Origin of the sequence: Dorea sp. AGR2135 (assembly GCF_000420885.1) — a bacterium.
In the GTDB taxonomy this organism is placed as follows: domain Bacteria; phylum Bacillota; class Clostridia; order Lachnospirales; family Lachnospiraceae; genus Dorea; species Dorea formicigenerans.
Window position 1 is genome coordinate 1 of the sequence record NZ_ATVU01000014.1, and the last position, 57,671, is coordinate 57,671.

Here is a 57,671-nt window from a genome sequence, read left to right on the forward strand (position 1 = left end):
AGCCTCCCACCACTTCCGAATAGCACGAACGCCCACTTCGATTCCGTTTCACTTCATCTCAGTGTTCGTTTGACTCACATAGATTAAAATAAGAGCGCCCTGGACAATAAATTGTCCCTTGCGCTCTTATATTTAATCTGCGTTCGTGCTATTCGTCCATGTTTGCGAGTTTTTTGGCTTGATCGGCAGCGATGCAGGCATCGATGATTTCCTGGATATCGCCGTTCATGATCTTGTCTAGTTTGTATAATGTCAGACCTATACGGTGATCTGTGACACGTCCCTGTGGAAAGTTATAAGTACGGATTTTCTCAGAGCGGTCTCCTGTTCCGATCTGGCTCTTTCTTGCTTCTGCCTCTGCATCATGCTGCTTCTGACATTCCAAATCGTAGAGTTTTGCACGCAGAAGTGCAAATGCTTTTTCTTTATTCTGCAGCTGTGATTTCTCTGTCTGGCTGTAGATTACAATTCCAGTTGGATAGTGAGTCAGACGTACAGCGGAGTCTGTTGTATTGACACACTGTCCACCGTTTCCTGATGCTCTCATAACATCGATACGAATATCTTTCTCATCGATATGAACATCCACATCTTCTGCCTCCGGCATAACTGCTACTGTGATTGTTGATGTGTGGATACGTCCGCCACTTTCTGTCTCCGGCACACGCTGCACGCGGTGTACTCCGGATTCGTATTTCATCATAGAATATGCGCCCTGTCCATCAATCATAAATGTAACATTCTTCATACCACCGATTCCAATTTCTTCGCACTCTACCAGTTCCACTTTCCAGCGTTTACTCTCTGCATAATGCAGATACATACGATAAATTTCTGCAGCAAAAAGTGCTGCTTCATCTCCACCGGCACCAGCACGGATCTCAACTACTACGTTCTTGTCATCATTAGGGTCTTTTGGAAGCAACAGGATCTTAAGCTCATGCTCAAGCTCTTCTACTCTTGCTTTCGACTCATTCAACTCCTCTTTTGCAAGTTCTCGCATATCTTCGTCAGACTCTTCATTCAGAAGTTCCAGACTTTCTTCAATGTTCTGCTTGCATGCTTTATATTCTTTGTATGCTTCTACGATTGGCGTAAGCTCACTTTGTTCTTTCATGAGCTTACGGAAACGGTTTGGGTCACTTGCCACATCCGGTTCCTGAAGTTCGCTCAAGATTTCTTCTAATCGAATTAGCAGATCTTCTAATTTATCAAACATCTCTATCTCCTCCTGTTTACCTGCAATATTACTATAACTGCCATATACCGGCGCAAACATTAAACATAATCCTCACTTCGGTATTCTCTATCCTGACCAATGTCTCACATTTTTGTTCGACTTGAATTTTATGCAACTCTTTTATTGTACATGCCACACACTACACGGTCAAGTCCTGCCAGATCCTTTTTCACATATATATTGCAAAATCCTGCATTTTTCATAAGCTTTGATACATCTTCTGCCTGGTCATGACCGATCTCGAACATGAGCCATGCACCATCATTCAGATGTGAAATGCTTTCGCTTACAATTCTTCTGTAAAAGTAAAGTCCGTCTTCATATCCGTCAAGCGCGATCCACGGATCATGAAGCTTTACTTCGTCCTCCAGTCCCTGGATCACTTCCGTTCTAATATATGGTGGGTTTGACACAATAAGGTCAAAACTTTCAGATACATTTTCAAAAATGTCACTCTGTACCCATATAACAGGAACCTTAAGTCTCTGAGCGTTCTTTTTTGCTACTTCAAGCGCATCTGCTGATATATCTGCGCCAACCGCTTTCCCCCCTGTAATGTGCTTTCTTTCTGCCGCATACTTTAAAAGACTGATCAATATACAGCCAGAACCAGTACACATATCCAGCACATACATATCCGGTCTTATCACTTTCAATGCTTCTTCCACCAGATTCTCTGTATCCTGTCTTGGTATAAGCACATGCTCATTAACAAGAAATTCATATCCCATAAACTCCTGACTTCCCGTAATATGCTGAAGTGGAATTCTTCGTGCACGCTTTTCCAGATATTCCCAATACCGTTTTGCTTCCTCTTCCGAAATATTTTTTTCCGGATTTCCATAGTAGGAAGCACGACTGATTCCAGTCACATATTCCAGTAAATACCATGCATCGATTTGAGCATCTGGTATCTGTCTGCTTTCCAGATACGCAGATCCTTCTTTATAAATCCTCTGCAGTTTTAAAGTTCTCTGCTTCATATGCTCTCCAATCAAATACTGCTTCTACTGCCTGTATTGCCACTTCAATCATTGAGTCGTCCGGTTCTTTCGTTGTCAGCTTCTGGATTGCAAGTCCTGGTCTGCTTAAAAGATTGATAATCGGATTCTCACTTCTTCCTGCAAGTTTCAGTACTTCATAAGAAATTCCTGCAATGACCGGAATCAGGGCAATTCTCACGATCACACGCATCAGCGGTGATTCCACCTGGATCAACATCAACAAAATAATACTGATTGCCAGTACGAAGAATAAGAAGCTTGTTCCACAGCGCTTATGCTGTCTGGAACTGATTCTGACATTATCAACGGTAAGCGGAAGTCCATGCTCAATGCAATTGATGCATTTGTGCTCCGCGCCATGGTACATAAATGTTCTCTGGATATCATCCATTCTTGAAATCAATGCAATATAGAGAATAAATATACCAATCCTCACAAATCCTTCCACTAATGTTCTCAAATGATACGATGGCATCAGCGGTTTTAATAATGAAGACAGAAAATACGGCAGAACCATAAATACTGCTACTGCAATTACTACAGATATTGCAACTGTCGCATTCATCATCCGTTTTTCCTGTTTTTCCTTCTTTGCGATTTCTTCCTCTGTCAGTTCTTTTTCGCCTTTTACTTCCTCTTCGTCCTCATAAAATTCAGCTGAAAACATCAACGTCTTAATTCCCAGAACCATAGAATCTATAAAATTGAACACCCCTCTGATAAACGGAATCTTCGTTAAAGCTTTCCATTTAATCACACTGTGATATTCTTCCTTCTGTACAAAAATCTCTCCATCCGGTTTTCTCACTGCAACCGCATAGTCGTCTCCATGTCTCATCATAATTCCTTCAAGGACTGCCTGTCCCCCAATATTGGATGACTTCATATAATTGCTCTCCTCATATCTGATATAAATAGAAGAAAGGGTTGAGATTCAAAAACCTCAACCCCGATAACCTTCGAACTTATTTCATTCCGTACTTCTTGTTGAACTTATCAACACGACCACGAGCCTGTGTTGCTTTCTGCTGTCCTGTGTAGAACGGATGACACTTAGAACAGATTTCTACGTGGATATCTTCTTTTGTAGATCCTGTTACGAATGTGTTACCACAGTTGCAAGTTACAGTTGCCTGATAGTATGCTGGATGTATTCCTTCTTTCATGATTTTCACCTCTTCTTTATTATTGTTGCGTTTATTTTAGTTGCGTCAAACGCGAATATTTTCTAAACAGCTTTCTTATTGTACCACACGATTGCCAGCTTGTCTATAATATTTTTTTCTTTTTTACCATTTCAATCAACTCATTGTTGTTCTTTGTATTGGAGAACATATTCAGGATACTCTCCACCGCCTCTTCCGCACGCATTCCATTGAGTGCACGGCGCATGATCTCCACAGCTTCCTGCTCATCTTTGTTAAGAAGCAGATCTTCTCTACGAGTGCTTGACTTCGGTATATCAATAGCAGGAAACATTCTTTTTTCAGAAAGCTTACGGTCAAGTACCAGTTCCATGTTACCTGTTCCTTTAAACTCCTCATATACAACATCGTCCATCTTGCTTCCTGTATCTACCAGTGCTGTAGCGAGAATTGTAAGGCTTCCACCCTCACGCATATTTCTTGCAGCACCAAAGAAACGCTTTGGCATATGAAGCGCTGCAGGATCAAGACCACCGGAAAGTGTTCTTCCGGATGGTGAAACAGTCAGGTTATACGCTCTTGCAAGACGTGTGATGCTGTCAAGCAAGATCATAACATCTTTCTTATGTTCTACAAGACGCTTTGCACGTTCAATGACCATTTCAGATACTCTCTTATGATGCTCTGGAAGCTCATCAAATGTAGAGTAAATAATCTCTACATTGTCTCCTTGAATGGTCTCTTTAATATCCGTAACTTCCTCCGGACGTTCATCAATCAGAAGAATCAGAAGATGCACTTCCGGATTATTCTTAAGAACAGACAATGCAACTTCTTTTAAAAGTGTTGTCTTACCGGCTTTCGGAGGTGATACGATCATTCCTCTCTGACCTTTACCAATTGGAGAAAGCAAGTCCATAATTCTCATAGACGTGCTTGTCTTGCCACACTCCAGACGCATTCTCTCATTTGGAAAAATCGGTGTCATCTTCTCGAAACTGCTACGTGTGAGAAGTTCCATTGGATCTGTATCATTCACTTTAGTCAGATATAACAGTGCGCTGAACTTCTCCTGCTGTGTCTTAATACGAGTATGTCCCTCCAAAATATCTCCAGTCTTCAGATTGAACCTACGGATCTGAGACGGCGAAATATAGATATCATTATCTCCTGGAAGATAATTATCACTTCGGATAAATCCGAACCCATCTGGCATAACCTCCAGAATTCCGCGTGCAACAATTCCACTGTCCAGGCGGTCAATATCATGGATTTCTTTATCTCCGGTATTCGCAGACATCTCTTTTACTGTCTCACGCTTTTCCTGTTTTTCTTTTTCCTGTTCTTTTTCATCTTCCTGTAACATCAATTCGATTACCTGGGCCTTTTTCATTGTAGAAATACCTTTCAGGCCTCTTGCTTTTGCAAGTTCTTTTAACGTCGTCAACGGTAATGTTTCATATTTTTCTTTCATCATCGCTTTATATTCCTTTCAATTATAGGCTTATGTGTCATCACGGGATTCTTTGTCAGAATAGACTTCATCTGAAACTAAAGTTTATTATACTACAAATGTTTCGCTTTTAAAAGCCTTTTTTCAAAGACATTTCTTGATTTGGTAATCTTAAAATGATATGATGGTATACAAGGGGTGACCTTGTTCAAATCCCCATATACAAAATATAGTAGAAAAAGGTGGTATTTAACGTGACAAATCAAGAAAAAGCTCTGAAAATGCACGAAGAATGGAACGGCAAACTTGAAACCATCGCAAAGTCTCATGTAAAGACTCGCGAGGATCTGGCAATTGCTTACACACCGGGTGTTGCTGAGCCATGCAAAGTTATCGCTGAAGATAAAGAAGCCGCATATAAATATACAATCAAATCCAACACAATTGCTGTTGTATCTGACGGAAGTGCCGTGCTTGGACTTGGCAATATAGGACCATTGGCTGCCATGCCTGTTATGGAAGGAAAAGCTGTCCTTTTCAAAGAATTCGGTGGTGTCAATGCTGTGCCGATCTGCCTGGACACTCAGGATACTGAAGAGATCATCAAAACTGTTGTAAATATTGCTCCTGCTTTCGGAGGCATTAACTTAGAAGACATCAGTGCTCCAAGATGCTTTGAAATTGAGGAACGTCTGAAAGAGCTTCTTAACATTCCTGTTTTCCACGACGATCAGCACGGAACTGCCATTGTAGTTCTTGCCGGAATCATTAATGCATTAAAAGTAACAGGAAAAGACAAAGAGACCTGTAAAGTCGTTGTAAATGGTGCCGGAAGTGCCGGTGTTGCAATCACAAAACTGCTTCTCACATACGGATTTTCTCATATTACAATGTGCGATATCAGTGGAATCCTCGGAAAAGATTCTCAGAATCTGAATTGGATGCAGAAAAAGATGGTCGAAGTAACAAATCTGGAAGGCAAAAAAGGAACCCTTGCTGACGCATTGAATGGTGCAGACATCTTTGTCGGTGTATCTGCTCCAAATATTGTCACAAAAGAAATGGTCGCTTCCATGAACAAAGATGCTATCCTCTTTGCGATGGCCAACCCTGTACCAGAGATCATGCCAGACCTTGCAAAAGAAGCCGGAGCAAAAGTTGTTGGAACCGGACGTTCAGACTTCCCGAACCAGGTCAACAATGTCGTTGCTTTCCCTGGAATCTTCAAAGGCGCTCTGGAAGGACGCGCAACTAAGATTACAGAAGAGATGAAACTTGCAACTGCAAAAGCAATCGCAAGCCTTGTTCCGGATGAAGAACTGAACGAAAACAATATTCTTCCGGAAGCTTTCGACCCTCGCGTTGCAGACGTTGTAAGCGAAGCTGTGAAGGAATTGATTTAATGGCTGTTTACTGGGGCGAAAAGAGATACCATTCTCTGGACTATTATCTCAAAAACACCTATGGCAGCAAATTATATAAACTATCACTGAACGGAGGCATGACTTGTCCGAACCGGGATGGAACATGCGGAACCCGTGGCTGCATTTTCTGCAGCCAGGGTGGTTCTGGTGATTTTGCCGAATCACCTTCCGAGACGATTCGTGAACAGATTGAACATGGAAAATCTAAAGTCGCCGCCAAATATGGAGGCGGTTCTTATATTGCATACTTTCAAGCATATACGAACACTTATGCACCTGTAGACTACCTTCGTAAAATATTTACTGAGGCAATCATGCACCCGGATATCAGAATTCTTTCTGTTGCAACAAGACCGGACTGTCTCGGTGAAGATATTTTAAATCTTCTTCATGAATTAAATCAGATCAAACCTGTCTGGATTGAGCTTGGACTTCAGACAATTCATGAAGATACGGTATCTTATATCCGGCGCGGCTATGATCTTCCGGTATTTGAACATGCATTAAAGAGACTTCGTCAACTGGGTATTCCGGTAATCGTACACACGATTCTCGGACTTCCAGGAGAAGATAGCAAGCGGAATCTTGAGACTATGCATTATCTGAATGAACACCACATTCAGGGAATCAAGCTACAGCTTTTACATGTTCTGAAATACACAGATCTCGCGGACGATTACCTGACAGGCAGATTTTCTGTTTATTCCATGGAAGAATATTTTGAAGTCTTAAGTTCCTGTATCTGCAATCTGAGTCCGGATATCGTCATTCACCGGCTCACCGGGGACGGTCCAAAAGATCTTCTGATTGCTCCTACCTGGAGCACAAACAAACGACATGTCTTAAACCAGATGCAGTCCTGGTTCAAGATTCACGACATCTGGCAGGGAAAGGAGTTGTAAATTATGGCAGAAGCATTTAAACTTTATAAACTGATCATTCTGTATATGCTGGATAAGGTGGATTTCCCACTGACTAATTCCCAGATTTCAGAATTCATTTTAAACGAAGGCTACACGACATATTTTAAATTGCAACAGGCTCTTTCAGAGCTTTTGGATTCTGGATTTATTCGTGAAGAGTCCACGCACACAAGAACATTTTATCACCTGACAGAAGAAGGCGAGGAAACAATTCATTACTTTAAAAATGATATTTCACCTGCAATCCAGGAAGATATTAACAGTTTTCTCAGTAATAAACAATATGAACTGAAAAATGAAGTTGCCATAAAAGCTGACTATTATCGAAATCCCAACATGGAATATTGTGTCCGCTGTCAGATACTGGAACGTGATGCTCCTTTAATCGACCTGACGCTCACTGTTCCAACGGAATCTGAAGCAATGGCAATTGCAGCAAACTGGACACAAAAGAATGAAAAGATATACGCCAATCTAATGGCCGAATTATTATAGGCATATCCCCAAAAAAAAGAATGAACTGTATTTTAATTTTCATTGTAAATACAGTTCATTCTCTTTTTATTTAGCCCGGATTTGTATTATCATTATCTTCCAAGGAATGTTCCTACAAAGATTCCATAGTAGTTACCAATGACATATCCAAGAGTACCGACCAGAAGTGCCGGAACTACCATTGCCTGCCATCCTTTCGCAATTGCAAGCGCTGCGGCTGTTGTAGGTCCACCTACATTTGCATTCGATGCAATACAGATCTCTTCCAGGTTGAATTTGAAAATCTTACCAAATACAAAGGAGAAGATCATGTTCATACCAACGATGATTGCACAGAATACAAGGAGTAATGGTGCCTGTGTCATGATCAGGTAGATAGATGCCGGAACACCGATTACTGCAAAGAAGATATGAATCAGGAATGTACCAATTTCCTGTGCGCCACCAATATTTCCCATAAATTCTGGTTTAATTGTTGCCAATAACATGGTCAATGTAGGCATGATCAAATATTTGTTTCCAAGAAGACCGTTTAATAATGCCAGTCCAAAATTACTTGTTGGAATCAATCCTGCAAAGAAATCTGCAATTGCTGTCGAAATTGCTACGATTGCAAATGCAATCGCAAGTGCCTCTGCGATATCGATCAGTGCGACCGGTTTTGCTTTCCAGTAACTTGCTGCCTGGTTTTCACCTTCACCACTTGCTTTTCTTGCTTCTACTTCATCAATATATGGATGTTTAAATTTCTTCAAGAAGAATTCAATTGTTGGAATTGCAATCAGTACGAAGAAATAAAGTGCCATCAAGAGGTTATCTGCTACCACTGAAGAAGATACCATATCTCCGCTTGCTCCAAATGCATCAGACATTGCTACTAGGTTTACACTTCCTCCTGTGTATGTACCAACCATCATAGCTGCTATCTTATTCAGATCTGCAATCTGGTTATGTAACAGATAAAATGCTACAATACCACCGACCAGTGTACCAATACCGCTGATCAGATAAATTACAAGCACACGTCCACTTTCTTTCCATATTTTCTTCACATTTGCATTAAACAAAAGAAGTGGTACTGCAAGTGGTACAACATATGACCATACAAAATCATATGCCGGTGCATCTGTCGGGATTACCCGGATGTTAGAAAGAATCATAGCTCCAATCAAAGCAATAACACAACCTGTTACTTTTCCTGCCCATTTGTACTTCTGCTCCATCCAGATAGCTAATGCTGCGATGACTACTAATATTGCAAACAACGCCCACGTATTATCCGCACTAATTAATGTTCTCATATGAATCCCTGCCTTTCTCAATCCTATAAACAAGTTACTTTTTCGTATTCTTTATTTCCATACTTCTTTGAATACTCGATAAAAATTCTTATAGCCAATCTTGTCAAGCTCTTCCTGACTGTATCCCCTCTTCTTTAATACTGCCAGGATATTCTTTGCTTCTGCCTCATTAGAAATACCGTCGCCACTCGGTGAATCGACATGATCACTGAATGTCTTAAGCGCCTCTCCTCCAAGGTAGTCATCAAAGTCAAATCCAAGACCAATATGATCGATTCCGATCAGATCAGCAATATACTCGACATGGTCTGCCAAATGCTCGACATTTTGTTCATCGTGCTTTTCAGAAATAAACTCTCTCATACTGTTCATTCCCACCAGACCGCCAGTCTTAGCAATCGCCTTCAACATGTCATCTGTCAGGTTGCGCATTGCCGGACATACACTACGTGCATTGGAATGTGATGCAATAATCGGTCCCTGCGCCAGATCAATGACACCCCAGAAACATTTGTCATTTAGATGTGATACATCCATCACCATTCCAAGATCCTGAATCCGCTTTACGGCTTTCTTTCCGGCTTCTGTAAGTCCCCTTGTTACATCCACCGGCCATCCGGTTGCCAATGCGTTTAATTCATTCCAGGTAAGCATTGCATGTCTGACACCTACTTCATCATAAAAATAGTTGATCATATCAATGTCTTCCCCAATCTGGCTTAACCCTTCCATTCCGGTTACGATATTTAATTTTCCTTCTTTTGTACCTTTTTCAAAATCATCGTACTTCTTCACAAAATTCAGAATATCTGCAGAATCTTCCATTTCCTGCTTAATACTCTTTACAATCTGTTTGGATCGTTTCACTGGATCACTATCATATGGTGGATCGATCCAGATTACGAAAATTCCTCCTGTAACACCACCTTCCTGGAACTTATGCAGATGATGCTTACGAAAAATATCTCTTTCTCCGTGATCTACTGCACGGCAAGTTACATCTGTCCACACATCTCCATGGCCATCAAAAATCATTCTATCTTCTCCCTTCTGACATTTTCAAGACATCTCACATACCGATTATTTTTTCACCACCCTCCTGTTTCATCGGATTAAGAGTCTTTTTTCATTTTTATATATGCACGCCATGTTGTTGCAAATTTTTTCCACTCGATAAGACCATCTTCCTGAATTCTGGATCCGAGTGCCGCATGATGCGGTGCTTCTTTTACAACTTGTGGCGTAGTATATGCTTCTTCTGCAATCTGACGATATGCATCTACAAACTCATCAATGTCATCCTTTGAGTAAGATTCTACAGGCTCTGGTGTAAAAGGTTCTGGAATGATTCTTGGATGATGACTTGTAAAATAATCTTGAAAACCATAATCCACGATTCGTCTGCAGATATCATCTGTCGTTACACCTGTCTCGTCCGTCAATTCTTTCCAGCTCAGTCTTGCCTGTTCTAATCTGTATTTTCCTTTCGCATATGGCAAGGAAATTCCTTTTATCTCCAAAAGTTTTTTCAACATATAATTATTATTTAAAATCGACATTTCTGCAATCTGTTTCATTCCATCCGGACCGAGAGTTCGAATATATGCATAGGTTCTCACAAGAACTGCAGGCGCTCCATAAAATTTTCTTAACTTGCCAATGCTATCCGGGCGATTGTAATCCAGATAATATTTTTCTCCGTCAAATTCTACTGTCGGTGCTGCAACAAACTTTGCAAGCTTCTCACATACGCATTGTGCTCCGGCTGCCGGTCCCTGACATCCGTGCGGTGAAGAAAAGGATTTGTGCAGATTATAATGACACATATCAAATCCTGCATCTCGCGCTCTTGTAATTCCGAACAGTCCATTTAAGTTTGCCTGGTCATATACGCATAAGCCTCCAGCTGCATGAACAATATCTACAAATTCTTTAATTTTCTCATTGTAGATTCCGGTATCTTCCGGATTGGTAATCATAAGTGCGGCTGTATGTTCAGAAACGGCTGCTTTTAGAGCATCTATATCTGGCACACCGTTTTCATCTGGATATAAAGTGATTACCTTATATCCAAGCGTTGCAGCGGCACCTGGATTGCCCGGATGCGATAAAATGGTCGTAATAATCTCATTTCGCTGTTCACCCTCACCTCTGGATTCATGATAAGCACGAATTGTCTCTACATTTGCAAAGATTGCCTGAGTACCGCCTCCTGGCTGTAAGCTTACTTTATCCATACCCGAAATTGCCTTGATGTACTGCTCATCTCGATACATAATTTCCAGGATTCCCTGAATAGTTGACTCGTCCTGATATGGATGAACTTCGCTTAATTTTTCAGATCTCACCAATTGTTCATGTATCTTCGGACTATACTTCATAGTACAGGTTCCAAGCCCGATATCAATATTAAAATCTGTTCCAATCGTCTCCTGAGATAATCTCATATAATGTCTGAGTACCTGCATCTGAGACATTTCCGGAAGCTTCGGTGCTTTTTTTCGAATCAGATTTTTCGGAAGCAGCGTTTCTACGGTTCCTGTTGCTTTTGTAACTTTTTCATCTGCTTTGGGAACTAATATTCCTCGTTCACCTGGATTGCCAAGTTTCATAATTATAGGTTCGTCCCATCTTGCTTCGTGGAAATCCCGATTGAACAAAATCGCTGCGCGATGGCCTGCCAAGGCTGTGGCGCAGTTTTATTTTTATTAAAAAAGCAGTGGAATTACTTTCCATAATCCGTTATTGTTAAGTTACCACACGAAACAACTGAACTAAGAAAGCTCCACTGCCTATGATAAGAATAACATTTTCCAGTCTCTTCCGCAATCGGAATTATGACGCTAATGCACCTCCGAATAGGTAGATGTAATTATTAACACTACTTATTCTGGAGGTTTTATTATGTATAAAGATATTTTTGAATCCATCCGCAATGAAGCGGAAAAACGTAACCTGCGTGAAAGAACGATTCAACTGTATTGCTCGGATGTCAGTTACTTCCTTCGTTGGATCGGAAAAAATGTTTCTAATCTTACACTTGAAGATGCGGAAAGTTTTCTTACTGCAAAACGTCTGGAAGGCAGGTCTCCTGAAACTCACAATCACTATCGGTCTGCAATCAAGTTCTTATATAAAAAGGTGCTGAAGATTCTCTGGGATGATGACACTGTTCCAGCTATGAAAAGAGAGCGAAATCTTCCTGCCGTTCTATCCCGCGATGAAATAAATGCAATCATTGACGCCACTCCGAATCTGAAGCATAAAGCGATTATTGCAACTATGTATTCTTCCGGATTACGTGTATCGGAGGTCGTTCATCTCCATTATGATGACATTTCCCGTACCAACATGACAATTCATGTTCGTGAAACCAAAGGCAGAATTGACAGGTATACGATTCTGTCTCAAAAAAATTTAGACCTTCTCACTGAGTATTGGTACAAATGTGGTCGCCCCAAAGATATCCTTTTCCCAAGTTCCTGGACCGGTGGATATCTTGATATAACCGGTGTTAACCAGTTCTTTAAGAAAAGTGCTAAACTCGCCGGCATTACCCGTCATGTTTCCTCTCATGCATGTCGTCATAGTTTTGCCAGCCACTTATTCGAAAGTGGCACAGATATAAAATATATCCAGTCACTTCTGGGACATGTTGATCCTCGCTCTACAGATGTTTACCTTCATGTGAGCAACAAGACACTTCTTGGGATCCGCAGCCCGTTCGACAACCCGGAAGGTGGTGAATCATGAGTAAGGATTGTACGATTCAGGATGTTTTTCATCGTTTTTATCCATCTTTTGAATCCACACATAGTATTTCTCCCGCTCAGCGAAAGGCCGCTTATCACATCATGAATTGCAAAACCGGTGCCTTTGGTGTGAATGTAAGCGTATGCGAGGACTGCGGCTGCATGTCAGTCCACTATAACTCCTGCCGTGACAGATGCTGTCCTATGTGTCAGGAGTTTCCAAAGGAAAAGTGGGTAGATGCACGGCGTGAGGATATCTTAGATGCTCCTTATTTCCATGTGGTTTTTACAGTTCCAGAAGAACTCAATCCCATTATCTACAGCAACCAGAAATTCTTATATACTGCTCTTTATCATGCGGCTTCAGATACTCTCAGTGAACTTGCTGCTGATAGTAAATATCTTGGGACTGATATCGGCTATATTTGTATCCTCCATACATGGGGAAGTACCATGAATTTTCATCCTCATATCCATGCGATTGTTCTTGGTGGAGGGCTGGATGTGAAAAATCATTGGAAAGACAATGGGAAAGATTTTTTCCTTCCGATTAAGGTAATCTCAAAAACGTTTCGTGGAAAATACATGGCTGAACTTAAGCAGCTCTGGGAAAATGACAGGCTTGAATTTCATGGATCGGCTGCACCTTACAAAAACTACTATACTTTCAAGGAATTGTTAAATACCTGCTATACAAAGGAATGGATTCCTTATTGCAAGAAACCATTTGACGGTGCCGAATCTGTCATCAGATACCTTGGAAAATACACCCACCGGATTGCTATCAGCAACTACCGTATCAAAGACATGACAGAATCTACAGTTACTTTTTCTGCTAAAGATTACAAAAACCAAGGGCTTTGGAAAGAGATCACCATATCCGGCGAGGAATTTATCCGTCGATTTTTAATGCATGTTCCTCCAAAACGTTTTGTACGTATCAGGCACTATGGTCTTCTTTCATCCAGAAATAAGAAGAAAAAGATTACCCTATGCAGAAACATCCTTGGTTGCAAAAAATATATTTCCAAGCTGAAAGATATGGATGCACCTGCCATTATCCGTCTTCTTTATCACAAAGATATATGCAAGTGTTCTTCCTGTGGTGGTAAGATTATTCCTCTGCCTACAGAACAACATTTTATAAAACCAAAACCACATATGCTCTGTTAACGTATCATAACTGTATATTTTTTTAGCTTCCTTAGGGAGGCTTATTTCTGGTGTCATAATACAGGACTGAATGATAAATTCTATGTGTTTCTATGTGTACACGCTATCCTATTATAAATAGAGTGTCAGAATTAAAAGTCCATATAGAGTTGACGCGCTTTGTTCAACCAGAAAAAATCGAAATTGATGCAAACGAAAGGGCAGTTAATGAAAAGTCTCAATACTGCTTTTTCGTTTGCACCACCTTCGATTCTTTCCTTAACGCTTTGTCTTTATCATTATACTACCACACCCAAGAACTTTTGTACATTTTTTCATGTAAAAAACCCCTCACACCATTATTGATGTAAGGGGTTTTCTATATAAGCTAATTAACGTTCTATGTTAGTCACCTACAGTGTACTATTTCTGGTTAATTGCTGCCTGTGCTGCTGCGAGGCGAGCGATTGGTACACGGAATGGTGAGCAAGATACATAGTCAAGACCGATCTTGTTGCAGAATTCAACTGAAGATGGATCTCCACCGTGCTCTCCACAGATACCAACGTGAAGGCTTGGGTTAACCGGCTTACCTAATTCGATAGCCATTTCCATTAATTTACCAACACCTGTCTGGTCAAGCTTAGCAAATGGATCATTCTCGAAGATCTTAGCATCATAGTAAGCTTCTAAGAACTTACCAGCATCGTCACGAGAGAATCCGTATGTCATCTGTGTTAAGTCGTTTGTACCGAAGCAGAAGAAGTCAGCTTCTGAAGCGATCTGATCAGCAGTAAGAGCTGCTCTTGGAATCTCGATCATTGTTCCAACTTCGTACTCAAGGTCGCTGCCTGCTGCTGCGATCTCAGCGTCTGCTGTCTCTACTACAAATTTCTTAACATATTTAAGTTCTTTGATGTCTCCAACAAGTGGAATCATAATCTCTGGTTTTACGTTCCAGTCTGGGTGAGCTTTCTTTACATTGATTGCTGCACGGATAACAGCGCTTGTCTGCATCTTAGCAATCTCTGGATATGTTACTGCAAGACGGCATCCACGGTGTCCCATCATTGGGTTGAACTCATGAAGGCTGTCGATGATTGTCTTGATCTGCTCAACAGTTTTGCCCTGAGCGTCAGCAAGTTTCTTAATGTCTTCCTCTTCTGTAGGAACGAACTCATGAAGCGGTGGATCAAGGAAACGGATTGTAACCGGGTTACCTTCCAGTGCTTCATACAGTTTTTCGAAATCTCCCTGCTGTTCCGGAAGGATCTTAGCAAGTGCTGCTTCTCTTTCTTCTTCTGTCTCAGAGCAGATCATTTCACGGAATGCATCAATTCTGTTTCCTTCGAAGAACATATGCTCTGTACGGCAAAGTCCGATACCTTCTGCACCGAGCTCACGAGCTTTAACAGCGTCAGATGGTGTATCAGCATTTGTACGAACTTTCATAGTTCTGTATTTGTCAGCCCATCCCATAATTCTTCCGAATTCACCAGCGATTGTTGCATCAACTGTCGGGATGATACCATCATAGATATTACCTGTAGAACCATCAAGTGAGATGCAGTCTCCTTCATGATATTCTTTTCCGGCAAGTGTAAATTTCTTATTAGCTTCGTCCATTGCGATGTCACCGCAACCAGATACACAGCATGTACCCATACCACGAGCAACTACGGCTGCGTGAGATGTCATACCACCACGAACTGTCAGGATACCCTGTGCAGACTTCATACCTGTGATATCTTCCGGTGATGTCTCAAGACGTACAAGAACAACTTTTTCTCCTCTTGCAGCCCATTCAACAGCGTCATCAGCTGTGAATACGATCTTACCGCAAGCAGCTCCTGGAGATGCTCCAAGTGCTTTAGCAAGTGGTGTAGCAGCTTTCAGTGCTGCAGCATCGAACTGTGGGTGAAGCAGAGAGTCAAGGTTACGAGGGTCGATCATTGCAACAGCCTCTTCCTCTGTTCTCATTCCTTCATCAACAAGATCACAAGCGATCTTCAGAGCAGCTTTTGCTGTTCTCTTACCATTACGTGTCTGTAACATGTACAGTTTACCATGCTCTACAGTAAACTCCATGTCCTGCATATCTCTATAGTGTTTTTCAAGAGTTTCACAAACCTGTTTGAACTGTACGAATGCTTCTGGGAATTTCTCTTCCATTTCTGAAATGTGCATTGGTGTACGAACGCCGGCAACTACGTCTTCTCCCTGTGCATTTGTAAGGAATTCTCCGAACAGACCGTTCTCTCCTGTAGCTGGATCACGAGTAAACGCAACACCTGTACCACAGTCATCTCCCATATTTCCAAATGCCATCATCTGAACATTAACTGCGGTTCCCCAGGAATAAGGAATATCATTGTCGCGGCGATACACATTTGCGCGAGGATTATCCCAAGAGCGGAATACTGCCTTTATAGCTTCTGTTAACTGCTCTTTTGGATCTGTCGGGAAATCGGTACCAATCTTTTCTTTATATTCTGCCTTAAACTGCCCTGCCAGTTCTTTCAGATCATCCGCGGTAAGCTCTACATCAAGCTTCACACCACGTTTTGCCTTCATCTGATCAATCAGTTCTTCAAAATATTTCTTACCTACTTCCATAACTACATCGGAAAACATCTGAATGAATCTGCGATAGCAGTCCCATGCCCAGCGTGGATTACCGGACGCACAAGCCAAAGTCTCGACAACTTCTTCATTGAGTCCGAGATTCAGGATTGTGTCCATCATACCTGGCATCGATGCTCGTGCTCCAGAACGAACAGAAACGAGCAGCGGATTTGTCTTATCACCAAATTTCTTGCCTGTGATAACTTCCATCTGATCAATGGCTTCAAGAATCTGTTTCATAATCTCGTCATTGATCTGTCTGCCATCTTCATAGTACTGTGTGCAGGCTTCCGTTGTCACGGTAAAGCCTTGTGGTACCGGCAGTTCCAAATTCGTCATCTCCGCAAGATTTGCGCCTTTGCCACCAAGGAGATTTCTCATGGTAGCGTTACCTTCTGTAAACATATAAACCCATTTCGCCATAGCTATGACCTCCTAATACATTTCATGTTAAGGGTCAAAGCCAAAAACACCATTGTTTTTGTAGAAAATGGTCATGAGGCAAAACCCCAACATTATATTTTTTGTAAGCTGCAACTATATTATAGCACTTTGTTATATTTTTGTCAATAAAACAGAGGGATTATTCTCCCTCTGCTCTACAATAATTCGCATGCTTTTCGACATATTTCGTTCCTTAAAAATGTTCTTGGCATCTTTACTGAGAAATGCGCGTCGTGCAACGTATACACGTAAATACTACATATTTTTCAAAAATGCAACATAGCCTTTATATGCCTCGTATACATCGGCTTTGCTTGTCACTTCCCAAGGTGCATGCATGGATAACACTGCCACACCGCTGTCTATGACTTCCATGCCGTAATTTGCCATGATGTAAGCAATTGTTCCACCACCGCCTGCGTCAACTTTTCCAAGTTCGGCGAACTGATAAGATACATCTGCATCATCCATGACACCACGAATCTTTGCAAGGTACTCTGCATTGGCATCATTAGAACCACTCTTACCACGGCTCCCGGTGAATTTATTAAATACAAGTCCTTTCCCGAAAAATGCAGAACTTCTCTTTTCGAACACATCTGCGTACATCGGATCATATGCTGCACTTACATCGGAAGATAACATTCTGGAATTCTGCAAAGCTCTTCTGACTTGCAGCTCGGACTCCCCGTCAGTCATAGCAACCAGTTCAGCCACTACATTTTCAAAGAATCTGGAATGCATACCGGTTGCTCCTACGCTTCCGATCTCTTCCTTATCTACAAGGATGCAGCATCCGGTACGTGTGACCTGAGGCGTATCCAGAATTGCAAATAAAGATGTAAATGCACAAACACGGTCATCCTGACCGTATGCCAGCACCATGCTTCTGTCAAGACCACAGTCTCTTGCTTTTCCTGCCGGAACAATCTCAAGTTCTGCAGAGAGGAAATCTTCTTCCTCCATATCATAATATTTCTTCAGAAGTTCCATCACATTTGCCTTAACTGCTTCTTTTTCTTCCTGATCAAGAGAAGGATCCTGCTCAAGCGGCCGGCTTCCAATTAAAAGATCCAGCTTCTCGCCTTCTACGACTACACTTCCCTTTTTCTCAAGCTGCTTTGATGCAAGATGTACAAGAAGATCTGTAATCACAAATACCGGATCTTCCTCCTCATCTCCAATGCTGACTGGAACAATTGTTCCGTCTTTTTTTGCGATCACACCGTGAACAGCAAGCGGAAGTGTTACCCATTGATATTTCTTGATTCCTCCATAATAATGAGTATCCAGATAAGCCAGCTCTTCATTTTCATATAAAGGGTTCTGCTTCACATCAATACGCGGAGAGTCAATGTGTGCACCTAAGATATTCATTCCATTTTCCAACGGCTCCTGACCGATGATGAACAGGACAATACTCTTATCCATGCACACTGCATACACTTTATCCCCGGCTTTTAATTTTACATGTTCCTTCTGAAGCTCTTTTAAATTCTTATATCCGGCAGCTTCTGCCTTTTTCACCGCAAGTGTAATACACTCACGTTCTGTCTTTCCATCGTCCAGACAATTCTTATATGTCTCATTGATCTTGTCTAATTTTTCCAGTTCTGTCTGGTCATATACTTTCCATGCATTTCTACGTTCCATGCTCAAGACTCCTTTTTTCTTATATTTCGCAGCTAAATTTCTGCCACAATTTGATAATAAGTATATCATATTATAAATACATTATTTACATTTTTCCTAAAGTTCATTATAATTTTAATTGCATTTTAATTGTTATACTATCAAAAGGGGAAATGAACATGAAAATTTTGATTCAAAAATGGAACAACATCAGTCTGATCAAACGCATTATCTGCGGTCTGATCATCGGAATTGCTTTGGGACTTATTTTCCCACAGGCGACCGCAATCTCCATTCTCGGAGATCTGTTCGTCGGAGCACTTCGCGGAATCGCACCGCTTCTTGTATTCTTCCTGATTATGAGTTCCCTTTGCCGCATGGCAAAAGGCCAGAAAACGAACATGTCTTTTATCGTGATACTGTACCTGCTCGGCAATCTGTTCTCTGCATTATCAGCAGTTATTGCCAGCTACTTGTTCCCGGTAACTCTGACATTTTCACAGAGCACGAATACTCAGGATATCACACCACCGACCGGTGTCACAGAAGTGCTGAAAAATCTGCTGATGAATGTCGTTGCGAATCCAGTCGACTCACTGGTAAACGCCAATTATATCGGAATCCTTGCATGGGCCATCATACTTGGCATTGCTCTTAAGAGCGCAAGTGATGGCACAAAGAATGCTTTGGAGAATATTTCAGATGCTATCGCGACTGCAGTAAAATGGATCATTAACTGTGCACCATTTGGTATCATGGGACTGATCTTCACTACAATCTCCGAGCAGGGACTCGACGTTCTTCTCGGATACGGACGTCTGATCTGCGTACTGGTCGGAACCATGCTCTTCGTGGCACTTATTATGAATCCACTGATTACATTTATCTGCCTTCGTAAGAACCCATACCCACTTGTGCTTCGCTGCCTGAAAGACAGCGGACTGACAGCATTCTTCACCCGAAGCTCTGCTGCCAACATTCCGGTCAACATGAAACTCTGCCAGGATCTTGGTTTGGACGAGGATACTTACTCCATCTCCATTCCACTTGGCGCAACTATCAATATGGCAGGAGCTGCTATTACAATCTCCACTATGGCACTTGCCGCAGCACATACACTGAATATCCACGTAGACTTCCCGACTGCACTGATTCTGTGCGTCCTCTCTGCAGCCAGCGCTGCCGGAGCTTCCGGTGTAGCCGGTGGATCACTCCTTCTGATTCCACTTGCCTGCAGCCTCTTCGGTATTCCGAACGATGTCGCTATGCAAGTCGTTGGTGTCGGATTCATCGTTGGAGTTATCCAGGATTCCTGCGAAACCGCACTGAACTCATCTACCGATGTCCTCTTTACGGCAATCGGAGAGATGCGTACACGAAAATAATGAATTAGGGACGTAGTAAAACTTTAAAATACTACGTCCCTAATTATTATTTTACCATGTAAATTTCTTTTCAAAGTAAGCGTCAAGATCTTCTATTTTGATTCTCTCCTGCTCCATTGTGTCACGGTCACGTACTGTAACTGCTCCGTCTTCTTCGGAATCGAAGTCGTATGTTACACAGAATGGTGTTCCGATCTCGTCCTGACGACGATAACGTTTTCCGATATTTCCACGGTCATCGAACTCGCAGTTGTATTTCTTAGCAAGCTGTGCATATACTTTCTCTGCTCCTTCGTTGAGCTTCTTGGAAAGTGGAAGTATACCAATCTTCACTGGTGCAAGTGCCGGATGGAAGTGAAGAACAGTTCTTGTATCCGGCTTATCTTCTGTTCCAATATTCTCTTCATCATAAGCTGCACACAGGAATGCAAGAACTACACGGTCTGCTCCAAGTGACGGCTCAATAACATATGGTGTATATTTTTCTTTCTTCTCGTCATCAAAATAAGTAAGATCCTGTTTTGACACATTCATATGCTGTGTCAGATCATAATCTGTACGATCTGCGATTCCCCACAGTTCTCCCCAGCCAAATGGGAACAGGAACTCGATATCCGTAGTTGCTTTACTGTAGAATGAAAGCTCCTCTTTATCATGGTCACGATAACGTACTTCTTCGTCTTTCAGTCCCAGTGTGTGTAACCAGTCAAGACAGAACTTCTTCCAGTAAGCGAACCACTCAAGATCTGTATCAGGCTCACAGAAGAACTCTAACTCCATCTGTTCGAACTCTCTTGTACGGAATGTAAAGTTACCTGGTGTAATCTCATTTCTGAATGATTTACCAATCTGTCCGATTCCAAATGGAATCTTCTTTCTTGATGTACGCTGTACGTTCTTAAAGTTTACAAAGATTCCCTGTGCTGTCTCTGGTCTTAAATATACTGTATTCTTTGCATCTTCTGTAACTCCCTGGAATGTCTTGAACATTAGGTTGAACTCACGGATCTCTGTGAAATCATGTTTACCGCAAGTCGGACATGGAACATTATTCTCTTTAATAAAATTCTCCATCTGCTCATGGCTCCAGCCGTCGATGCTGTCTCCAATCTCAATACCATGCTCGTGAGCGTAATCTTCAATAAGTTTATCAGCTCTGAAACGCTCATGGCATTCTTTACAATCCATAAGAGGGTCGCTGAATCCGCCAAGATGACCACTTGCAATCCATGTTTGTGGATTCATAAGGATCGCACAATCTACGCCGACATTATATGGTGATTCCTGAATGAACTTCTGCCACCATGCTTTTTTAACATTATTCTTAAGCTCAACTCCGAGATTTCCATAATCCCATGTATTTGCAAGTCCTCCGTAAATCTCAGACCCCGGATACACGAATCCTCTGGATTTTGCTAAAGCTACAATTTTGTCCATTGTTTTTTCTACCATATTCCCTTCTCCTTCTCCTCTGATATTGTTAATAATTATACAGTTAATACTATCTATTTTCAAGTCTATTTCCCATATATTTACTTTGTATTTCTATAAATCAAACTATTGTCTCTAATATTTCCAGTGATTTAAAGTTTCTTCCCACGTATACATTCAGGTAATTGCGGATCAGATTCTCCAGTTCCAAAAGCACTTCTTCTTTTACTGCAAATGTATATAACTTCTCTACTTTTGAGCTGATAATATACTGAAGCGTATATAAAGTAGATGTCCCTACCATCACCGCGTCCGGCGCATGAATCTCACATTTTCTACAGACCAGACCGCCTTTTCTGACGCTGAACTTCATATTTTCTTCCCAGCTTCCACAACTGACACATTCAAACACCTGTGGGCCTTCTCCATTGATACAAACCGCCTTTAACTCATAAATGCACCGAATCAGCCGATTTGGTATATGTACATTTGTAAGGGCGCGCAATGTCTGATACAAAAGTTTTAAGAGTTCTGTCTCATCGTTGGCTTCCCTTGCATAGTACCCTGCAAAATCCAGAAAATAAAAACCATAGTAAGCACCTTCCACGTCTGTCCGAAGTTCAGAAAAATAATTGGAAATAGAGGCCGACATCAATGTATATGATGTCCGCCCCTCATAGACTACAAATTCTCCAAATGAAAATGGGCTTGTCACCCCAAGGAGGGAACTATTGGTTCTTCTGGCTCCTCTTGCAAATGCTGCAATTTTCCCACGTTCTTTTGTAAGCAGTACAACACGTCTGTCATAATCGCCCACCGGATTTGCCGAAAGCACCATGCCCGTCACGGTAATCTGATTCATAGGTCTTCTTCTGTGAACGCTCCATGACTCTGTAGCAGATCTTCATGCCACGGTAATAGAGATAGTCCACAATCCTTCCTGTCTTCATAAATTGCTTCCAGTACTTTTCTTCCATAAGGTCACCTCATCATAAGCTTGTTTTCATGTAAATGTTTTTCCTTATGATTAGATTCCCCCAAATACCACTCATTTTATTCTTCTTCCCGATATCCAAAATTTTTCATCAGAAATTCGCTGTCTCTCCAGTCCTTCTTTACCTTCACCCAAAGCTTCAGATTGACCTTACAATCCAACATTCTCTCAATCTCATAACGGGCAGTACTTCCAATTTTTTTCAGCATACTCCCCTGTTTTCCGATGATGATTCCCTTGTGTGAATCACGCTCACAGATGATCGTTGCATCAATATGCATAACTTTGTTCTGCATTTTCATACGGTCAATCGCAACCGCGATTCCATGCGGAATTTCATCTTGCAAGCTGTGCAATGCTTTCTCACGGATCAATTCTGCCACAATCTGACGTTCCGGCTGATCTGTCACTGTGTCCTCATCATAAAACTGTGGTCCATATGGAAGATATTTCATAATGACGCGTAGAAGTTCATCCGTATTGTCACCACTTCTTGCAGATACCGGAACAATATCTGCAAAGTCATAAATATCTTTGTATGCAGCAATTGCCGGCAGAATCTCTTCTCTCTTCACAGAATCCACCTTATTGATGACGAGAATGACCGGTGTCTTGACTCTCTGAAGCTGCTTTGCAATATGCTGTTCGCCCGCTCCGATAAATGTAGTTGGCTCCACAAGCCAAAGCACGACATCCACTTCATTCAATGTCTTCTCAGCCACATTTACCATGTACTCGCCGAGCTTGTTTTTCGCCTTGTGGATTCCTGGTGTATCAACAAATACAATCTGACCTTCATCCGTTGTCAGAACCGTCTGGATACGGTTACGTGTTGTCTGCGGTTTGTTAGATGTAATGGCAATCTTCTGCCCGATCAGGTAATTCATTAATGTAGATTTTCCCACATTCGGACGTCCAATCAATGTCACAAAACCAGACTTAAAATCATTCTTCATATGTTCTCCTCTCAATTAGGGACACCCCTAATCACTGATGGGGACGTAATATTTTAATGATGCCAGGGTCAAAAGGTCTAAATCCACGTGAGCTTGCTCATAAGTGGATGAAAGACCTTGGAATCCGCCCCAACATCATTTTAACGAAATGCTACGTCCCTAATTAAAAGCTTGTCACATCGCCAAATAATTCTTTATCTTCTTCTATTTTCTCTTCTCCACCAATGACACACAACTGGTCTGCTGCCAGTACTGCTTTCGCCACCTTGGCGAGTGCCCGGATATCTTCCTGTGCCGCATCCAGGATCTGTGCGCGTTCTTTCTTAATCATCTCGGCACTTACTTTGTTCATGTAGAGATTCATAGAACGTTCGCCCTTAGTCGCCGGTGTCATTGGCTGATCCATGTTACTGATTGTTCCAATGATGTATTTTGTCATATCACGGTCACTGACAGTAAAGTTCTCCAGGTAATCTACCACACCCTCATATACATCAATGGTACGTTTTAAATTCGGGTCACGGTAAGACACAAAGTAACCTTCTCCGATGCGGTTGAAACTGCTCATGCAGCCGTAAGCTCCGCCTTTGACACGGATATTCTGCCACAGATAATCATAGCTTAAGATCACTTTGAGAATCTGCAGTGCTCCTGTATATTCTACGCCACGATCTATGAAGTTACCAGTGCGTGCTACATACTGAACTTTTGATGCAGTCTTAAATCCTTCATTCTTTTTCTCGCAATGAATGATGCACGGTGTCTCTGTTACGTTCTCATGATTGAGCCTTCCGGCTAGTTCCGCGATTCTCGGCTCCATGCCCTCAAGACCTTCTCTTGCCGCTGTATAGCTGATCATCATATTGTCCGGACGGAAGATTTTCTTTGTCAGTGCGTACAATCTCTGCGATAACGCCCCTTTTTCCTCGTCAAAATGTTCCTCTATATAGGCAACTCGTTTGTAGAAGTCAATTCCGCTTGTCATATCTTTGAATTTAGCAGACGGTGATGCATAAGACAGTGCACGAAGTGCTGCGGTCGTATGCCCAGAAGACTGGAACTTCATAATCAGCCTTGATTTCAGCATAGCAAGGATCTCCCGGATTCGTTTCGTATCATCCAGTTTTGATGCCGTAAGAATCTCTGCCATCATGGCAAATGTTTTCTCAAGTTGTGAGTATAATGCTTTTCCTTTGATCTCAAATGTCGCTTTGAATTCTTTTTCTTTCACACGGGTCACATTATTATACAGCTCCAGTGATGTACCGATTCCTCCGGTATTTACATTTATCTCATTGAATAACTCACTGTATTCATAGTTCTCTGTATCAATAATTCCAAGTACTGACTGCAGGATTCCAACATCCGCCAGTTCTTCTGCACTGACACCGGACAGATCGAACATAACGTTCACATATCCGATTCCATTTGTCTCAATCTCATGGTAAACAACCGGCACATCTGCCAGCTTCATTTCTTCATTAAAGAATGGAGCTATCTCTCTGGAAATGTCTTCTCTGCGCAGTACCGGGATTTTTTCCAGATTTTCTATCACTTCCGGCTCAGACTGGTACTCTTCCAGCGCCTTCGTGTCTGCCACCAGTTTTTCAACCTCTGCATTGCTCAATGACTCTTTATATTTCTGAAGCTTGTCCTGGAGCTGTGCATCCAGACGTGCTGTACGTCCCTGCTCCGGGCGGACCACTACGATTGCTCCGTGTGTATTGTCAAGCAGATACTTCTGGATCAGTTCTTCATAATATCCGGTTCCAACTTTGTTCTTTAAAAATGCAAATGTCTCTAACGCCTCAATATGGATAAACGGCTGGTTTTCATCATAAAGCCAGCTATCCATAACTTGGAGTCCATACATAAGTCCTTTTGGATAATTTCCAAAATCAGCTTCTCTGTATCGGAATTCGTTGTAGTTGATTCCTGCCAGCAGCGCTTTCTGGTTGATGCCATTCTTCACCTGGTCTCTAAGAACGTCTTCAATCACCTTCACAAACTCATCTTTCTGACTTTCCTCTGCATTTTTCGCAACGACAGAGAAAATAGGCTGATACACACCATTGTCATAAGAACCCATAATGTCTTTTCCGATTCCGGCATCGGTAAGGGCCTTCTTAAGCGGTGCTCCCGGTGCAGATAACAGTGCGTAATCCAGGATTTCAAATGCCTGATAGAGTTCTCGGTCCAATGTTGTTCCAATGACCTTATTATAAGAAAGAAATGTATTCTCTTCTGTAGATTCATCGCTTGCTATAGAATATTCAAAAGTCTTCTCCTGTACCTCATCAAATGGCTTCTGCAAATGAATCTCTGAGTTTACGTCCTTTTTGTCATAGTGACACAGGTATTCCTCGTCAAGCCAGCGAAGTTTTTCCTCCATATCCATATCTCCGTACAGATAAATATAACTGTTGGACGGATGGTAATATGTTCTATGGAAATCAAGAAACTGCTCGTAAGTAAGCTGTGGAATCACCTCCGGATCTCCACCGGACTCATTTGCATAGCAGTTATCCGGGAACAAGGTATTCAGAACAACCCGATCCAGAACTCCCTCCGGTGAGGAAAATGCTCCCTTCATCTCATTGTATACAACTCCATTGTAGGAAAGTTCGCCATCTTTTTCATCCAGCTTGTAGCTCCAGCCCTCCTGACGGAATGTCTTATCATGATTGTAAATATTCGGATGCAAAACCGCATCCATATATACATGCATCAGATTCTGAAAATCCTTGTCATTACAGCTTGCCACCGGATAAACAGTCTTATCCGGATACGTCATTGCATTTAAAAATGTATTCAAAGATCCCTTCACCAGCTCTACAAATGGATCCTTTGCCGGGAAATTCTTTGACCCGCAGAGTACGGAATGCTCCATAATATGCGGAACTCCTGTACTGTCTGACGGTGGTGTCCGAAATGCAATGCTGAACACTTTGTTATTGTCATCATTCTCAACAAGCAGAACTCTCGCGCCACTTTTCTTATGCTTTAAAAGCTTTCCTTTCGCTTTAATACCCTTTAAATCTTCGTCTTTTAATACTTCATACGTCGTTAAGTCTTTTACACTCATAAACTCTTTCCGATGTTCTCCTTTCTCATACACTGAGGCTATTATATCACATTTTTCCACAAAATAAACTGTAAGCCCTTTGGAATACATGAGGATTTTTTATATAATAGGAAATGCAATTCCCTATTATATAAAAAAACATCTGCTCTTTAGAAATATCCCAAAAACCGGATCCATTTCTTAAGGCAAATGTTCTTTTCGTTCATCTATTCTTCTTTTCCTGTAATTGCACGGATCACCAAAAGTGTTCCTGTCATCAGCACAATACCGATTGGCAGACAGATCCATGCGTTCTGTACAAATCCTGCAATGATATAAGTCACAAATGATACTGCTGCCACAGTCATAGCATATGGAAGCTGTGTCGATACGTGATTTACATGATTACACTGCGCTCCGGCTGACGCCATGATCGTCGTATCAGAAATTGGCGAACAGTGGTCGCCGCATACCGCACCTGCCATGCAGGCTGAGATAGAGATGATCATCATCGTTTCATTTGTTCCCTGGAATACAGCAACTACGATTGGAATCAAAATTCCGAATGTTCCCCAGGAAGTTCCGGTCGCAAATGCAAGGAAACAACCCACCAGGAAAATAATTGCCGGGAGGAAATTCACAAGTCCTGTCGCAGCCGTCTCCATAACTCCTGCCACATACTCTGCTGCACCAAGACTGTCTGTCATAGCTTTCAGTGTCCATGCAAATGTCAGAATCAGGATTGCCGGCACCATAGCCTTGAATCCGTCTGGAATACATGCCATAGAATCTGTAAACTTCAGAACTCTTCTAAGTGCATAGAAAATAACCGTGATCACAAATGCGAAGAAGCTTCCAAGCATCAGTCCGACTGACGCATCACTGGCTGAAAATGCTTCTACAAAACTAACGCCACTGAAAAATCCTCCGCTGTAAAGCATTCCGATAATACAGCAGCCAATCAGTACAAGAATTGGAAATACAAGATCGATCACACCGCCTTTTTCTTCAACTACATCATCCTGTGCATCTGCGTACGGTCTGTCCGGTGTAGTATAGATATCTCCTCTTAATGCATTATCTTCATGGACACGCATTGAGCCATAGTCAACCTTTAACACAACAAGAAGAACCATGGTCAGGATTGTCAGAAGTGCGTAATAGTTAAATGGAATGGCACGGAGAAAAATGGAAAATCCGTCCTCTCCCTCTACGAATCCGGTAACTGCCGCCGCCCATGAGGAAATCGGTGCAATGATACATACCGGGGCTGCCGTAGCATCAATCAGGTAAGCTAACTTCGCTCTTGATACCTGATGCTTATCTGTGACTGGTCTCATAACACTTCCAACGGTCAGGCAGTTAAAGTAATCATCAATAAAAATCAAAACTCCAAGCACGATTGTCGCAAGCTGGGCTCCGATTCTTGTCTTAATGTGTACGCTCGCCCAACGGCCAAATGCAGCGGAACCTCCTGCTTTATTCATCATGCACACCATGATTCCGAGAATCACAAGGAATACTAAAATTCCCATATTATAACTGTCTGTCAGAACCCCTACAATACCATCCTGAAATACATGAAGTACTGTATTCTCAAATGAAAATCCTGACCAGAAAAGTCCTCCGATCACAATTCCTACAAATAAAGAACTGTAAACTTCTTTTGTGATCAGCGCCAGCACGATCGCTACAACCGGTGGCACCAGCGCCCAAAAAGATGCATACATTTTTGGCACATACTCTGTTGTCTCTTCTGCTGCAAAAACTGTGACAGAACTCATAGCCAGCATCAGAAGACAAACTACAGCCCCCCAGGCTGCCAGTTTTCTCTTTTTCAACATAATCTCTACTCCTTATGTAATTTAATATTTTCGGAATAAAGCTCTGCCTGGTTACATCTTTTCTACCACAGATCTTATACCTGTTTTTCATACCTGTCATGAAACATTTTCCCATTTTCATGTCAACTATAAATCTAAATAGAAAAACCGTGAATGCATCTGCGTCGTGCACTCACGGTATAATTCATCAGTCCAAATATCCCGTTCTTTCTCCTTACGGTCTATTCTTTATTATACTCTGATAGCGCTCCACCGATGTGACAGTTCGCAGCATATTCTGCCACGCCCCAGAAAATGTACTTGGGATATTACATTTTCTTCGGCGGTCTCCCCTTTCATGTCCGGCAGCTTCCCAAGCTGTCGCCGATCATTACTGATGAATCCCGCACCTCTATCAAGCAAATTCTTTATTCACATAGTATCTTTTTATCACCTATGTTAAAAAAAGTCAATCCTTTTTCTTATACTTTTATCGTTACTTTTTTATCATTTTTTATTATTACTGTTTACTATACTTTTTCTACCCGGCATGGTACAGATTTAATAAGTACAAATCCTGTCATCGGATCTGCATAGTCCAGACTACACAAATCATTGACATTTCCATTTTTCCAAGGTTCTGCCATATAGGCGCTTCCACCCCCATGTGGAATATGTATTGCATGTCTTGCAATGCCACGGATTTTCGCTTTAAATGTTCCGTCTGCGAATGGCGTTATTACTTTTACCATGTCGCCATCTTCGATACCAATTTCTTTTGCATCTTCCGCATTGATATCTACAAACGGATACGGTTCAATCTCAGCAATTTTATCCAGATTTGCCCCAAACACACCCATACGGTTATTGCTTCTTGCTCCACTTGTCATAGTAAATGGATATTCTTTACCAGCAAGTTCCGGAATTGAACGAACATCCTTATACTCTGGATATGGGACAAATCCATTTTCCTCCAGAATTGTAGAATAAATTTCCAGCTTTCCGGACGGTGTCGGGAATCCCGGTTTTCCATCTGCTCTTAACTCACCTGTCTCATATTTCTTATAATGCTTTTCTTTTTTCTGGTCTGCACTTGCCCCAAAATCTCCTGCATATGGCGCAGTTCCACTAAGAAGCCAGCTTCTAAGTTCTTCTTCTGTCTGTGGAAGTTTATCACCAAATCCAAGTTTTTTGGCAATTGCTCCCATAATTAACACATCGTTTTTAGATTCTCCGACTGGCTCAATCAGGGGTTCCACAATATGTGGTCCTTCTGGTCCTGGTACAGCTTTTGGCACTTCGAATAACGAACAGGCCGGAAAAACTACATCTGCATATCGGGCATCTTCTGTAAAGTAACGATCCAGAACGATCAGGCAATCTAATTTTTTATATGCTTCACGCCAGCTTTTACTATCCGGGAATGACAATACCGGCGATCCTCCTAAAATCATAAGTCCACGGACCGGGTATGGCTCGTCTTCTAATACTGCTTTCGGAAAACGCGAAAACTGTCCCAGACCACTGAATTTATAAAATAACGGAAATTCATCTACTCCGATTGGTTTGTCATCTTCTGGTATTTCAAAAAGCTTCGGAGTCTCCAGTCCTTTTGCATTCAGATAAATTGCACCCGGCGCGTCCAACTTCCCGGTAATTGCCCACAATACAAAGATTGCACGGTTATTTTGAATTGCACTGAGCTGATATTCCAGACCCGTATAGGCAACAAGCGGAATCTTTGCAGTAGAGCAGAAAATATCTGTCAGCTTTTCAATATCTGTCACGGAAATGCCACACCATTTTGAAAGCTGCTCCATTGTCTGTGTATCCAGATAAGCTTTAAACTCTTCAAATCCTCTTGTATATTTCTCAATAAATTCATGGTCATAACGTCCACTGTCTATAATCAGTTTCAGCATCGCAAGGGCAAGTGCTCCATCGGAACCCGGCGTAATCGAAATCCACCAGTCTGCAATCTTGCCAAGTCCTTCCTGCCTTGGATCTATCACGATCAATTTTGCTCCTCGCTTCTGAGCTTCCTTAATACGATGCAACATCACCTGCGGGCCATCGTCACTGGCAGAGTTTTTACCCCATGAGATAATATAATCACTTTCTTCAATCTCCTGCACCATCATTCTCGTATTCAGACCCATAAGTGTTCCAGGCGTCACTGTACTGGAAGCCAGATTACAGATGGATGCACAATTCATATCATTGACGGAACCCAGATTTATAAGAAATTTTCCTTTGCCGCTTCCATCACCTTTGCCACAAAGTCTTGTTACAGGAAGCCCTAAAATACCTCGTCCATAGTAAGATGCCAGAGATCTGCCGCCATATGTATCTGCGGTTTTTTTCAGTAATTCCGCAGCTTTGTCAACAGCTTCTTCCCAACTGCACTCGCGGAATTTTCCTTCTCCACGCTCGCCAACTCTGATCAATGGACGTTTGATACGCTCCTCCCCATAAAGAATATCTGGTACCAATGCTCCTCTCGGACATAATCTTCCTTTCGGAGATTCTTTATCTGGTTCTGCTTTCACAATTTTCCCATTTTCAATAGCATAAACTACTGCACAGCCGCCCTGACATAAACCACAGATTCCTTTTTTTACCATGATGCTCCGCTCCTTTTTTAATTACTATTTATTTTATCAGCTACATTAGTTTTATTGTACTACTGTATCAAAATGCTCGCATAATTGCCAGTTTAATAAATTCCCCCTGCATCTTAAAGCTCCTGCTCTTTTGTCAATTCTCCTTTTTTCATCCAATAACATTTGTCCGCATAATTCATAAAATCTCGATCATGAGTGCTTACTAATATGGCAACGCCATCTGCAACCATTTTTTTAAAATATTTCATAATAATCTCTGAATTTTCTGCATCCAAGCTGCTTGTCGGCTCATCTGCAATCACCAGTTTCGGCTGTTGATAAAATGCTCTTGCAATTGCCACACGCCGCTGTTCTCCACCTGACAGATTGTACGGATATTCACTCATCATATCCTGGATACCCAAAAGTTCTACCAGATTTTCCATATCTTCTTTTGGCTGTCTCTTCTTTTTCCCTACAGAGACTGGAAGCATAATATTTTCTGTAACAGTCAAATTAGGTAACAGATTCTGTCCCTGCATGATGTACCCCAGATCTCCTCTTCGCAATTCTGAAAGTTCTACTTCTGTCATGCTTTCCACTTTCTGACCCATCAATTCAATACTGCCCTCTGTAGGTTTCAAAATTCCCGTCAACATATGAAATAAAGTAGATTTTCCGCTTCCTGACTGTCCCATGATAACCGAAAGTTCATTTTCATTAATTTTTACATTCACCTGATTTACAGCATAGAATCTTCTGTCACCCCGGACAAATTCTCTACTTAAATTTTCTGTCTTTAAGATCATGATTCTACCTCCTGGATCAGTTTATATGTCTCCATTCTGCTGACGCGTATTGCAGCATACAATGTAGCAAGTAAACTGACAACAACCGCAAGCAAAATACTCTGCAATGCTAATACTGCATATCCTTTGATGGCAATATTAAAATAAGTAAGATGAAGCTTTTCTATAATAATATCGCTGAAAAGTAATATCCCTCCACCCGAAATCATGACACCGAGTACTCCACCGCTTCCTCCAATGATACCGGCTTCCAGTAATAACATTTTAAAAATCTGACTCTTATGTACTCCGACCGAAATCATGGCTCCAAATTCTTTCAGTCTCTCATTTACTGTAATATTAAAAATGCAGACCAATGCAAGAATCGCCATCACAAACAAGAGCATGATTAATACAGAACTATAGGACTGCATCTGATTTAAAGTGTCTGTAACATTTCCGGACATTGCTTTTGCTGTATAAGCTTTTAGTCCGGATGCACGCATCTTTGTATTGATTGTATCTGCAACTTTCTTAGAGGTCGTTCCATCTTTCACTTTTATCATAACCAATGATACATAATTCTGCGGATCCGTAAGATCTGTCACATATTTCATCTGGAAACTATTAAATAATGTATCGGCTGTATTCACATCCATAAAAGTACAATTGTCATAACTGGTTCCAGTCTCCTCCAACTTTGCCGCAATCGTAAATGGTTCATTAAAAAAGGAAATGGTTCCCCCGATTTCGGAATTAATCTTACTTCCCACTACCACTTCTCCTTTTTTCAGTTTCTGTATGTGATTTTCTGCAAGCCATGACTTCACAATAAAATCACTGTCTGAGTCAAATGCAACAATCTGTACCGGAACAGAGCAGCAAGCTGCGTCCAGAGATGTAATATATAATTGTGGAGACATTTTCTCGATACCATCAATCGTTTTGATATCATCCATCAGGGAACGGTCAAAATAAAAACTGCACTGCCCTCCTGAAAACAAAGAGTCGCTCAGATCAGCCTCATACTCAGCCGGAGCTACAATGACATCTGCTCCAATCCGGTCAACAGTCTTATCAATGCACTGTCTCATACTCTCTGTCAGGATCCGGCTGACAAAAAGTGTAGCAGACAGGATCATTACAAGCAGGATCAAAAATATTGTTCTCGTTTTTCGATGCTGCAGATTTCTTCCCGCCAGTCCATATACAGTCAATGGTTTCTGTTTCATTTTCTTTTCTCCTTCATAACTGAAAAGGGAGAAGCCTTCGCCCTTATACAAAGTCCAAAGCTCCTCCACTTTCTATCGTATATATCTAATTATTTAGCACTTTCTTTTGATGCAAGTGGCTGCCATGCTGTCTCTACTACTTTGTCTACTGTCCAGTCAGAACTAATAATTCCAGCTTTAATATAGTCTTCTGCAACATTCTCAATTGTCTTCTTAGTATCATCATAGGATACAGACCAATTCTGCTGATCAAGCATGTATTTTGTAAGCTCAAGATCACCAGATACCATTCCTTCATCTAACATAATCTGTGCCGCTTCGTCTTTGTTGTCATAAATGTACATATACGCATCCATTACGCATTTTGTAAGTACCTGAGCCATGACTGGATTCTCTTTTACGAATTTACCCTGCATAGCAAGTACACAACATGTCTCATCTTTAAAATCATCGTCCCATGTGATTGAACGTAAAACTTTTAATGTACCGTCATCTACGAATTTCTTAGCGAAACGGTCACTTAACAGGCAGGCTTTAATTTCACCAGACTGCAAGGACTGAATCGCCGCACTTGACTCAACCTGTACACATGTAGCTGCATCAGATTTTAATCCGTCTGCAAGGAAGAAACGAATAATCATATTATGAGATGATCCACCGATTGGGCTATCCATACCTACTGTAGTTCCCTCTAAGTCTTTTGTTGATTCAATTCCGGAATTCGCAAGTACATATAAAGATTTACATCCTGTCTGAGCACTTCCTGTAAATACAATATCCATTCCATTTGTAATTGGCACGAGCATATGCGCAATATGATGTACTCCCATCTGCGCCTTACCAGATCCAAGAGCCTCTGTAATCTCAGTTCCTGCTGCGATATCTACATTAATTCCCCATTTATCATAGTACCCCAGTGCCTTTGCCATGTGAGTTCCACAAGTACAATCTCCTCCATCATACTCCGCTGTGATGGTTGTTCCCCATGCTGGTTCTTTTTCCATAGCGGCTTTAATCTCATCATCTGTCATCTTACTGATATCTGCCACCTCTTTATCAGTAGATTCCTCCTGTTTTGTAGATTCTTTTGCATCTGATTTGTCTGATGATAAATCAGATGTATTTCCGCATGCTGCCAATGAAACTGTCATCACACATGCAAGTAATGCTGCAAAAACTTTTCTCTTCATACTTTTTTCTCCTTTTTCTTTTTTGCATTTACATTGCTGCTATTTATATTTATTCGAAAATAAATATCTCCTTTAATGATCCTCGTGATGTTTTAAATCAAGCATCTGTAAGATCCTGTTCCTATAAGCCTGGAACTCTTCGCTGTTTCTTTGCTTCGGCTCTGATAATTCAATCGGAATATCTGCTTTTACTCTTCCAGGTCTTGGCTCCATGACAAGTACCCTGGTTCCCATATAGATAGCTTCCTCTACATCATGAGTTACCATAACAACTGTCTGTTTCTGCTCTCTCCAAATATTCAGAATCTCATCCTGCATATTCATACGGGTAAATGCATCCAATGCTCCAAGAGGCTCGTCCAGAAGTAAGATATCCGGATTATTAATCAGCGAACGTACAAGTGCTACTCTCTGTGCCATTCCTCCTGACAGCTGATGTGGATAATCCTTACGGAACTCCTCCAATCCTACCATCTTAAGCATCTTTTCCACTTTTTCTTTATTATACTTTTTCTGCATGCGCAGACTAAAAGAAACATTCTTCTCAATTGTAAGCCACGGGAATAATGTAGCTTTCTGGAAAACCATTCCTCTGTCCGGTCCGGCTCCGGTAATTGGCTTGCCGCCCAGTAATATCTCCCCACTTGTCGGTGGAATCAGTCCTGCAATCAGACGGAGAATCGTAGATTTTCCACATCCACTGGTTCCTACTATACTTACGAACTCACCCGGTTCAATCGTCAGGTCAATCTCTGCCAGCGCATGTGTAATACCATCGCTGTCAATCTTGGCGAAACTTTTAGTTACACCTTTAAATTCCAGGACACGTCCATGTCCCTGCTTCTCCTCCAATGATGCCATCTATTTCACAACTCCTTCCTGCCAGCGAAGCAATATCTTTTTCAAAACATTTAATGCGAAGGCTACAGCTGTGAAGATTACACAAATCAGTACAACCGCCGCATACATCTTGGAATAAATTGCCCATGATTTCTGCCACTGTATGTACCAGCCAAGTCCTGCTTTTGCTCCCAGCATCTCTGCAACCAGAAGTGCTGTACATGCAGAACTCATTCCTTGAGTCATTCCCTGAAGGATGTTCGGCATCGCATGTGGAATTGCCACACGGAATACAAGCTGATATCCTTTTGCTCCAAGTGTCCTTGCTGCTTCCAGATATGCCTTGTCCACATTTTGGATACCATTCTGAGATGCAATCGTCATTGCGAACCATACACCCAGTCCGATGATAAATGCGCTTCCTTTGAAAAGTGAAGATACAAGTACCATAATAATTGGAATCCATGTCGTAGACGGGATAGGTCCGAGTAATTTTATGATCGGTGATACCCAGTAATTAATCTTTTTATTGTATCCACAGGCAACTCCTGTAATCAGTCCAAGGATTCCTCCGATAAAATATCCTGTAAACAACAGTTTCAATGAACCTAGTGTGCTTACCAGTAACAATTTTCTGTCTTCTATAATCGCTACAAGAATAGTATTCACACATGGGAAAAATGGTTGTTTTAAAATGCCTGTTTTTAAGGTCAAAACATCATACAACATAACCACTAATACAATTACCGTATAAAGCGGAGCTTTGTATCTCACTTTTCCAAAGTAACTTTTATTAATGAATCCTCGAATCAGTGTAATCAGATAAAGTGCCAAAAAAAAGCAGACGCAAATAGTAAATATGTGTGGTTTCGGATTTGTTACAATATTGGGCATATTATAGTAAACTAAAAACATAATGATCGCCGCAATAAATGGACAAAAGCAAACCAGTACATCTAATCTACGCTGCATCTTCGTCTTCGGAGCACTTTCCATTTCAAGTAGCTGTTCCCTCGTCAGTTGTCTCTCTTTCTCCATTCCTTTCGCTGTCTCCTTTTTCATAACTAACAAATTTCATATTTATTTTTTACAATCATATATCCATTTTGTACAAAAGTAAAATCTTTTTTTCTCATAAATACATGTAATTATTAATATTATCTATATTAATATAGATCAGTCAGTATATATAACATCATACTTTTCATTCTTTTTAGCGCAAAAATATAGCATTCTTACCAACTTTGCAAAAAATAGGTAAGAATGCTATATTTTTTATCGCTGATATATTAAAGAAAGTATTGTTTTTCTCTATTTCTTATCTTTTATACTAAAAACAATCAAAATTATTCCAGTAATAATTGCTACACCTGCCGCAAATCTTGACCAAGAAGTCATCACATGGCAAGCCATATTAGCATGTGCACATATACCAATTCCAAGTCCTGTATCTGTTGTCACGAGTGCAGCCAGAACACTTATTACAATCGCAACAATGCCTCCCTGTAACTTATTCTTTGCTAAAAACATGACCAATGCATTCACAAGCAGAATAATCCCCAGAATAACAAGTACCTGTCCAGAATAAAAGCAGCGCATATGTGTCTCATTCCCGTTTTCAAGAATCATCATTCCTCCACATGGTTTTGCCCATATCTTCGGTGCTGCTGTCATAATAAATCCTGCCAGCAGATTCACCGCTGCTACTACATTGTCTTTCATTGATGTCTTCATTTTCTTTCTCCTCTCTTCTGTAAAATACATACTGTTTTTAGTTTAACACTCTCTGGCAAAGTCCTCAAATTGTTAATCTCTATATATAAACTTCAGTTATAGATTAAAAGAGCGCTCACCTTACAATCATATAATAAGGTGATGCGCTCTGCTTTCCTGTGAAACTTTCTGTCTGTTATTTTCTTTTTGCATATAACAACTAATGAACAATTACTTTTTTTCTATTTTCTTTTTATATTCGTAAGTCCCGATCATAATTCCTCCACAGATTAACATCAGACCTGCCAGAGTTTTTATATCTGCGCTGTCCCCGGTCTTGACCGTCATACTTTTTTGTTTGGCCTCCGGTTCCTGATATCTGTTCACAAAAACAGGGTCAACTTTCTCTCCTTTTGCATTGTATGCGACAATAAGTGACTGTAGCGTATCTGTCTGTTCATTTCTCATAATATAGACTTCCAGAGAATACTCGGACTGGTCATATGTCCAGTTTTTTCCATCACCAGCCACCTGACTGATCGTATATCTGTACACCCCCGGCTTTTCATACTGAATTTGAAATGCATCTTTCTTTGTTCCTGTTATCTGAACTTTTGAAATCTTCGGCATCGGACTTTGTTCATCATTTTGTTTTAATAAAAACGAAAATATTTCGTTTTGTTGCGAGTTTCCAGTAATTTTTAATTTCACAGGAATATTGACCGTTATCTGCTCCTGTGTATTCTCTACCGCTGTCACATGATTTGTTTCTACATTTGCCATCTGGCTTTCTTCTGCACTTGCTGCATGAATTTTCACTGAAGATAGCATCGCTGTAGATATTAGTGCAAAAACTACCATTACCAGCCACATTTTACTTTTTCCACACATACTTGCCTTCTCTTGTATATTTATCCCCCGCATTTTCTCATTCATTTTCCATCTCCACATATACTTTTCCACTTCCTTCCTCCGAAGCACTGCTGTGCACAATCCTGCATATGAGAACATGTCTTGCATTTGTTCCGCTTGTGGAACAGGTCGACAGTGCTATCATCTGATCTTCCGTCGTAAGTTCTTCTCCTGTTGTATACTGCGCCTGTTCATAAATGCGTTTCAAAAGCTCCTGCCTTTCCGATACATTATCCCACTGGGTTCGATAAATATATTTGTCATATGCATCTACTGTAAGAAACGCAGCTGTTTCCAGGTACAGCACCCGGTCCGGCAGATAAATTTTCCCAGTTGTATTTTTCTGGAAAAATGTTTCATCACTATATTTATCCAGATCACCGAACATTTTTCCTGCCTGCATATGATGCCCCATAAGTACCATATATGGATCTGTAAACTTCCGATTATTCTGCCAGTCCAAAAAGATACTTCCGGATATCTCCGGATTTCCAAGTGCATCCTTATCCAGATATTCAAAATTGTCCTCTCCCTGAACTATTGGATAGTCGATTCCTGTATGATCCATAACAATCCATCCACATACATCCGGATTCATAGCCATAAGCTGACTGAAATTATAAGAAAGTCCTTCTGCCTCGTCTGGTTTATATTCCACCATCGTTTTCAGTGCATTTTCCGAGCCATCTAAAATGCTCCAGTTGTCCCACAGCGCATAACCGGCATAGGCGAGGCAGCATAAAAAAATAACTGCCGCCACGCCATTTACAACCATATCAAGCCCTTTAGTCAGATAATACTCCGGCGTTCGTTCCATCCTTAGATTCTTTTACGACGGAAAAATACGAGACATCCACAAAACGCTGCTGCAAATGCAAGAAGGACTGGGGCAAAATGAAGGATCACACCTGTCGGTGGAGTAACTGTGTCAATATTGGTGTAAGCAACTGTGTTTGTTGCATCCAGATTAATTGTTCCGTTCGCACTCTTACTTTCAACTGCTTTTCCACCATTCACGCTGACATTTGTTGTATCATACCCTTTTGAGTCAGTCTCCTTTACAGTATAATCTGCCCCTGCCGGAAGATTTTTAATTTCAAACGTCTCGCCGTGTTTCAGTGTAAATGTAGTTTCCTCTCCATTTGTCACTGTAACATCTGCTTTGTTTGTAGAATAAGTTCCATCAATTCCATTTACAACAACAGTAAAAGTGAATTCATCATTTTTATTTGCAGCACTTCCGGAAACAGTTTTTGTTATTTTTAAAGATTCTGCATCCGCTTCTGTATTTTCAAATCCTGCCCCTTCACTTTTCTGATTGGTTGCCACACTCGTTGTTGCAATGCCTGATACCTTTAAATTTCCTGTCTGGGATCCGTTATCTTCTGTCTCCCATACAACCTGAACATCTAACAAATAAGACTGATCAGAATATGCAATATTGGGATTGTGTCCCGGATTCTCGCTTAACATGAAGTGATATAACCCCGGAGCTGTAAATCTAATTCCGTCGAATAACTCATCATAAGACAATGTTTCACTGGAGCTTGCTCCGCCTGCTGCCTTTGTCTTCCATGCTGATGTAATCTGCGCCGTCTTTGTGGCATTATTCTGTGTCATTTCACTTCCATTAAATGTCGGTGTGCTCGAAGCATTGGTTCCGATTGCATCAGAACCTGTGTACTCTAATGCAAAATCAAATGTTTCTGAATCATTGAGTAATCCATTTTCTGCAACTGACCAGGTCTTGGCAATCTGCTTTCCAGGGCCAGAATATCCATTAACACTAATTCCCTGTGTTTGCGAATTCGCTGCAAATGCAGTTAATGACATGCCCATAAGCATTGCTGTGGACAGCATAGATGCTACCAGTTTTTTAGTAAACTTTTTCATACCTTACATTCCTTTCCATATTCTAAAGCAACTTTTTTATCTCTTTTTTGATTATATATTTCTCCTTCGGATCACAGTGATAACAAGCCCCCGGATCTCGTTTTTCGATACTGCTCCCAGTGCCCTGCTGTCTCTGGACACACTGTGATCATCACTTAAAATATAATATTGCTGACTTTTAAGCGTTACTTTTCCTGTACCATTTTTATTTCCCGGGTTATACATATCTTCCTGGTTTATATCTGCCTGTGTATAACCATTTATGACAAGCTGTCCGTTCTTCGTAATTTCCACTGTCTCACCAGGCATCGCCGCAATTCTTCCGACCATCTCTACTCCTCGCTTTTCATATACGACTACATCACCTCCCGTATATGAGTCCTGCAGGCGGTAGTATAATAACAGATCTTTGTCACCGATTGCCGGTTTCATATCGCTTCCATACTCAAATGTCACTCCGAACACACACCGGAACAGAAGCACAAGAAAGACCGCAAGAAATACTGCTTTTCTAAGATCACTGCCACGAAGCTTCCGAAGTATCGTTCGCTGCCTTCTTTGCCGGATTACCTCTTCCGTACTACCTGCCCGGTTAGATTGTATACTCTGCTCCATGTTTCTCCTTTAATTGCATGCGAAACTTTTCTTCCTGGATAAAAAAGACTCTACGATACATTTCGTCCAGAATCAGAAGCTTATCCCACACTTCCTGTTCATCAACCAGTCCAAATATTCTGTGAAATTGCATAGTTTCAATAACATGTGCAATATCCTTTACAGATGATGCATGCCTGGCTTTCTGAATCCATTCTTCATTTTTCCTCTTGTTCTTATTCTCCTTTTTGTTCTGTCTCATACATTTCTCTTTCTTCTGGCATATCCATATCCCAATGCCAGCACTGCAATACAAAGAATCAGCACATATGGAAAAGTCATCATGGCAATGCCTGTCACCGGCTGCTGCTCCATCTGATTTGTAAATGCAGCTGTAACATTCGTATTGTCAATATTAAGCAGGATGCCATTCTCCTGGTCATATCTCTCATCAGCACCATTTACAGTAACAGAAGCCCAGTAATCTCCACTTTCTTCTTTGATCCTAACGTCTCCAGATGTGATCTGTTGTATCGTAGCTGACTCACCATTTTTCAGAACAACGCTGGCATTTCCTGACTGATCAAATATAATCTGTGAGGCATGTGTCTGTGAACAATTCTGGGTTCCATTATAAATTACATCGAATGTCTTTCCTGCCAATCTGGATGCAGTCAGTGTAAATGTAAAATGTTCGGCTGGATTTGCTGCACTGCCTTTTATAATTTTGGAAATGGTCAAATTGACCGGTGTCACATCTTCTACTTTCATCTTCATCCGGCTCAGATAATAGGTATTCCTCGAAACAGTCCGGTAAGAAAACTTGTTATTTGCCGGATCCACATGATAAATACCTGCATAATCTTTATCTGCCCCATCTATCTTTGGCGTGATAGTCACCCGCCATATCCGCCCATCTTTGTCGTAGTTCAGAACAATCCGGTCTTTTTCCTCTGTCAGATATTGATAATTCGTTCCACCAAGTGCTTCTTCCACTTTTGTTTTAAAATCTGCATAAGTAACACCTGGAAGTTTTTGTTCATTGGAAGAAATTGCAAATAATGCCTGATCATTCTGATCATATAGCTCTACTACATAAACCGGTGGATCTTTCTTCAGAATTCCGTCAATATGCCAGCCATCATTCTCCCGTTTCAGGACATAACCGACAAACATATTGCTTCCAAATACATTTTCAAACTTCTTCTGATCCGTACTGCTCATGGCCTGAAAAATTGCCTGCTCCCAGAGATTCGTGGCATTTTGCACCCGGTTCGCCTTTGTCTTATCTCCCGGATTCCAAGACTCATCACTGTCAATAGAATAGTAGATGTACCATGTCCGATCATAGTCTTTTATATAAGTTTTTACCGGCTTTTTATTCAACTGATCCAAATCCACCGTAACCGTAAAATATGGAGTATTGTTACCCGAAGGTCCAAACTCACCCGCAGTAAAAGCTTGGTTTATCTTTTCTGGTATCGCATTACTATATCTCAGATATACTTTTGCAGTAATCTTACCTGTAGCAGGATAATTATCTGCAAGTACTGCAATATCCTGGTCATCCTGCATCGTATTGTCAATCTGATTTTCATCTATTGTAGTAGCATTTTCCTGATCTGGCACCGCCTCCTCTACAGCCTGTACAGAACTACTGTCTTCCTGTGCATCTGCCGCCAATACCTTCATCTGTGACGGCATCAGAAGGCAGAGCCCGAGGAGTAATGAAATCAAACATCTTCTTCCTCTTTTTTTCATGTCTGTAACTCCCTTTCTGTTTTTCAAAACTTTGTTTTTTCAGCCTGCCTATATATATCCTATGAAGAAAGTTTCCAGATTATTCCTAAAATGCCCAAATATTAGCTTGTTTCTCACCACCTATAGAGGTGGAGTCATCTCCCATCTGATATAAAAAGCTGTACACATGACCCTTGATCTTCTGGATCACGCATACAGCTTTATGCCCCGCGTCTCTTTTTACACATCGTCTTCTTCATACAGAAAGCTAATGTATTCATAAATCTTTGCAAAATCTACTTCACATTCTCCCCCGAATATACCCACTGGAACTTTGGAGCTAAATCCATAAATAGACGGTGTCACCTCTGCTTCAAAATCATACACAATAACCTTTTTCCCTTTCGGATCCACCAGCCAGTATTCCCGAACTCCTGCCTCCATATATTTTCCCAGTTTCACATACATATCTTTTTTCTTTGTAGAATCCGAGAGTATCTCCACTGCCAGATCCGGGGCTCCATATATACATTTTCTTGTAATCTTGTCCCTGTCACAGATGACCATAACATCTGGCTGCACCATAGTTTTATCGTCACAGTCAAGCTGTACGTCCATAGGTGCAGCCATGACAATGCATCTTCCTTTCTGCTGACTGATATATGATCGGACTATGTTACACAATTCCGTAGACAGAATCTGATGGATGGCAGTCGATGAAGCCATATCATAAATCACGCCATCAATAAGTTCAACACGTCTTTCCTTCGGAATTAAGTAATAATCCTCTACCGTATAATCACCCTGTCTCTTTTCAGACGTCTCTGGTAACGCCTCACCGATTCTGTCTGTATGTTTTTTCAATATCCTTTCAAGTGCAATTAAAGTTTCATATCTTGGAGATCTGGTAACTCCCGCAAGAACTTTCTGCACCGTTCCAAGCGGTACTCCCGAAAGCTCTGAAAGTTTCTCATTCGAATATCCTAATTCCTTTTTTCTTTGCTTCATCTCTTCTACCGTCATTGCATCCCCTCCAATCCATTCAAGAATGCCTCGGCATTCTTGCTGCGAGGTGCGCGTCATGCAATTGCATGACATACTTCTACTGCGCACCTCTGCAAGTCTACACTCCGTTTCGGTCGGCGCAAAACCATTGTCCACCGGACAATGTGCGCCCTACCGGAGGCTATATCAGCTAAGGGATTGACTCCCACCACTGATACCAGCTTGTTTCTCACCACCTATAGAGATGGGAGTCATCTCCCAACTGATATAGCTTCTTATTATTTCCATTATATTATCATGTTTTCCATATTAATTCAATATAGTTCCAATATCATTCCGTTTTATTTCCATTTATGTATGTAATTTAAGAACGCCTCTGCAGGATTGCAGAACTCCAAAAAGAGGAGTGATATTGTACTAAATACAATATCACTCCTCTAATTTACATGAATTCTCGTATCCTTTATAGAATCAATTCTACTCTTCTGCTCCATAGAGTGTTACAAGTTTCTTCAGATACTCGTATCTCTCCATAGCCTCCTGCTCATTTTTCTTGAACAGTCTTGCTGCCTTCTCCGGATTAGCTCTCTTCAGTGCGTTGTAACGTACTTCTCCGTCCAGGAATTCCTGATATCCTTCTTCCTTAGGCTCTTTGCTATCCAGTGTGAACTTAGCGCCCTCTGCTGCAGGGTTGAATCTGAAGTTATTCCAGTATCCACACTCTACTGCTAACTGCTCCTCAGTCTGAGCTTTGCTCATACCTTTCTTAATACCATGGTTGATACATGGAGCGTAAGCAATGATGAGTGATGGTCCCGGATAAGCCTCTGCCTCTGCAATTGCTTTTACAGTCTGGTTATAATCAGCACCCATAGCGATCTGTGCTACATATACATAACCGTAACTCATTGCGATTCCTGCAAGGTCTTTCTTCTTTGTCTCTTTACCACCAGCTGCGAACTGTGCTGTAGCACCTGTCTTAGTAGCCTTTGAAGCCTGTCCACCTGTGTTAGAATAAACCTCTGTATCGAATACCATGATGTTAATATCCTCGCCACTTGCAAGAACATGGTCTACACCGCCAAATCCGATATCGTAAGCCCATCCGTCTCCACCAAAGATCCACTGGGATTTCTTAGCCAGGAAATCTTTGTTCTTAACGATGTCCTTACATGTATCACAATCACAACCATCTAATGCTGCAACAAGTTTATCTGTAGCATCACCATTAGATGCTCCACAGTTAAATGTGTCAAGATATTCCTGACAAGCTGCTTTTACTTCTGCAGATGCTTTATCGCTTGCAGCAATTGTCTCAACTTCTGCTTTTAATCTCTTTCTGATAGCCTTCTGGCCAAGTAACATACCATAACCAAATTCAGCATTATCCTCGAACAGTGAGTTAGACCATGCCGGTCCCTGTCCCTTAGCGTTTACTGTATATGGCGTAGACGGTGAAGAGTTACCCCAGATAGAAGAACATCCTGTAGCATTAGCGATATACATTCTATCTCCAAATAACTGAGTTACCAGTTTTGCATATGGTGTCTCACCACATCCTGCACAAGCTCCTGAGAACTCTAACAGTGGCTGCTTGAACTGACTTCCTTTTACTGTTGCAGGTTTGAACTTCGCAACAACCTCTGGTTTTACCTCGATCTCACGACCAAAGTCAAATGCTTTCTGAGAACCTGCATTTGCTTCCATGTTCTCCATAACAAGAGCTTTTTCACCCTTCTTACCTGGACATACATTGACACAAGATCCGCAACCTGTACAGTCATAAGCAGATACTGTCATTGTAAATTTCAGTCCCGGCATACCGATCATATCGATTGCTTCTGTTCCTTCCGGTGCTTTAGCAAGCTCTTCTTCTGTAAGTGCTACCGGACGGATAACTGCATGTGGACATACATATGCACAACGGTTACACTGTACACAATTTTCTGATTTCCATACCGGAATATCTACTGCAATACCACGTTTCTCATACTCAGCAGATCCTGAAGGTGTAGAACCATCAGCATAATCAACAAATGCGGATACTGGCAGGTTATTACCTTCCTGTGAGTTAACTTTTGACTGAATATTTTTAACAAATGCAACTACATCTGCGCGACCGTCTTTTACTTCCGGAGTAAAGAGTCCCTCATCCGGACAGGATTTCCATGAATCCGGAACCTGAATCTCTACAACCTGTTTTGCACCGGCATCAATAGCATCATAGTTCATCTGTACAATCTTGTCACCTTTTCTTCCGTAAGTAGCTTTTGCTGCTTTCTTCATAAGGTCGATTGCCTCTTCCTCAGGAATGATTGCTGCAAGCTTGAAGAATGCTGACTGAAGAACTGTATTGATACGTCCGCCAAGTCCGATTTCTTTACCAATCTTGATACCATCGATTGTGTAGAATTTAATATTGTGGTCTGCAATGTAAGCTTTTACCTGTCCCGGTAAATGTTTCTCAAGACCTTCCATATCCCATGAGCAGTTCAGAAGGAATGTTCCTCCGTCTACTAACTCCTGAACCATGTTATATTTATTTACATAAGATGGATTATGACATGCTACAAAGTTTGCTTTGTGAATCAGGTAAGTAGATTTGATTGGCTTCTTACCGAAACGCAGGTGTGACATTGTAACACCACCGGACTTCTTAGAATCATAATCAAAGTAAGCCTGTGCATACATATCTGTGTTGTCACCAATAATCTTGATAGAGTTCTTGTTAGCTCCAACAGTACCATCTGCTCCAAGTCCCCAGAACTTACAGTTGATTGTTCCCTCTGGTGTTGTAACCAGCGGAGCTCCAACTTCCAGTGACAGATGTGTAACATCATCCTCAATACCAATTGTAAATCTCTTTCTGTCAACATTGTTAAATACAGCAACAATCTGAGCCGGTGTTGTATCTTTAGAACCTAATCCATAACGTCCACAATTAACCGGAATACTATCAAACTTAGATCCTTTCAGTGCAGATACGACATCCAGATATAATGGCTCTCCTTCTGCTCCTGGCTCTTTTGTTCTGTCAAGAACATTGATATATTTTACAGTGTCCGGAATAGCGTCGATAAGTGCCTGTGCACAGAATGGTCTGTAAAGACGAACCTTTACAACTCCGACTTTCTCTCCGGCTGCTCTTAAGTAATCGATTGTCTCCTCAATAGTATCGCAGACAGATCCCATAGCGATGATGACTTTCTCAGCATCCTCTGCTCCATAATAGTTAAACAGTTTATAATCTGTTCCAATCTTAGCATTAACTTTGTCCATGTACTCCTGAACGATTGCCGGCATAGCATCGTAGTATGGGTTACATGCTTCTCTTGCCTGGAAGAAGATATCCGGGTTCTGAGCAGAACCTCTCTGGCATGGGTGATTAGGATTCAGAGCATGCTTTCTGAATTCATCGATTGCGTTCATATCTACCAGATCTTTCAGATCTTCATAATCCCAAGTCTCAATCTTCTGAATCTCGTGTGATGTACGGAATCCATCAAAAAAGTTGATAAATGGAAGTTTTCCCTTTAATGCTGCACAATGTGCAACTGGTGTCAGATCCATAACTTCCTGTACACTGGACTCACACAGCATAGCTGCACCAGTCTGACGACAGGCGTAAACATCAGAGTGATCTCCAAAAATTGAAAGTGCATGACTTGCAAGTGCACGAGCTGATACATGGAATACTCCAGGAAGCTGCTCCCCTGCAACTTTATATAAGTTAGGAATCATCAACAGCAATCCCTGAGATGCTGTAAATGTTGTTGTAAGTGCTCCTGCTGCCAGGGATCCATGAACGGCTCCTGCTGCACCAGCCTCTGACTGCATCTCTGTTACCTGAACAGTCTCTCCAAATATATTCTTTCTGCCTTCTGTAGCCCACTCATCTACATGCTCCGGCATAACAGATGATGGTGTAATTGGGTAAATAGCTGCTACTTCAGTATATGCATATGAAGCATGTGCTGCGGCCTGATTACCATCCATGGTTTTCATTTTTCTTGCCATTTTGTTGTTCCTCCTTAGACATTATTCAAGAAAACTAATTCTTTACATATATCTTATATTATAGTCCGGCACTTCTTAAAAGTCTAGATATTCTCCGTTTCTTTTTGTTCCTTTTTTGATACAAAATTAACGACGCTTCTCTTTCTAATGCAATAACACTAAAAAAGCTGCCTAACAAGCAGCTTTTTTCTTAATCTTTATTCGATTATATACAATCAAAACAAATGATACAACTACAATGGTTCCGGCAAGAACCTGTGATACCGGAATTTCTGTACCCGGAATCCAGAGCTGATCTGTTCTTAATCCCTCGATCCATGCTCTTCCTGCACCATATCCAAACAGATACATCAAGAATACTTCTCCCTGGAACTTTTTATGTCTGCGATACAACAACAGTAATATCAACAAGGCGAAACACCACATAGACTCATAAAGATATGTCGGGCTCACTTGAATATAAGATACCCCATCCACTGTTTCCATGTGTTTTCTCATTAAATCCGTGATATCCGAAGATCTGACTGCATCTACCGGAAGTTTCATAGCAAATAATCCATCTGTATACTCACCAAATGCTTCCCTGTTAAAGAAATTTCCCCAGCGTCCGATTGCCTGTCCAAGTACAAGTCCAAGACCTGCTGTATCAAAGATCTGTGCTGCTGATAATTTCTTCACTTTTGCAAATACAATTACTGTAAGAACCGCTGCGATCACACCGCCGTAAATTGCAAGCCCTCCCTGTCTGAGGTTAAAAATACTAAGCAGGTCATCTTTGTACATATCCCATGAAAAAATCACGTAATATGCCCTGGCACCGATGATTGAAATGACTACTGCACAAATAGACAGATCATAATAATCTTCTTCTTTCTGTCCAGTTCTTTTTGCTTCATATACTGCCATAAAAATTCCGGCAAGAATCCCAGCACCTATGATCATTCCGTAATAAGCAATATCAAATCCAAATACCGTAATATGATTCCCTACTGAAGAAAGATGTATTCCCAGATGTGGAAAATCAATCGTTCTAGTCATTTTTCATACTTCCTTCCACACTGTGATTATACATTAAATCGGAATAACATAATATCGCCGTCTTTTACTACATATTCTTTTCCTTCCAGACGGATCAGACCTTTTTCTTTTGCAGCTGCATGACTTCCACATGCAATCAAGTCATCATAAGAAACAACCTCTGCTCGGATAAATCCACGTTCAAAATCAGAGTGGATCTTTCCTGCTGCCTGCGGTGCCTTTGTTCCCTCTGTAATTGTCCATGCACGGACCTCCGGTTCACCTGCAGTCAGATAACTGATCAGTCCGAGGAGCTTGTAGCTTGCCTTGATCAGTTTCTCAAGTCCTGACTCAGTAAGACCAAGATCTTCCAGGAACATTTTTTTCTCATCATCATCTAATTCAGAAATCTCAGCTTCAATTTCTGCACATACTACAAATACTTCACTTTCTTCTTTTGCAGCATACTCTCTGACTGCCTGAACTCCTGCATTGGAAGCTCCGTCATCTGCAAGATCATCTTCTGATACATTTGCAGCGTAGATGACCGGTTTATATGTCAGAAGATTATAACTCTTAAGCCACTCCTCTTCTTCCTCATCTTCTACTGCGTCAAATGTCTTGGCAAGTCTTCCATCTTCCAGATGTGCTTTGATCTTCTCAAGAAGAGCCAGCTCTTTTGCTGCTGCCTTGTCATTTCTTGCAACCTTAGTTGTCTTTGCAATTCTTCTCTCCAGGATCTCAAGGTCTGAGAAGATAAGCTCCAGATTAATTGTCTCAATATCTCTGAGCGGATCAATACTTCCATCTACATGTACAATATTACTGTTCTCAAAACAACGTACTACATGCACGATCGCATCTACTTCACGGATATTTGCAAGGAACTGATTTCCAAGCCCTTCTCCTTTTGATGCTCCCTTTACAAGTCCTGCAATATCTACGAACTCAATTGCAGCCGGGATGATCTTCTTCGTGTGATACATCTCGCCAAGGACATTCAGTCTCTCGTCCGGCACAGTTACAACTCCGACATTCGGGTCAATGGTACAAAACGGATAGTTTGCAGACTCCGCTCCTGCTTTTGTCAGTGAATTAAAAAGGGTACTCTTACCTACATTCGGTAATCCCACGATTCCTAATTTCATCTTTCTATATTCCTCCTATAAATCCTCTTTATCTTTCTTAATAACCTTAATACAATACCCTGTATTATACCATAGCATCTTATCTTTGTGAATAATCATTTTCATCTCATCCCCGACTCTTTCTCTTTATATTTCCACACTTTCCGAAATGAATTTTTCAAATTTTTTTCGCTTTACAAGCTTTTTTGTACCCTCGTTGCAACATCAAAGGTGTTTATTGGCTTTCTATCTCTTCTTACATATAAAATGTGTAACCATGACATTAATAAGCACGAAAGAAAACATTACACCTACAGTAATAAGAATCGGCCAATGAAATGTAAAATATGACAATTTATTTTCCATATAAATTTTCACACCAACCAAGACTACCATTCCCGCAGTAAACAACAATCCCATCACACACATAAAATAATAACTGCCTTCTCCAAAGAGCATTAATTTCATTTGCTTATCGGTCATCCCGATGCTTTTCATAATATCAAATTCTTTTCTCCGAGCGTACATCCCGGTAAATACGACGTTACAATAATTGGTCAATCCCGCAATGAATAATATGATGCTTATAGCACCTAAGAGAATTCGATTTCCTCTCATATATGTTTCTTTTTGCTGCATCAGGTCTGATTTACAGATAACAAAAACTCCTGCTTCGCCTGTGCCTTCATCCATCGATACTTCTGTCATTTCGGATCGTTTCTTATTTTCCTCGGATATCAGCTCGCTGATCTGTGTTTTCACATAAGGTTCTTTTTTTGGATCAGCAGTTAATTCCATTGCTAATATCTTTTTCTCAGTTGGTATCTTTTGAAAGCCTTTCTCACTGATAAAATAGTATAAGCTGCATTCTCCATGCCAAGATTGATTTATTTCCGGGAAATCATCGTTTTGCCGATCCAAATAACCACATAGAGTAAATGTTTCAGATTCTTTTTGAGGGAATTCGTCTTCCTGTTGTTTCTCTTTACTATCAGAATTATTTTGTTCTTTTCTACGAATCGCATCTTCTCTTGAAAGCAAAGTTTTAAAGTATACTGGTTCGCCAATTGCTTCATCTGCAAGTTTTTGCTGTTCCGGAGTCAGCATATGATCATGTATGATCAGCACGCCATTTCCTTCTTCCAAAGATTTCAAATCAATATTGAGTTGATTATCCTGAACGTATTTCTTAAGCGACAAGATTTGATTTTCATTTAAAATCTGCACCGTATCCCAACTGAATCCTTCCACCATATTGTCATTTGTAAGATTCGAAAGCCCTTCATCATAAGGACGGATGCCCTTTCTGGATATAACTGTAGTTACATAAGCTCCTTCGATCAGATTAGAATTCTCCCAATCGATACCATCTATCTTGTGTAATTTTTTCTCCAACTCTTGAGAAATTGGTGAAAATTCATCATAATCGTTATCATACAACAGTTCCACACCATCTCCCTGCGTCAGCAAAGGATCCACATCGATTTCTCTTGTTTTATATTCTTCCCCACACCCCTGGCTTTTCCCAAATTCGCTAAACTCTCCTGCCAGCAAAAAATCAGGACGTTTCTCAAGAAGATGCTTATAATCACATCCATTTGTAAGTACATTCATTAGAATAAAGGATAGGACACCTAAAAATATAGAAAGACTTGTAATGATAAATCGTGCTTTCTGTCGTGTTATATTTCCCCATGCAATATAAAGCATTTCTCCTATTTCAGAACGTTTCAACACCATTTCCACAGGATGTTTTCTTTTTCTGTTAAGCTTATTTCCATCATAAGTAGCACTCTCAACGCAAGACAGAGTCGTTATTTTTCTAATAACACCTTCCGATGCTATCCACAGAATTCCATTTACAAATAGAACAGAAATCAAAAGAATCCACGGCCTGAAAAAGGAAAGTATCGTGTTTCCTCCCATTTCCTGATAAAAATGAAAGCCTAATATTTTCGGTATCAATAAAATCAAAATCAGTGCAGAAATCAAACTTCCCAAGGCAGAGCCTTTTAACATGAGTAATCGCATTTGTTTCCGGTAAATTTTCGTAATCTGTCTTTCTGTAGCTCCAATCGTGTGGAGCAAACCGAGATTTTGAACATCTTCACTCATGGATATCCAAAGGACATTGCGCACAAGGAAATAAATTCCGCACAAAATACCTATCGTTCCTAATATCACCATCTCATATCCACCTGCGAATTTAGAAACGGCAGTATATTGTGCTGTATCAGAAACGTATATCTTCTGATCTGCACTCTTCATCGGCAATGCCTGATATAATTTTTCTTCTGTTTTGCTTCTGCTTAAATGATTGCTCTGACTGAAAAGTAAAGTATAGGGACCCTTTTCCAGTTTCAACTCTTTAATTTTGTCATGTGAAATATATCCGATTGACAATTCATTTCCAGAGTCCGTATACCAGCCACATAGCTTGAATTTTTCTTTCGAATGCTCGAACAGACCTTTGTATACATCTAAGTTTATTTCCATTCCCTGTTCTGGTTCAGAAATACCTAGTTTTTTCAATGCCCTCTCAGATAATAGAATTTCATCCTTTTTCTGTGGGTAATTTCCAATCACATTGGTATATGCAGGCTTCAAAAAAGAGTTCCAGCTTTCCAAGTCAGCCCAAACTACGTTGCATATCGTTTTTTCATTATTCTTAGAAATGTCTGTAGCTTCACCTACAAAAATACTTTTCCCAACTTGTTTTATATAATCCAGTTGTTTTAATTTTGCATATTGTTCTTCTGTTCCATCTTCTATTCTGCCCGAAGAAGCAGTTCCATTTTCTCTGATTAATCTTATTTCTTCTGCCTGTATTTTTCCAACGGAGATTCCGAATACCATGGTAATCGCAACAATTCCGATTACTACCGAGCAAAATAAAATCGCATTTCTTACCTTTTTTGTGCCTGCAAAATTTTTAGCCAGAAATCGGATTATGTCTTTATTGTTATTTGGAATGTTCTTATGAAACATAATGATACCTCCTAACAATCGTTACAATCTCTTGTATAGATTTTCCCATCGGACATACGTATTACTCTGTCTGCCATCTGCGCTACTTCCTCTTGATGAGTCACGATCAATGTCGTCTGATGGAATCTTGCGGCACAGGATTTTAGTAATCCTACGACTTCCATACTTGTAACAGAATCCAGATTTCCGGTCGGTTCATCCGCCAGGACAATTGCCGGTTTCGTTAATAATGCCCGCGCGATAGAAACTCGCTGTTGCTGCCCGCCGGACAGTGTTGATGGAAAACGTTCTAATTTATCTTTTAATCCAAGTGTTTCTACAATTTCATTGAAAAAATCTACATCGATTTCCTTACCATCCAGTCGCATCGGAAGAACTATATTTTCGCGTATGCTAAGAGAAGGTATCAAATTATATTGCTGAAATACAAATCCGATATTTCTTCTTCTGAATATCGTTCTTTCTTCCTTGTTAAGATCTTTTAAACTTGTATTTCTGATCCAGACACCTCCAAAATCCGGAGTATCAAGACCTCCCAAAATGTTCATAAGTGTTGTCTTTCCACACCCAGATGTGCCGACAACTGCTATAAATTCGCCCTCTTCTACTGTTAGTGACACACCATCTAAAGCACGCACTTCATATGTATCGGATGTATAATATTTTTTAAGATTTATGGCTTTAATTATGTCCATCTTTTCTGTAAACTCCCTTCGCAAATACTACTTTTTTTCAGCCATACTCTATTTTACATGGTACATCTTACAAACTTCTTACAAGGTGCATATGAATTGTCTATATCGGAAGATTCACCTCTATAAGCATCCCTGGATTCATTTGTTTTGCTTTTATCATCCCTTTTTGTAATAAAACAATCTCTCTGGAAAGATATAAACCAATTCCGCATCCTTCCTGCCCTCTTGCCTGTTCACCACGATAAAATCTTTGAAAAATTTTATTTTCTTCTCCGTCTTTTATTCCGATTCCATAATCTCTTACTTGAATTTTATAAAACATTTCTGTCTGTTTCATTGTGATATTGATCGTGCTGTTGTTTGTACTATATTTGACTGCATTATCAAACACATTATAAAACGCCTCACACATCCAGTTTTTATCATGTTCGCAAATGATTTTCTCCGGCAATTCTACTTGAAAATAGATATCTTTCTCTTCTGCTTTTTTCTGTATTTGCCCCAACGCATTTAGAATCGTTTCAACAAGATTTTCTTTTTGAGTGTGAACTTGTATGATTCCCTGCTCTAATCGGGCAGTTTTTATAAAGCTCTCCACCAAAAAACATAATTGTTCTTCACTTGTTCGCAAGTCTTTTATGTATTCTGTATTCACTGTTTCTTGAGTTTCATTTAATGACTCTTGCAGCAATTCTGTATAATTTTTTATATTCGCCAGCGGTGTCCTTAGTTGATGTGCAATCTCAGAAATTAATTTCTGTATCTCATATTTACTTTTTTCAGCCTCTTTCCTTCTTCCTTCCAATATTTCCTGTAAACGGATTAATTGATTGGTCGTTTTAGAATAGATTGTTTCTTTCCCTATATCAGAACCATCTAATTCATTGCCGTTTATTAAGGATTCCGTCAATTTATATATTTTATTCATTTCATTTGTTCTCAAATGATTTTCAACTAAATATACAGTGCTTCCTCCGAGTATGAAACCTATTAAAAGTACTGTAAAAATTGCTACAGCCATGCTACTCTCCCATTCTATATCCCATTCCAAATACATTACTGATAACATTCGATGAATCATTCAATTTCTTTTTCAATCTGCTGATCATAACGCTAATTGTGTTAGGATCAATGAATTCACTATCGATTCCCCATATATTTTCCATGATCATCTCTTTTGTAAGAACCTGATTCTGGTTCATAATAAAATATTCCAAAAGCTGATACTCTTTGAGTGTTAACGATATTTCTGTTTTTCCTACAAAAACCTGTTTTCTATCCGAATACAAGATGACCTGCCCGCACATAAAAACATTTTCATTTGATTTTCTCTTCAAAACAACTTCCATACGTTTTAACAATACCTTTATTGAAAATGGTTTGACCACATAATCATCTGCTCCTATATCAAATGCTTTTAACATATCTTTTTCATCATCTTTTGCAGTTAAAAAAATTGCTGGGATTCTTCCATTTTTTTGAAGCTCTTGATATAGATTTATTCCATCTCCATCCGGTAATCCAATATCTACGATCAACAAATCTACAGATCTATCTATATTTTTAATTGCTTCTTTTCTTGAAGCGGCAAGAATCGTTGTATAACCTTGATTTTTCATAGATGTATCTAATGCTTTTCTTAACAAATTGTCATCTTCTATAATTCCTATTACCATACACACCTCCTGATTTTTCTAACTTATATATTAAAAATGTCCTTGCATTCTTACCGTTATGTAAAAAAGCAGGATATATCCTTTTTTCGAGAACATATCCTGCCTGATATTTTATGACCCCAACATCATTTTGTCTGTTTACTTTTTATCCAGGGTTTCCATCAGAATTACAATCCCGGAACCAAATGTAATCTTTACTTCATCTTCTTCGAACTGGTTGCTGACACACAGACTGTCATAAGGTGTGAGCTTATGATCATGAAGCGGATATTTTGCACCTTTGATGCTCAAGCTGTAAATCTCCTGTCCTAATGGGAATATTGAAAAATACGGTCCATATGCATCCTCGCGACGGATTACTGTGTCGCCGCCAATCAGGCGAATCTTATTCTGGGAATCCAGAATGACCGCATCAACTCCCGCTTTAAATGGAATTGTGAGTGTCTGTACATTTGCCCACAGATGGTCGATTCTTCCACCGGTCGCTCCGAGGATATAGATTTCACTGGCTCCAAGTGTCATTGCCAGGCGAATTGCGATTTCTGTATCTGATGCATCTTTTACCGGATTAAATTCGCGGATCGGAACTTTCGTCTCATTGCAGTAATAGTCTCCGATTTTCTGGTCTACACTGTCGAAATCTCCAACAATATAACTTGGAAGTATCTTATGATGATAAAGAAATTCCATTCCCTTATCAACACCAATAATAAACTGACTGTCCAGTGTTTCAAGTTCTGATAATACAAAAGATTCCTCTAACTCTCCACCACTTACAATCACAATTTTCTTACTCATAAGTCTTCAAAATCTCCATCATCGCTTTTGTATTTTCTGCAGGGTCTCCTTTAAATACTGCTGAACCGGCTACAATAATATTCGCTCCTGCATCCAGTACTTCTTTGACATTAGTCTGGTAGATTCCTCCATCGACCTGGATATCTACGAAAAGTCCCTGATCTGTGATCATTTTTCTCGCCTCACGAATCTTATCCAGAGATTCCGGAATAAACTTCTGTCCTCCAAATCCCGGATGTACACTCATGATCAGTAACATATCAATGTCTTTTAACAGATTCTCTACTTTTGAAACCGGTGTTTCCGGGCAGATAGAAAGTCCTACTTTCATTCCACAATCACGAATCTTCGCAATTGTAGCGTTCACATCTTCACAGGCTTCCAGATGAATCGTCACGATATCGGCTCCTGCTTCTTTAAAAGCCTCCACGTAACGAATTGGTTCCTGCACCATAAGATGCGCATCCATAACCTGGTCTGTTGCATTGTGGATAGATTTTAATACCGGCATTCCAAAAGAAATGCTTGGAACGAACATTCCATCCATGACATCAAAATGCAGATATTTTGCACCATTATCCTCTGTAAATTTCATCTGCTCTCCAAGAACTTTAAAATCTGCCGACAATATTGACGGCGCTAAAATGTAATCCATAACTAGTACCTCCTCTTATTTTTCAATTCCTCATATAACTCTTTATAATCTTCATATCTGACAGCATGGATTTTTCCTTTTTCGACGGCTTCTTTCACAGCACAACCTGGTTCATGAATATGATCACACCCGTTAAATCTGCACTGACCTTCATAAGGTTCAAACTCCGGGAAATAATATTTCAGCTCTTCTTTTTCAAAATCATTCACATATAATGAACTGAATCCAGGCGTATCCATAATATAAGAATCTTCACCAATCATAAATAGTTCTGAATGTCTTGTCGTATGCTTTCCTCGCTCAATCTTTCTACTGATACTGCCGGTTTCCATATTGGCCTTTGGATTTAAAAAATTGATAATTGACGACTTTCCGACCCCGGAAGGGCCAGCAATTGCTGTAGTCTTACCTTCCAGCATCCTGCGCAAAGTTTCCATATTCTTTTCTTCTTTTGCACTGACAAATATAAGCTGGCACCCACATTTTTCATAGATTTCCGCCAGTTCCGATAATTTTTCTTCAGAAGCAATATCCTCTTTATTAAAGCACAAAATCACCGGTATCTCTTTCGTCTGCATCATAACAAGAAATCTGTCAAGCAGGTTAAAATGCGGACTTGGCTTTGCCGCTGCAAATACGACCAGTGCCTGGTCAATATTAGCAACTGCTGGTCGGATCAATTCATTCTTTCTCTCAAAAATGTTTATAATACTTCCAGTCTTTTCCACTTCACTTAAAACTTCGATTTCTACGTCATCGCCTACCAGTGGTTTTTTCTTATCCTTGCGAAAGATTCCTTTCGCTTTACATTCATAAACACCGGATTCTACTACATGAACGTAGTAGAATCCGGCAATTCCTTTTACTATCTTTCCCTGCATCTTTTTCTATATCCTATTGCTGACCGCTGTCACTTCCACTTCCACTGCCGCTGTTGCCATTGTCCGTATTTCCACCAGTATTCGTGTTATCAGACGGTTTCGGTCCACGGCTTAATACATAAGTGATCGTGCTGCCTTTCGATACACTTCCTGAAGCCGGGCTCATAGAAATGATTGTTCCTTCTTCATAGTTACTGCTGTATTCATCTTTCTGCTTACTTGCATTCAAACCGTTCTGAGATGCCCATGACAGAAGTTCTTCCTCATCTTTTCCTGCAAAGTTCTGGATACTTACCTTATCGCTGCCACTGCTAAGTACCAGATTGACGGCTGTTCCGGCTGATACTTTTTTACCAGGTGTCACGCTCTGAGAAATAACATTTCCCTTTGCTACACTGTCATCATGCTGGGTGCTGGTAGATCCTACAGTAAGTCCTGCTGCCTGAATCTCACTTCTGGCATCTGCTTCAGATTTTCCACGCACATCCGGTACTGTCTTCTTCTGAGCTCCCTTACTTACAATCATCTTAATCTGCGTGCCTTTTGCTGCTTTGGAATTTGCTGCAGGTGTTGTACTGATTACATTACCTTCAGCTACATTATCATCATACTGAAATTCTGAAGTAGGTTTAAATCCTGCATCTGTCAATTTTCCCTGAGCTTCATCCTCGCTCATGCCAGATACATCCGGCACAATAATCTCTTTTCCAATTAATGCGGAACTTACAACTACATGAACGGTTGAATGTTTCTTTACCTTTGTTCCGGCTTTTGTCTTCTGCTCACTGACTGTTCCTTCCTCATACTTCTCAGAATCTTCTCTAGAGTCAACTTTAATTCCAAGATTCTTATCTTTCAGTGCTTTTGTTGCTTCTTCTTCTGTCTTTCCGACAATATCAGGTACTTTTACTGTATCTTTGTCTGATGAATCTTCTGTTGTTGTTCCGGATCCAATAGATTTAAAAATTCCTGCTGCTTTTCCGACTGCAAAAATCAAAATAAATGCAATGATCAGTGCCACTACGATCATTAGAATCTTCATGACCTTGTTCATACGTGGATTA

General features: G+C 40.6%; 47 protein-coding genes, 1 pseudogene and 1 riboswitch (1 of these 49 running past the window's edge). Of the genes and pseudogenes, 6 read left to right on the forward strand and 42 right to left on the reverse strand.

Translation table 11 applies throughout. From position 1 onward, the window contains the following. Positions 1-148: 148 nt before the first annotated feature. From prfA to rho, 5 genes are all read right to left on the reverse strand, one after another. Complete coding sequence (gene prfA / locus G593_RS0109880; protein WP_029731587.1) at positions 149-1,219, reverse strand: peptide chain release factor 1; 1,071 nt, start codon at positions 1,217-1,219, stop codon at positions 149-151. 128 nt (positions 1,220-1,347) lie between these two features. Beyond that, a complete protein-coding gene (prmC, locus tag G593_RS0109885; protein WP_029731588.1) occupies positions 1,348-2,223 on the reverse strand; it encodes a peptide chain release factor N(5)-glutamine methyltransferase in 876 nt (291 codons plus the stop codon). Beyond that, positions 2,186-3,130 (reverse strand): DUF1385 domain-containing protein, encoded by a 945-nt coding sequence (locus G593_RS0109890; protein ID WP_029731589.1) that lies wholly within the window; start codon positions 3,128-3,130, stop codon positions 2,186-2,188. The genes prmC and G593_RS0109890 overlap by 38 nt, the downstream gene beginning before the upstream one ends. 79 nt (positions 3,131-3,209) lie before the next feature. Beyond that, positions 3,210-3,410, reverse strand: a complete 201-nt coding sequence (gene rpmE / locus G593_RS0109895) for a 50S ribosomal protein L31 (RefSeq protein WP_005334394.1) — start codon at positions 3,408-3,410, stop codon at positions 3,210-3,212. Positions 3,411-3,513: 103 nt separating this feature from the next. Then, positions 3,514-4,863 (reverse strand): transcription termination factor Rho, encoded by a 1,350-nt coding sequence (rho, locus tag G593_RS0109900; protein WP_029731591.1) that lies wholly within the window; start codon positions 4,861-4,863, stop codon positions 3,514-3,516. Between the two features lie 233 nt (positions 4,864-5,096). Between rho and G593_RS0109905 the strand changes: the two genes are divergently transcribed. Genes G593_RS0109905 through G593_RS0109915 form a run of 3 tightly spaced genes read left to right on the forward strand, consistent with a single transcriptional unit; the run spans position 5,097 to position 7,684 of the window. Beyond that, the gene (locus G593_RS0109905) at positions 5,097-6,245 is read left to right on the forward strand and encodes an NAD(P)-dependent malic enzyme (RefSeq protein ID WP_022279154.1); all 1,149 of its coding nucleotides are present in this window, start codon (positions 5,097-5,099) and stop codon (positions 6,243-6,245) included. Further along, on the forward strand, positions 6,245-7,168 hold the full coding sequence (locus tag G593_RS0109910) for a TIGR01212 family radical SAM protein (RefSeq protein ID WP_005337099.1): 924 nt from the start codon (positions 6,245-6,247) through the stop codon (positions 7,166-7,168). Before G593_RS0109905 ends, G593_RS0109910 begins: the two co-directional genes overlap by 1 nt. A 3-nt stretch (positions 7,169-7,171) precedes the next feature. After that, positions 7,172-7,684, forward strand: a complete 513-nt coding sequence (locus G593_RS0109915; RefSeq protein WP_005334399.1) for a DUF4364 family protein — start codon at positions 7,172-7,174, stop codon at positions 7,682-7,684. Positions 7,685-7,776: 92 nt separating this feature from the next. On the opposite strand, the gene G593_RS0109920 is transcribed toward G593_RS0109915, so the two are convergent. The 3 genes from G593_RS0109920 to gcvPB all read right to left on the reverse strand — a co-directional run bounded on the left by G593_RS0109920 (position 7,777) and on the right by gcvPB (position 11,669). Further along, positions 7,777-8,985, reverse strand: a complete 1,209-nt coding sequence (locus tag G593_RS0109920) for a DUF819 family protein (RefSeq protein WP_005337097.1) — start codon at positions 8,983-8,985, stop codon at positions 7,777-7,779. Positions 8,986-9,036: 51 nt separating this feature from the next. Next, positions 9,037-10,020: a dipeptidase gene (locus tag G593_RS0109925; RefSeq protein ID WP_029731592.1), complete on the reverse strand. Its 984-nt coding sequence runs from the start codon at positions 10,018-10,020 to the stop codon at positions 9,037-9,039. 77 nt (positions 10,021-10,097) lie between these two features. Further along, the gene (gcvPB, locus tag G593_RS0109930) at positions 10,098-11,669 is read right to left on the reverse strand and encodes an aminomethyl-transferring glycine dehydrogenase subunit GcvPB (RefSeq protein WP_044994351.1); all 1,572 of its coding nucleotides are present in this window, start codon (positions 11,667-11,669) and stop codon (positions 10,098-10,100) included. 220 nt (positions 11,670-11,889) lie between these two features. Between gcvPB and G593_RS0109935 the strand changes: the two genes are divergently transcribed. Both G593_RS0109935 and G593_RS0109940 read left to right on the forward strand, forming a co-directional pair. Next, entirely contained in the window at positions 11,890-12,738 is an 849-nt protein-coding gene (locus G593_RS0109935; protein ID WP_029730641.1) for a tyrosine-type recombinase/integrase, read from the forward strand. Then, entirely contained in the window at positions 12,735-13,910 is a 1,176-nt protein-coding gene (locus G593_RS0109940; protein ID WP_029730642.1) for an IS91 family transposase, read from the forward strand. Before G593_RS0109935 ends, G593_RS0109940 begins: the two co-directional genes overlap by 4 nt. Before the next feature lie 402 nt (positions 13,911-14,312). On the opposite strand, the gene ppdK is transcribed toward G593_RS0109940, so the two are convergent. Together ppdK and G593_RS0109950 are read right to left on the reverse strand one after the other, a co-directional pair. Further along, the gene (ppdK, locus tag G593_RS0109945) at positions 14,313-16,937 is read right to left on the reverse strand and encodes a pyruvate, phosphate dikinase (protein WP_029731595.1); all 2,625 of its coding nucleotides are present in this window, start codon (positions 16,935-16,937) and stop codon (positions 14,313-14,315) included. Between the two features lie 276 nt (positions 16,938-17,213). Further along, complete coding sequence (locus tag G593_RS0109950) at positions 17,214-18,611, reverse strand: aminopeptidase (protein ID WP_029731596.1); 1,398 nt, start codon at positions 18,609-18,611, stop codon at positions 17,214-17,216. A gap of 158 nt (positions 18,612-18,769) precedes the next feature. Between G593_RS0109950 and sstT the strand changes: the two genes are divergently transcribed. Then, complete coding sequence (gene sstT / locus G593_RS0109955; protein WP_029731597.1) at positions 18,770-19,975, forward strand: serine/threonine transporter SstT; 1,206 nt, start codon at positions 18,770-18,772, stop codon at positions 19,973-19,975. Between the two features lie 51 nt (positions 19,976-20,026). Here the strand turns inward: sstT and G593_RS0109960 are convergent, their stop codons facing one another. The 32 genes and pseudogenes from G593_RS0109960 to pknB form a co-directional block, all read right to left on the reverse strand. Further along, positions 20,027-21,427: a glycine--tRNA ligase gene (locus tag G593_RS0109960; protein ID WP_005337253.1), complete on the reverse strand. Its 1,401-nt coding sequence runs from the start codon at positions 21,425-21,427 to the stop codon at positions 20,027-20,029. A 100-nt stretch (positions 21,428-21,527) separates the two neighbouring features. After that, positions 21,528-22,268 (reverse strand): DNA repair protein RecO, encoded by a 741-nt coding sequence (recO, locus tag G593_RS0109965; RefSeq protein ID WP_005337241.1) that lies wholly within the window; start codon positions 22,266-22,268, stop codon positions 21,528-21,530. Beyond that, positions 22,210-22,383: a hypothetical protein gene (locus G593_RS20505; RefSeq protein WP_005337240.1), complete on the reverse strand. Its 174-nt coding sequence runs from the start codon at positions 22,381-22,383 to the stop codon at positions 22,210-22,212. Before G593_RS20505 ends, recO begins: the two co-directional genes overlap by 59 nt. 76 nt (positions 22,384-22,459) lie before the next feature. Further along, positions 22,460-23,356, reverse strand: coding sequence for a GTPase Era (gene era / locus G593_RS0109975; RefSeq protein ID WP_005334279.1), 897 nt, complete (start codon positions 23,354-23,356; stop codon positions 22,460-22,462). Between the two features lie 163 nt (positions 23,357-23,519). Continuing rightward, complete coding sequence (locus G593_RS0109980; protein ID WP_029731598.1) at positions 23,520-26,441, reverse strand: insulinase family protein; 2,922 nt, start codon at positions 26,439-26,441, stop codon at positions 23,520-23,522. Between the two features lie 206 nt (positions 26,442-26,647). Then, the gene (locus G593_RS0109985) at positions 26,648-28,264 is read right to left on the reverse strand and encodes a Na+/H+ antiporter NhaC family protein (protein ID WP_029731599.1); all 1,617 of its coding nucleotides are present in this window, start codon (positions 28,262-28,264) and stop codon (positions 26,648-26,650) included. Between the two features lie 234 nt (positions 28,265-28,498). Continuing rightward, a riboswitch (Lysine riboswitch) is annotated at positions 28,499-28,666 on the reverse strand. Between the two features lie 107 nt (positions 28,667-28,773). Continuing rightward, positions 28,774-30,867: a molybdopterin-containing oxidoreductase family protein gene (locus tag G593_RS0109990; RefSeq protein WP_029731600.1), complete on the reverse strand. Its 2,094-nt coding sequence runs from the start codon at positions 30,865-30,867 to the stop codon at positions 28,774-28,776. Between the two features lie 113 nt (positions 30,868-30,980). Continuing rightward, positions 30,981-31,655, reverse strand: a complete 675-nt coding sequence (locus tag G593_RS0109995) for an ABC transporter ATP-binding protein (RefSeq protein WP_029731602.1) — start codon at positions 31,653-31,655, stop codon at positions 30,981-30,983. Further along, the gene (locus tag G593_RS0110000) at positions 31,652-32,866 is read right to left on the reverse strand and encodes an ABC transporter permease (RefSeq protein WP_155961792.1); all 1,215 of its coding nucleotides are present in this window, start codon (positions 32,864-32,866) and stop codon (positions 31,652-31,654) included. Before G593_RS0110000 ends, G593_RS0109995 begins: the two co-directional genes overlap by 4 nt. 89 nt (positions 32,867-32,955) lie before the next feature. Beyond that, the gene (locus G593_RS0110005; RefSeq protein WP_029731604.1) at positions 32,956-34,056 is read right to left on the reverse strand and encodes an ABC transporter substrate-binding protein; all 1,101 of its coding nucleotides are present in this window, start codon (positions 34,054-34,056) and stop codon (positions 32,956-32,958) included. A 72-nt stretch (positions 34,057-34,128) separates the two neighbouring features. Then, positions 34,129-34,917 (reverse strand): ABC transporter ATP-binding protein, encoded by a 789-nt coding sequence (locus tag G593_RS0110010; protein ID WP_005337228.1) that lies wholly within the window; start codon positions 34,915-34,917, stop codon positions 34,129-34,131. Then, positions 34,918-35,934, reverse strand: coding sequence for an ABC transporter permease (locus G593_RS0110015; protein WP_029731607.1), 1,017 nt, complete (start codon positions 35,932-35,934; stop codon positions 34,918-34,920). A 273-nt stretch (positions 35,935-36,207) separates the two neighbouring features. Beyond that, positions 36,208-36,630 (reverse strand): DUF4418 family protein, encoded by a 423-nt coding sequence (locus G593_RS0110020; RefSeq protein WP_029731608.1) that lies wholly within the window; start codon positions 36,628-36,630, stop codon positions 36,208-36,210. A gap of 210 nt (positions 36,631-36,840) precedes the next feature. Then, a complete protein-coding gene (locus G593_RS0110025) occupies positions 36,841-37,545 on the reverse strand; it encodes a Spy0128 family protein (protein ID WP_029731609.1) in 705 nt (234 codons plus the stop codon). Continuing rightward, the gene (gene srtB, locus G593_RS0110030) at positions 37,538-38,338 is read right to left on the reverse strand and encodes a class B sortase (RefSeq protein WP_029731610.1); all 801 of its coding nucleotides are present in this window, start codon (positions 38,336-38,338) and stop codon (positions 37,538-37,540) included. The genes G593_RS0110025 and srtB overlap by 8 nt, the downstream gene beginning before the upstream one ends. Positions 38,339-38,340: 2 nt before the next feature. Continuing rightward, complete coding sequence (locus G593_RS0110035) at positions 38,341-39,414, reverse strand: DUF7601 domain-containing protein (RefSeq protein WP_029731611.1); 1,074 nt, start codon at positions 39,412-39,414, stop codon at positions 38,341-38,343. 51 nt (positions 39,415-39,465) lie between these two features. Continuing rightward, positions 39,466-40,029 carry a signal peptidase I gene (gene lepB, locus G593_RS0110040; RefSeq protein ID WP_029731612.1) on the reverse strand — a complete coding sequence of 188 codons (564 nt, stop codon included), beginning with the start codon at positions 40,027-40,029 and terminating at the stop codon, positions 39,466-39,468. Next, a complete protein-coding gene (locus tag G593_RS0110045) occupies positions 40,007-40,270 on the reverse strand; it encodes a hypothetical protein (protein WP_005337216.1) in 264 nt (87 codons plus the stop codon). The genes lepB and G593_RS0110045 overlap by 23 nt, the downstream gene beginning before the upstream one ends. Continuing rightward, positions 40,267-41,769 (reverse strand): DUF7601 domain-containing protein, encoded by a 1,503-nt coding sequence (locus G593_RS0110050; protein WP_029731613.1) that lies wholly within the window; start codon positions 41,767-41,769, stop codon positions 40,267-40,269. Before G593_RS0110050 ends, G593_RS0110045 begins: the two co-directional genes overlap by 4 nt. Positions 41,770-41,988: 219 nt before the next feature. Then, on the reverse strand, positions 41,989-42,771 hold the full coding sequence (locus G593_RS0110055; protein WP_029731614.1) for a Uma2 family endonuclease: 783 nt from the start codon (positions 42,769-42,771) through the stop codon (positions 41,989-41,991). 459 nt (positions 42,772-43,230) lie between these two features. After that, positions 43,231-46,770 (reverse strand): pyruvate:ferredoxin (flavodoxin) oxidoreductase, encoded by a 3,540-nt coding sequence (nifJ, locus tag G593_RS0110060; RefSeq protein WP_005337192.1) that lies wholly within the window; start codon positions 46,768-46,770, stop codon positions 43,231-43,233. Between the two features lie 171 nt (positions 46,771-46,941). Continuing rightward, positions 46,942-47,808, reverse strand: coding sequence for a prolipoprotein diacylglyceryl transferase (lgt, locus tag G593_RS0110065; protein WP_022279180.1), 867 nt, complete (start codon positions 47,806-47,808; stop codon positions 46,942-46,944). A 26-nt stretch (positions 47,809-47,834) separates the two neighbouring features. Continuing rightward, complete coding sequence (gene ychF, locus G593_RS0110070; RefSeq protein ID WP_005334323.1) at positions 47,835-48,935, reverse strand: redox-regulated ATPase YchF; 1,101 nt, start codon at positions 48,933-48,935, stop codon at positions 47,835-47,837. A gap of 126 nt (positions 48,936-49,061) precedes the next feature. Next, positions 49,062-49,127, reverse strand: a pseudogene (locus G593_RS21745) (excisionase); the annotation flags it as partial. A gap of 33 nt (positions 49,128-49,160) precedes the next feature. Next, positions 49,161-51,902 (reverse strand): ABC transporter permease, encoded by a 2,742-nt coding sequence (locus G593_RS0110080; protein WP_029731615.1) that lies wholly within the window; start codon positions 51,900-51,902, stop codon positions 49,161-49,163. A gap of 11 nt (positions 51,903-51,913) precedes the next feature. Then, positions 51,914-52,597: an ABC transporter ATP-binding protein gene (locus tag G593_RS0110085; RefSeq protein WP_005337186.1), complete on the reverse strand. Its 684-nt coding sequence runs from the start codon at positions 52,595-52,597 to the stop codon at positions 51,914-51,916. A gap of 100 nt (positions 52,598-52,697) precedes the next feature. Beyond that, on the reverse strand, positions 52,698-53,618 hold the full coding sequence (locus tag G593_RS0110090) for a sensor histidine kinase (RefSeq protein ID WP_029731616.1): 921 nt from the start codon (positions 53,616-53,618) through the stop codon (positions 52,698-52,700). A gap of 1 nt (position 53,619) precedes the next feature. Next, entirely contained in the window at positions 53,620-54,273 is a 654-nt protein-coding gene (locus G593_RS0110095) for a response regulator transcription factor (protein ID WP_029731617.1), read from the reverse strand. A 138-nt stretch (positions 54,274-54,411) separates the two neighbouring features. Beyond that, positions 54,412-55,071, reverse strand: a complete 660-nt coding sequence (locus G593_RS0110100) for a thiamine diphosphokinase (RefSeq protein WP_005337183.1) — start codon at positions 55,069-55,071, stop codon at positions 54,412-54,414. Further along, a complete protein-coding gene (gene rpe / locus G593_RS0110105; RefSeq protein ID WP_005337174.1) occupies positions 55,064-55,726 on the reverse strand; it encodes a ribulose-phosphate 3-epimerase in 663 nt (220 codons plus the stop codon). Before rpe ends, G593_RS0110100 begins: the two co-directional genes overlap by 8 nt. Before the next feature lie 2 nt (positions 55,727-55,728). Further along, positions 55,729-56,607 carry a ribosome small subunit-dependent GTPase A gene (gene rsgA / locus G593_RS0110110; protein ID WP_005337173.1) on the reverse strand — a complete coding sequence of 293 codons (879 nt, stop codon included), beginning with the start codon at positions 56,605-56,607 and terminating at the stop codon, positions 55,729-55,731. A gap of 13 nt (positions 56,608-56,620) precedes the next feature. Beyond that, a protein-coding gene (pknB, locus tag G593_RS0110115) for a Stk1 family PASTA domain-containing Ser/Thr kinase (protein WP_029731618.1) crosses the window boundary here: on the reverse strand, positions 56,621-57,671 show its 3' end. 1,070 nt of this gene lie beyond the right edge of the window; 1,051 of the gene's 2,121 nt are visible here — the last part of the coding sequence; its start codon lies off the right edge, out of view; its stop codon occupies positions 56,621-56,623.

What these genes read in the sequence shown, in the direction of transcription:
- prfA (WP_029731587.1), bottom strand. Translation starts at nt 1,219, where the DNA reads ATGTTTGATAAATTAGAAGATCTGCTAATTCGATTAGAAGAAATCTTG.
- prmC (WP_029731588.1), bottom strand. Translation starts at nt 2,223, where the DNA reads ATGAAGCAGAGAACTTTAAAACTGCAGAGGATTTATAAAGAAGGATCT.
- G593_RS0109890 (WP_029731589.1), bottom strand. Translation starts at nt 3,130, where the DNA reads ATGAAGTCATCCAATATTGGGGGACAGGCAGTCCTTGAAGGAATTATG.
- rpmE (WP_005334394.1), bottom strand. Translation starts at nt 3,410, where the DNA reads ATGAAAGAAGGAATACATCCAGCATACTATCAGGCAACTGTAACTTGC.
- rho (WP_029731591.1), bottom strand. Translation starts at nt 4,863, where the DNA reads ATGAAAGAAAAATATGAAACATTACCGTTGACGACGTTAAAAGAACTT.
- G593_RS0109910 (WP_005337099.1), top strand. Translation starts at nt 6,245, where the DNA reads ATGGCTGTTTACTGGGGCGAAAAGAGATACCATTCTCTGGACTATTAT.
- G593_RS0109915 (WP_005334399.1), top strand. Translation starts at nt 7,172, where the DNA reads ATGGCAGAAGCATTTAAACTTTATAAACTGATCATTCTGTATATGCTG.
- G593_RS0109920 (WP_005337097.1), bottom strand. Translation starts at nt 8,985, where the DNA reads ATGAGAACATTAATTAGTGCGGATAATACGTGGGCGTTGTTTGCAATA.
- G593_RS0109925 (WP_029731592.1), bottom strand. Translation starts at nt 10,020, where the DNA reads ATGATTTTTGATGGCCATGGAGATGTGTGGACAGATGTAACTTGCCGT.
- G593_RS0109935 (WP_029730641.1), top strand. Translation starts at nt 11,890, where the DNA reads ATGTATAAAGATATTTTTGAATCCATCCGCAATGAAGCGGAAAAACGT.
- G593_RS0109940 (WP_029730642.1), top strand. Translation starts at nt 12,735, where the DNA reads ATGAGTAAGGATTGTACGATTCAGGATGTTTTTCATCGTTTTTATCCA.
- ppdK (WP_029731595.1), bottom strand. Translation starts at nt 16,937, where the DNA reads ATGGCGAAATGGGTTTATATGTTTACAGAAGGTAACGCTACCATGAGA.
- G593_RS0109950 (WP_029731596.1), bottom strand. Translation starts at nt 18,611, where the DNA reads ATGGAACGTAGAAATGCATGGAAAGTATATGACCAGACAGAACTGGAA.
- sstT (WP_029731597.1), top strand. Translation starts at nt 18,770, where the DNA reads ATGAAAATTTTGATTCAAAAATGGAACAACATCAGTCTGATCAAACGC.
- G593_RS0109960 (WP_005337253.1), bottom strand. Translation starts at nt 21,427, where the DNA reads ATGGTAGAAAAAACAATGGACAAAATTGTAGCTTTAGCAAAATCCAGA.
- recO (WP_005337241.1), bottom strand. Translation starts at nt 22,268, where the DNA reads ATGAATCAGATTACCGTGACGGGCATGGTGCTTTCGGCAAATCCGGTG.
- G593_RS20505 (WP_005337240.1), bottom strand. Translation starts at nt 22,383, where the DNA reads ATGGAAGAAAAGTACTGGAAGCAATTTATGAAGACAGGAAGGATTGTG.
- era (WP_005334279.1), bottom strand. Translation starts at nt 23,356, where the DNA reads ATGAAGAATGATTTTAAGTCTGGTTTTGTGACATTGATTGGACGTCCG.
- G593_RS0109980 (WP_029731598.1), bottom strand. Translation starts at nt 26,441, where the DNA reads ATGAGTGTAAAAGACTTAACGACGTATGAAGTATTAAAAGACGAAGAT.
- G593_RS0109985 (WP_029731599.1), bottom strand. Translation starts at nt 28,264, where the DNA reads ATGTTGAAAAAGAGAAAACTGGCAGCCTGGGGGGCTGTAGTTTGTCTT.
- G593_RS0109990 (WP_029731600.1), bottom strand. Translation starts at nt 30,867, where the DNA reads ATGGTAAAAAAAGGAATCTGTGGTTTATGTCAGGGCGGCTGTGCAGTA.
- G593_RS0109995 (WP_029731602.1), bottom strand. Translation starts at nt 31,655, where the DNA reads ATGATCTTAAAGACAGAAAATTTAAGTAGAGAATTTGTCCGGGGTGAC.
- G593_RS0110000 (WP_155961792.1), bottom strand. Translation starts at nt 32,866, where the DNA reads ATGAAACAGAAACCATTGACTGTATATGGACTGGCGGGAAGAAATCTG.
- G593_RS0110005 (WP_029731604.1), bottom strand. Translation starts at nt 34,056, where the DNA reads ATGAAGAGAAAAGTTTTTGCAGCATTACTTGCATGTGTGATGACAGTT.
- G593_RS0110010 (WP_005337228.1), bottom strand. Translation starts at nt 34,917, where the DNA reads ATGGCATCATTGGAGGAGAAGCAGGGACATGGACGTGTCCTGGAATTT.
- G593_RS0110015 (WP_029731607.1), bottom strand. Translation starts at nt 35,934, where the DNA reads ATGGAGAAAGAGAGACAACTGACGAGGGAACAGCTACTTGAAATGGAA.
- G593_RS0110020 (WP_029731608.1), bottom strand. Translation starts at nt 36,630, where the DNA reads ATGAAGACATCAATGAAAGACAATGTAGTAGCAGCGGTGAATCTGCTG.
- G593_RS0110025 (WP_029731609.1), bottom strand. Translation starts at nt 37,545, where the DNA reads ATGAATGAGAAAATGCGGGGGATAAATATACAAGAGAAGGCAAGTATG.
- srtB (WP_029731610.1), bottom strand. Translation starts at nt 38,338, where the DNA reads ATGGAACGAACGCCGGAGTATTATCTGACTAAAGGGCTTGATATGGTT.
- G593_RS0110035 (WP_029731611.1), bottom strand. Translation starts at nt 39,414, where the DNA reads ATGAAAAAGTTTACTAAAAAACTGGTAGCATCTATGCTGTCCACAGCA.
- lepB (WP_029731612.1), bottom strand. Translation starts at nt 40,029, where the DNA reads ATGGAGCAGAGTATACAATCTAACCGGGCAGGTAGTACGGAAGAGGTA.
- G593_RS0110045 (WP_005337216.1), bottom strand. Translation starts at nt 40,270, where the DNA reads ATGAGACAGAACAAAAAGGAGAATAAGAACAAGAGGAAAAATGAAGAA.
- G593_RS0110050 (WP_029731613.1), bottom strand. Translation starts at nt 41,769, where the DNA reads ATGAAAAAAAGAGGAAGAAGATGTTTGATTTCATTACTCCTCGGGCTC.
- G593_RS0110055 (WP_029731614.1), bottom strand. Translation starts at nt 42,771, where the DNA reads ATGACGGTAGAAGAGATGAAGCAAAGAAAAAAGGAATTAGGATATTCG.
- nifJ (WP_005337192.1), bottom strand. Translation starts at nt 46,770, where the DNA reads ATGGCAAGAAAAATGAAAACCATGGATGGTAATCAGGCCGCAGCACAT.
- lgt (WP_022279180.1), bottom strand. Translation starts at nt 47,808, where the DNA reads ATGACTAGAACGATTGATTTTCCACATCTGGGAATACATCTTTCTTCA.
- ychF (WP_005334323.1), bottom strand. Translation starts at nt 48,935, where the DNA reads ATGAAATTAGGAATCGTGGGATTACCGAATGTAGGTAAGAGTACCCTT.
- G593_RS0110080 (WP_029731615.1), bottom strand. Translation starts at nt 51,902, where the DNA reads ATGTTTCATAAGAACATTCCAAATAACAATAAAGACATAATCCGATTT.
- G593_RS0110085 (WP_005337186.1), bottom strand. Translation starts at nt 52,597, where the DNA reads ATGGACATAATTAAAGCCATAAATCTTAAAAAATATTATACATCCGAT.
- G593_RS0110090 (WP_029731616.1), bottom strand. Translation starts at nt 53,618, where the DNA reads ATGGCTGTAGCAATTTTTACAGTACTTTTAATAGGTTTCATACTCGGA.
- G593_RS0110095 (WP_029731617.1), bottom strand. Translation starts at nt 54,273, where the DNA reads ATGGTAATAGGAATTATAGAAGATGACAATTTGTTAAGAAAAGCATTA.
- G593_RS0110100 (WP_005337183.1), bottom strand. Translation starts at nt 55,071, where the DNA reads ATGAGTAAGAAAATTGTGATTGTAAGTGGTGGAGAGTTAGAGGAATCT.
- rpe (WP_005337174.1), bottom strand. Translation starts at nt 55,726, where the DNA reads ATGGATTACATTTTAGCGCCGTCAATATTGTCGGCAGATTTTAAAGTT.
- rsgA (WP_005337173.1), bottom strand. Translation starts at nt 56,607, where the DNA reads ATGCAGGGAAAGATAGTAAAAGGAATTGCCGGATTCTACTACGTTCAT.